Annotated in this window: 51 protein-coding genes and 7 tRNA genes (2 of these 58 cut by a window edge); 38 read left to right on the top strand and 20 right to left on the bottom strand. The window is 72.8% G+C overall.

Annotation, left to right across the window (positions count from 1 at the left end):
- The 3 genes from ACWCP6_RS11335 to ACWCP6_RS11325 form a co-directional block, all read right to left on the bottom strand.
- On the bottom strand, positions 1–1,967 hold the 5' portion of the coding sequence (locus ACWCP6_RS11335; protein WP_450932133.1) for a HEAT repeat domain-containing protein. 277 nt of this gene lie to the left of the window's left edge; 1,967 of the gene's 2,244 nt are visible here — the first part of the coding sequence; it begins with the start codon at positions 1,965–1,967; its stop codon lies off the left edge, out of view.
- Positions 1,968–2,190: 223 nt separating this feature from the next.
- The gene (locus tag ACWCP6_RS11330) at positions 2,191–2,901 is read right to left on the bottom strand and encodes a DUF6215 domain-containing protein (protein ID WP_450932132.1); all 711 of its coding nucleotides are present in this window, start codon (positions 2,899–2,901) and stop codon (positions 2,191–2,193) included.
- Positions 2,902–3,021: 120 nt separating this feature from the next.
- Positions 3,022–3,738, bottom strand: coding sequence for a TetR/AcrR family transcriptional regulator (locus ACWCP6_RS11325; protein ID WP_450932131.1), 717 nt, complete (start codon positions 3,736–3,738; stop codon positions 3,022–3,024).
- A 160-nt stretch (positions 3,739–3,898) separates the two neighbouring features.
- Between ACWCP6_RS11325 and ACWCP6_RS11320 the strand changes: the two genes are divergently transcribed.
- The 6 genes from ACWCP6_RS11320 (at position 3,899) to ACWCP6_RS11295 (ending at position 9,959) form a co-directional block, all read left to right on the top strand.
- Positions 3,899–4,861 carry an NAD-dependent epimerase/dehydratase family protein gene (locus ACWCP6_RS11320; protein WP_450932130.1) on the top strand — a complete coding sequence of 321 codons (963 nt, stop codon included), beginning with the start codon at positions 3,899–3,901 and terminating at the stop codon, positions 4,859–4,861.
- A gap of 157 nt (positions 4,862–5,018) precedes the next feature.
- Positions 5,019–6,044: an N-acetyl-gamma-glutamyl-phosphate reductase gene (gene argC, locus ACWCP6_RS11315; protein WP_450932129.1), complete on the top strand. Its 1,026-nt coding sequence runs from the start codon at positions 5,019–5,021 to the stop codon at positions 6,042–6,044.
- An 88-nt stretch (positions 6,045–6,132) separates the two neighbouring features.
- Entirely contained in the window at positions 6,133–7,311 is a 1,179-nt protein-coding gene (argJ, locus tag ACWCP6_RS11310) for a bifunctional glutamate N-acetyltransferase/amino-acid acetyltransferase ArgJ (protein WP_450932128.1), read from the top strand.
- Positions 7,308–8,210, top strand: coding sequence for an acetylglutamate kinase (gene argB, locus ACWCP6_RS11305; protein ID WP_450932127.1), 903 nt, complete (start codon positions 7,308–7,310; stop codon positions 8,208–8,210). The genes argJ and argB overlap by 4 nt, the downstream gene beginning before the upstream one ends.
- Positions 8,207–9,406 (top strand): acetylornithine transaminase, encoded by a 1,200-nt coding sequence (locus ACWCP6_RS11300; RefSeq protein WP_450932126.1) that lies wholly within the window; start codon positions 8,207–8,209, stop codon positions 9,404–9,406. Before argB ends, ACWCP6_RS11300 begins: the two co-directional genes overlap by 4 nt.
- A 7-nt stretch (positions 9,407–9,413) precedes the next feature.
- Positions 9,414–9,959, top strand: coding sequence for an arginine repressor (locus tag ACWCP6_RS11295; RefSeq protein WP_450932125.1), 546 nt, complete (start codon positions 9,414–9,416; stop codon positions 9,957–9,959).
- Positions 9,960–10,003: 44 nt separating this feature from the next.
- Here ACWCP6_RS11295 and ACWCP6_RS11290 read toward each other — a convergent pair whose 3' ends face one another.
- Positions 10,004–10,717 carry a L,D-transpeptidase family protein gene (locus ACWCP6_RS11290; protein ID WP_450932124.1) on the bottom strand — a complete coding sequence of 238 codons (714 nt, stop codon included), beginning with the start codon at positions 10,715–10,717 and terminating at the stop codon, positions 10,004–10,006.
- A 3-nt stretch (positions 10,718–10,720) separates the two neighbouring features.
- Positions 10,721–11,308, bottom strand: coding sequence for a pyridoxamine 5'-phosphate oxidase family protein (locus ACWCP6_RS11285; RefSeq protein WP_450932123.1), 588 nt, complete (start codon positions 11,306–11,308; stop codon positions 10,721–10,723).
- Between the two features lie 32 nt (positions 11,309–11,340).
- Here ACWCP6_RS11285 and ACWCP6_RS11280 point away from each other — a divergent pair, with 32 nt between their 5' ends.
- From ACWCP6_RS11280 to argH, 3 genes are all read left to right on the top strand, one after another.
- Positions 11,341–11,724, top strand: a complete 384-nt coding sequence (locus ACWCP6_RS11280; protein WP_450932122.1) for a DUF488 domain-containing protein — start codon at positions 11,341–11,343, stop codon at positions 11,722–11,724.
- A gap of 234 nt (positions 11,725–11,958) precedes the next feature.
- A complete protein-coding gene (locus tag ACWCP6_RS11275; RefSeq protein WP_450932121.1) occupies positions 11,959–13,152 on the top strand; it encodes an argininosuccinate synthase in 1,194 nt (397 codons plus the stop codon).
- A gap of 96 nt (positions 13,153–13,248) precedes the next feature.
- Positions 13,249–14,676, top strand: coding sequence for an argininosuccinate lyase (gene argH / locus ACWCP6_RS11270; protein WP_450932120.1), 1,428 nt, complete (start codon positions 13,249–13,251; stop codon positions 14,674–14,676).
- A gap of 116 nt (positions 14,677–14,792) precedes the next feature.
- Here the strand turns inward: argH and ACWCP6_RS11265 are convergent, their stop codons facing one another.
- Entirely contained in the window at positions 14,793–15,302 is a 510-nt protein-coding gene (locus tag ACWCP6_RS11265) for a hypothetical protein (RefSeq protein WP_450932119.1), read from the bottom strand.
- A 135-nt stretch (positions 15,303–15,437) separates the two neighbouring features.
- Here ACWCP6_RS11265 and ACWCP6_RS11260 point away from each other — a divergent pair, with 135 nt between their 5' ends.
- Both ACWCP6_RS11260 and ACWCP6_RS11255 read left to right on the top strand, forming a co-directional pair.
- Positions 15,438–15,983, top strand: a complete 546-nt coding sequence (locus tag ACWCP6_RS11260) for a TetR/AcrR family transcriptional regulator (RefSeq protein ID WP_450932118.1) — start codon at positions 15,438–15,440, stop codon at positions 15,981–15,983.
- A 4-nt stretch (positions 15,984–15,987) separates the two neighbouring features.
- The gene (locus tag ACWCP6_RS11255; RefSeq protein ID WP_450932117.1) at positions 15,988–17,517 is read left to right on the top strand and encodes an MFS transporter; all 1,530 of its coding nucleotides are present in this window, start codon (positions 15,988–15,990) and stop codon (positions 17,515–17,517) included.
- A gap of 140 nt (positions 17,518–17,657) precedes the next feature.
- Here the strand turns inward: ACWCP6_RS11255 and ACWCP6_RS11250 are convergent, their stop codons facing one another.
- Positions 17,658–18,329: a lysophospholipid acyltransferase family protein gene (locus ACWCP6_RS11250; RefSeq protein ID WP_450932116.1), complete on the bottom strand. Its 672-nt coding sequence runs from the start codon at positions 18,327–18,329 to the stop codon at positions 17,658–17,660.
- A gap of 327 nt (positions 18,330–18,656) precedes the next feature.
- On the opposite strand from ACWCP6_RS11250, the gene ACWCP6_RS11245 reads away from it, so the two are divergent.
- The 3 genes from ACWCP6_RS11245 to ACWCP6_RS11235 all read left to right on the top strand — a co-directional run bounded on the left by ACWCP6_RS11245 (position 18,657) and on the right by ACWCP6_RS11235 (position 21,313).
- On the top strand, positions 18,657–19,844 hold the full coding sequence (locus tag ACWCP6_RS11245) for a glycerophosphodiester phosphodiesterase (protein ID WP_450932115.1): 1,188 nt from the start codon (positions 18,657–18,659) through the stop codon (positions 19,842–19,844).
- A gap of 416 nt (positions 19,845–20,260) precedes the next feature.
- Positions 20,261–20,773 carry an RNA polymerase sigma factor gene (locus ACWCP6_RS11240; RefSeq protein ID WP_450932114.1) on the top strand — a complete coding sequence of 171 codons (513 nt, stop codon included), beginning with the start codon at positions 20,261–20,263 and terminating at the stop codon, positions 20,771–20,773.
- Positions 20,774–20,809: 36 nt separating this feature from the next.
- The gene (locus ACWCP6_RS11235; protein ID WP_450932113.1) at positions 20,810–21,313 is read left to right on the top strand and encodes a GNAT family N-acetyltransferase; all 504 of its coding nucleotides are present in this window, start codon (positions 20,810–20,812) and stop codon (positions 21,311–21,313) included.
- A gap of 189 nt (positions 21,314–21,502) precedes the next feature.
- Here the strand turns inward: ACWCP6_RS11235 and ACWCP6_RS11230 are convergent, their stop codons facing one another.
- Both ACWCP6_RS11230 and ACWCP6_RS11225 read right to left on the bottom strand, forming a co-directional pair.
- The gene (locus ACWCP6_RS11230) at positions 21,503–21,955 is read right to left on the bottom strand and encodes a hypothetical protein (protein ID WP_450932112.1); all 453 of its coding nucleotides are present in this window, start codon (positions 21,953–21,955) and stop codon (positions 21,503–21,505) included.
- Position 21,956: 1 nt separating this feature from the next.
- Positions 21,957–22,316 (bottom strand): hypothetical protein, encoded by a 360-nt coding sequence (locus tag ACWCP6_RS11225; RefSeq protein WP_450932111.1) that lies wholly within the window; start codon positions 22,314–22,316, stop codon positions 21,957–21,959.
- 473 nt (positions 22,317–22,789) lie between these two features.
- Here ACWCP6_RS11225 and ACWCP6_RS11220 point away from each other — a divergent pair, with 473 nt between their 5' ends.
- From ACWCP6_RS11220 to ACWCP6_RS11185, 8 genes are all read left to right on the top strand, one after another.
- Positions 22,790–23,830 (top strand): methionine ABC transporter ATP-binding protein, encoded by a 1,041-nt coding sequence (locus tag ACWCP6_RS11220; RefSeq protein WP_450932110.1) that lies wholly within the window; start codon positions 22,790–22,792, stop codon positions 23,828–23,830.
- Complete coding sequence (locus tag ACWCP6_RS11215; RefSeq protein WP_450932109.1) at positions 23,827–24,570, top strand: methionine ABC transporter permease; 744 nt, start codon at positions 23,827–23,829, stop codon at positions 24,568–24,570. Before ACWCP6_RS11220 ends, ACWCP6_RS11215 begins: the two co-directional genes overlap by 4 nt.
- Positions 24,571–24,652: 82 nt before the next feature.
- Complete coding sequence (locus tag ACWCP6_RS11210; protein ID WP_450932108.1) at positions 24,653–25,486, top strand: MetQ/NlpA family ABC transporter substrate-binding protein; 834 nt, start codon at positions 24,653–24,655, stop codon at positions 25,484–25,486.
- A gap of 198 nt (positions 25,487–25,684) precedes the next feature.
- The gene (locus ACWCP6_RS11205; RefSeq protein ID WP_450932107.1) at positions 25,685–26,323 is read left to right on the top strand and encodes a GNAT family N-acetyltransferase; all 639 of its coding nucleotides are present in this window, start codon (positions 25,685–25,687) and stop codon (positions 26,321–26,323) included.
- A gap of 298 nt (positions 26,324–26,621) precedes the next feature.
- On the top strand, positions 26,622–27,836 hold the full coding sequence (cbiE, locus tag ACWCP6_RS11200; RefSeq protein ID WP_450932106.1) for a precorrin-6y C5,15-methyltransferase (decarboxylating) subunit CbiE: 1,215 nt from the start codon (positions 26,622–26,624) through the stop codon (positions 27,834–27,836).
- Positions 27,837–28,212: 376 nt separating this feature from the next.
- The gene (gene cobT, locus ACWCP6_RS11195) at positions 28,213–32,340 is read left to right on the top strand and encodes a nicotinate-nucleotide--dimethylbenzimidazole phosphoribosyltransferase (RefSeq protein WP_450932105.1); all 4,128 of its coding nucleotides are present in this window, start codon (positions 28,213–28,215) and stop codon (positions 32,338–32,340) included.
- Positions 32,341–32,514: 174 nt separating this feature from the next.
- Positions 32,515–33,828 carry a uroporphyrinogen-III C-methyltransferase gene (gene cobA, locus ACWCP6_RS11190; protein ID WP_450932104.1) on the top strand — a complete coding sequence of 438 codons (1,314 nt, stop codon included), beginning with the start codon at positions 32,515–32,517 and terminating at the stop codon, positions 33,826–33,828.
- Positions 33,829–33,891: 63 nt separating this feature from the next.
- On the top strand, positions 33,892–34,710 hold the full coding sequence (locus ACWCP6_RS11185; RefSeq protein ID WP_450932103.1) for a TrmH family RNA methyltransferase: 819 nt from the start codon (positions 33,892–33,894) through the stop codon (positions 34,708–34,710).
- 492 nt (positions 34,711–35,202) lie between these two features.
- Here the strand turns inward: ACWCP6_RS11185 and ACWCP6_RS11180 are convergent, their stop codons facing one another.
- A complete protein-coding gene (locus tag ACWCP6_RS11180) occupies positions 35,203–36,528 on the bottom strand; it encodes a protein kinase domain-containing protein (RefSeq protein ID WP_450932289.1) in 1,326 nt (441 codons plus the stop codon).
- A gap of 718 nt (positions 36,529–37,246) precedes the next feature.
- On the opposite strand from ACWCP6_RS11180, the gene ACWCP6_RS11175 reads away from it, so the two are divergent.
- From ACWCP6_RS11175 to ACWCP6_RS11165, 3 genes are all read left to right on the top strand, one after another.
- Complete coding sequence (locus ACWCP6_RS11175) at positions 37,247–37,453, top strand: hypothetical protein (protein ID WP_450932102.1); 207 nt, start codon at positions 37,247–37,249, stop codon at positions 37,451–37,453.
- 460 nt (positions 37,454–37,913) lie between these two features.
- Entirely contained in the window at positions 37,914–38,942 is a 1,029-nt protein-coding gene (locus tag ACWCP6_RS11170) for an aminoglycoside phosphotransferase family protein (RefSeq protein ID WP_450932101.1), read from the top strand.
- An 82-nt stretch (positions 38,943–39,024) separates the two neighbouring features.
- Positions 39,025–39,315, top strand: a complete 291-nt coding sequence (locus ACWCP6_RS11165) for a TFIIB-type zinc ribbon-containing protein (protein WP_450932100.1) — start codon at positions 39,025–39,027, stop codon at positions 39,313–39,315.
- A 114-nt stretch (positions 39,316–39,429) separates the two neighbouring features.
- On the opposite strand, the gene ACWCP6_RS11160 is transcribed toward ACWCP6_RS11165, so the two are convergent.
- The 5 genes from ACWCP6_RS11160 to ACWCP6_RS11140 all read right to left on the bottom strand — a co-directional run bounded on the left by ACWCP6_RS11160 (position 39,430) and on the right by ACWCP6_RS11140 (position 39,896).
- Positions 39,430–39,501 (bottom strand) — tRNA-Val (locus ACWCP6_RS11160).
- Between the two features lie 43 nt (positions 39,502–39,544).
- Positions 39,545–39,616, bottom strand: a tRNA-Val gene (locus ACWCP6_RS11155).
- Between the two features lie 22 nt (positions 39,617–39,638).
- Positions 39,639–39,710, bottom strand: a tRNA-Val gene (locus ACWCP6_RS11150).
- Between the two features lies 1 nt (position 39,711).
- Positions 39,712–39,785: transfer RNA gene (locus ACWCP6_RS11145), tRNA-Cys, on the bottom strand.
- A gap of 38 nt (positions 39,786–39,823) precedes the next feature.
- Positions 39,824–39,896, bottom strand: a tRNA-Gly gene (locus ACWCP6_RS11140).
- A gap of 174 nt (positions 39,897–40,070) precedes the next feature.
- On the opposite strand from ACWCP6_RS11140, the gene ACWCP6_RS11135 reads away from it, so the two are divergent.
- The 3 genes from ACWCP6_RS11135 (at position 40,071) to ACWCP6_RS11125 (ending at position 42,930) form a co-directional block, all read left to right on the top strand.
- On the top strand, positions 40,071–41,111 hold the full coding sequence (locus tag ACWCP6_RS11135; protein ID WP_450932288.1) for a chorismate-binding protein: 1,041 nt from the start codon (positions 40,071–40,073) through the stop codon (positions 41,109–41,111).
- A complete protein-coding gene (locus ACWCP6_RS11130) occupies positions 41,108–41,929 on the top strand; it encodes an aminotransferase class IV (protein WP_450932099.1) in 822 nt (273 codons plus the stop codon). The genes ACWCP6_RS11135 and ACWCP6_RS11130 overlap by 4 nt, the downstream gene beginning before the upstream one ends.
- Before the next feature lie 176 nt (positions 41,930–42,105).
- A complete protein-coding gene (locus ACWCP6_RS11125; protein WP_450932098.1) occupies positions 42,106–42,930 on the top strand; it encodes a GNAT family N-acetyltransferase in 825 nt (274 codons plus the stop codon).
- Positions 42,931–42,982: 52 nt separating this feature from the next.
- On the opposite strand, the gene ACWCP6_RS11120 is transcribed toward ACWCP6_RS11125, so the two are convergent.
- Positions 42,983–43,510 carry a DsbA family protein gene (locus ACWCP6_RS11120; RefSeq protein WP_450932097.1) on the bottom strand — a complete coding sequence of 176 codons (528 nt, stop codon included), beginning with the start codon at positions 43,508–43,510 and terminating at the stop codon, positions 42,983–42,985.
- A 253-nt stretch (positions 43,511–43,763) separates the two neighbouring features.
- Between ACWCP6_RS11120 and ACWCP6_RS11115 the strand changes: the two genes are divergently transcribed.
- On the top strand, positions 43,764–44,225 hold the full coding sequence (locus tag ACWCP6_RS11115; protein WP_450932287.1) for a hypothetical protein: 462 nt from the start codon (positions 43,764–43,766) through the stop codon (positions 44,223–44,225).
- 204 nt (positions 44,226–44,429) lie between these two features.
- Complete coding sequence (locus ACWCP6_RS11110; protein WP_450932096.1) at positions 44,430–44,630, top strand: hypothetical protein; 201 nt, start codon at positions 44,430–44,432, stop codon at positions 44,628–44,630.
- Between the two features lie 392 nt (positions 44,631–45,022).
- Here the strand turns inward: ACWCP6_RS11110 and ACWCP6_RS11105 are convergent, their stop codons facing one another.
- Positions 45,023–45,583, bottom strand: a complete 561-nt coding sequence (locus ACWCP6_RS11105) for a CGNR zinc finger domain-containing protein (RefSeq protein ID WP_450932095.1) — start codon at positions 45,581–45,583, stop codon at positions 45,023–45,025.
- Positions 45,584–45,795: 212 nt separating this feature from the next.
- Entirely contained in the window at positions 45,796–46,209 is a 414-nt protein-coding gene (locus tag ACWCP6_RS11100; RefSeq protein WP_003959770.1) for an SsgA family sporulation/cell division regulator, read from the bottom strand.
- A 190-nt stretch (positions 46,210–46,399) separates the two neighbouring features.
- Here ACWCP6_RS11100 and ACWCP6_RS11095 point away from each other — a divergent pair, with 190 nt between their 5' ends.
- Together ACWCP6_RS11095 and ACWCP6_RS11090 are read left to right on the top strand one after the other, a co-directional pair.
- On the top strand, positions 46,400–46,831 hold the full coding sequence (locus tag ACWCP6_RS11095) for a TIGR02611 family protein (RefSeq protein WP_450932094.1): 432 nt from the start codon (positions 46,400–46,402) through the stop codon (positions 46,829–46,831).
- A 76-nt stretch (positions 46,832–46,907) separates the two neighbouring features.
- Positions 46,908–46,979: transfer RNA gene (locus tag ACWCP6_RS11090), tRNA-Val, on the top strand.
- A gap of 392 nt (positions 46,980–47,371) precedes the next feature.
- Here the strand turns inward: ACWCP6_RS11090 and ACWCP6_RS11085 are convergent.
- Positions 47,372–49,930, bottom strand: coding sequence for an SCO7613 C-terminal domain-containing membrane protein (locus ACWCP6_RS11085; protein ID WP_450932093.1), 2,559 nt, complete (start codon positions 49,928–49,930; stop codon positions 47,372–47,374).
- 84 nt (positions 49,931–50,014) lie between these two features.
- Here ACWCP6_RS11085 and ACWCP6_RS11080 point away from each other — a divergent pair, with 84 nt between their 5' ends.
- Both ACWCP6_RS11080 and ACWCP6_RS11075 read left to right on the top strand, forming a co-directional pair.
- Positions 50,015–50,470, top strand: coding sequence for an SRPBCC family protein (locus ACWCP6_RS11080; RefSeq protein WP_450932092.1), 456 nt, complete (start codon positions 50,015–50,017; stop codon positions 50,468–50,470).
- 84 nt (positions 50,471–50,554) lie between these two features.
- Positions 50,555–50,626 (top strand) — tRNA-Val (locus ACWCP6_RS11075).
- A gap of 140 nt (positions 50,627–50,766) precedes the next feature.
- Here ACWCP6_RS11075 and ACWCP6_RS11070 read toward each other — a convergent pair.
- Positions 50,767–51,492 carry an exonuclease domain-containing protein gene (locus ACWCP6_RS11070; protein ID WP_450932091.1) on the bottom strand — a complete coding sequence of 242 codons (726 nt, stop codon included), beginning with the start codon at positions 51,490–51,492 and terminating at the stop codon, positions 50,767–50,769.
- A gap of 202 nt (positions 51,493–51,694) precedes the next feature.
- Here ACWCP6_RS11070 and ACWCP6_RS11065 point away from each other — a divergent pair, with 202 nt between their 5' ends.
- The 4 genes from ACWCP6_RS11065 to ACWCP6_RS11050 all read left to right on the top strand — a co-directional run.
- A complete protein-coding gene (locus ACWCP6_RS11065) occupies positions 51,695–52,285 on the top strand; it encodes a DUF4365 domain-containing protein (protein WP_450932090.1) in 591 nt (196 codons plus the stop codon).
- Positions 52,282–53,562 (top strand): hypothetical protein, encoded by a 1,281-nt coding sequence (locus ACWCP6_RS11060; RefSeq protein WP_450932089.1) that lies wholly within the window; start codon positions 52,282–52,284, stop codon positions 53,560–53,562. Before ACWCP6_RS11065 ends, ACWCP6_RS11060 begins: the two co-directional genes overlap by 4 nt.
- A 145-nt stretch (positions 53,563–53,707) precedes the next feature.
- Positions 53,708–55,687 carry a threonine--tRNA ligase gene (thrS, locus tag ACWCP6_RS11055; RefSeq protein WP_450932088.1) on the top strand — a complete coding sequence of 660 codons (1,980 nt, stop codon included), beginning with the start codon at positions 53,708–53,710 and terminating at the stop codon, positions 55,685–55,687.
- 97 nt (positions 55,688–55,784) lie between these two features.
- On the top strand, positions 55,785–55,977 hold the 5' portion of the coding sequence (locus ACWCP6_RS11050; protein WP_450932087.1) for an HIT family protein. Its footprint extends 371 nt past the window's final position; only the first 193 of its 564 coding nucleotides appear in the window; the start codon lies at positions 55,785–55,787; its stop codon lies beyond the right edge, outside the window.

Raw genomic sequence — 55,977 nt, 5'->3', positions numbered from 1 at the left:
GTCACGGCCACGAGGGCGAGCACGGCCACCGGGACCTGTTCCGGGTCGCCGAGCAGCTCCTCCAGACGGGCCACGAGCGGTCGCCCGGCCGGGCCGAGGAGTGCGGCCGTCCGCGCCGCGCGCATCGCGCTCCAGCGGAACCAGGGGGACCCGCCCGCCCGTACGAGGACCGACTCCAGCGCCGGTACGACGGTCTCCGCGTCCTGCGTGATCCGCCAGAGCGCGGAGGCGAGCGCCACGTCCGCGTCGAGCTCCGGCGAGGTGAGCCCGGCGCTCCCGCGACCGAGGGCCGCGCGCAGCGCCGGGACCGCCGCGGCGGCCGCCGCGCCCAGTTCACCCGCGGCCAGGGCCCCCTCGGTGATCTCGTGGGTCCCCCCGGTGAGCCGCTTCGCGAGCGCTTCCAGGAGCGCCGCGCTCTCGCCGATCAGCTCGTACAGCGCTCTCGCCACCACCAGTGCTCCGTCGCCGGCCGCCGCACGCAGCTCGGCGGCCGCGCGCTCCCGGGCCTCGGGCGGGCCCCCGACCGCGACCGCCGCGATGGCCGGCGCCGTCCACTGCGGCCCGCGCGGCAGCGTCGCGTACAGCTCGGGCAGCGCGGGGGCGGCGGGGGCGCCCCACTGCCGCAGCAGCCGCGTCAGCGGGGGAACCTCGCCGTCCTGGAGTCCGGTCCACGCCAACCGCGCCCGGACGGCGTCCAGGAGCTCCGCGTCGAACGGGAAGGGCGCGTCGGCCGGTGCCATGAGCCCGGCGGCCGCGTCGAGTGCCCTGGGGCTGCGCCCGAGGCCGCGGGCGAGGAGAGGAGCCGCCTGGGCGGGCGCGACGAGGACCAGCGCGGCGAGGGCCTGGTCCGCGAGATCGGCGTCGCCGGGGTCCGCCGCCGAGCGTCCGCTGCTCCCGTCGTGGTCATCGGCCGCGAGCACGGCGGCGGGACGGCCGGCTCCGGCCCCGAGCGCTCCGTCCCCGCCCCCTGTCGCCGTAGCGGCCAGCGCCGGGGCGGCCTCCGCGGCGAGCGGCCCCAGCTTCCCCAGGAGCGGCAGCACGTCCGGTACCGAAGCGGCGTCGGCCGTCGGCGCCAGCAAGGCGGGCAGCAGCCGCTCCGGGGCACTGCGGGAGACATGGCACGCACGGTCGGCGGCCCACAGGGCCTCGGCCCGCACCTCGGGCCGCGCGTCACGCACCGCGGCGTCGAGCAGCGCGCCCGCGGCGGCCCGGTCCGTGTCCGTGTCGCGGCGCAGCAGTTCCTCTGCGATCCAGGACAGCGGCTCCCCGCGGTCCAGGTCGAGCCGGTCGGCGGTCAGGGGGTCCAGGGGGAGCAGCGACACGGCGGCCTCGTGGTGCGCGCCGGTCCATGGCTGCCCGGCGTCCAGGCACGCGAAGACCGCGGCGATCCGCAGCCGCGCGGGCTGCCCCGCACCCAGCACCGTCCGTGCCGCCGCGGCGCCGGCCACCGGGTCCAGCCGGGTGAGAGCGCCCAGGAGTTCGGCCCGCACCACCGGTTCCGACTCCGCCTCCCAGCGGGCGCGCAGCGCGGGCAGCACCGCGTCGGCCTCGCGGGTGTGCGCCACCGCCCAGGCGGCGGCCCGGCGGGTCGCCGGATCGGTGTCGGAGAGCATCGGCAGCATCAGCGGGAGCTGCGCGGCGACCGCCGCGCGGATGGCTCCGGGGGCCACGCCGTAGGCGTCCTGGCTCCCGGCAATGCCGCCGAGCAGCGCCAGGACGTCGGCCGACCGGTGCCCGGCTGCGGCGATGCGCGCGAGGAAGGGGGCCACGTCGGCGCTTGCGGCGTACACGGTGCCCTGGTGCAGGACGCTGCCGTACAGCTCCGACAGCGCCTTCTCCGCGGCGGCCGCATCGCCTCCCGCGAGCGCCCGCAGGACACCGGGCAGATCCTCGGCGGTGCCGTAGGCGTGCGAGGCGTCGGCCCAGGGGTGTTCATCGAGACCTTCGAGGGCCTGTGCGAGTTCCATGGCCGGATCCTGGCAGGTGGGTCCGACAGTCAACTCCCCGGTCCGCCCGACCCCATCGGTCCCGGCCCCCTCCCTCGGAGCCGGCGCCGCTCCGGGCGGCAGAGGGTCCCTCACCGGGCGGTGGCTCGTGGCCGGTCCCCGGCGGGAGTGCCGGATGCCGGGGCGCTGCCCGTGCCGAGCCTTCGGCCGGAGTGACGGATGCGTGGGGTGCTGCCCGTGGCCGTCAGCTGTCGGCACCCCACCCCGGGACCGTCGGCAGCACCTTCTCCGCGACGCGGAGCACTGTCGCGTCGTCCGGCACCCCGCCGTCCGCGCGCCACAGGGTCACGTCGAAGGAGCCGCCGCTGTCCTTGGCGTCGCGGGCCACGGTGAGGGCGCGGGCCGGGACGCCCGGACCGCTGTCGGTGTCGCCCCCGTCGAGACGGAACCGGATGCTGACGGTGTGGTCCGGGTGCAGGACCGCCGGACGGCCCAGCAGCGTCCGCTGCCGCGCGCCGTCACCCAGGAGTCCGGCGGACCCGGCCACCGGAAGGCGGTCGTAGGTGGCCGACAGCGTCACGGTGTAGGTCTCGAACTCGACCCGTGCCGAGGGAGTGTCGATCTCCTTGCCGCCGGCCCACCTGACGGAACCACCGCTGCCACCGGCGGTCTTCACGGTCTCCGTCGGTGTGCCCAGCAGGTCGGCGAGGTCGGGGCGGTTCAGCGCCTCGCACAGTTGCGCCCCGGAGACGTGCCGGGGCGCCTTCCCGGGCTCCCTCGACCCCTTCTCGGGCTCCCCGCCCGAGCATGTGGCGGGAGACGGTGCGCTGTTCGGCGACTCCGTCTTCTGGACGGTCCACAGGCCGACGCCGAGTGCCGCCACCAGCGCCACGGCCGCGACGGCCTGTCCCCACGCGCCCGCGACCTTCGTGGGCGTGTCGATATCGTCTGCCATGTCCCCCACCTGCAGTGATCCCCCGATACGTGCCCGGGGACCCTAACCCGTGATCGTCGGGCGGACAAGCGAGATCGGCCGGTGGCGCCGGCCCCGGTCGGCGCGTCGGCCGCGTGTCCGTCAGTCCGTGCGCTGCAGGGCGAAGCTGTCCGCCAGGGTGTCGATCTGGGCGGCCAGCAGAGTGCCCCCGTCGTGGCCCATGCCCGTGAACTGTCCCGAGACCTCCAGGCCGACCGCCCCGTGCAACTGGCTCCAGACGAGGACGACTCCGGCCAGCGCGGCTCCCTCCTCGCCCGCGGGCACCTGCTCACGGGCCCACCCGGCGACGGCGCCGTCCGCGGCGGCCCACCGCTCCATCTGTTCCACCAGCGGACGCACCGCCGGCGTGGGATCGGCCGCCACGAAGCACGGCAGGAACGGGCCCAGTACGGCCCGCGCGCTGTCGAGCGTGTCCGACGGAGCGCTGTAACCGGGCACGGGCGTGCCCTCGATCAGCAGGTACCGGTGCGGCTGGGCCACCGCCCACGCGCGCGCGGCCGCCGCAAGGGCCCGCAGTCGCGCCCGCGGGGCGGTGTCCGCGGGCAGGTGCCCGGCCGCGGCCGCGACGGCATCCCCGAGATCTCCGTAAGCGTCGCGGATCAGATCGGTCAGCAGCGCGTCCCGGCTGTCGAAGTAGCGGTAGAGCGCGGGTCCCGACAGTCCGACCTCCTTGGCGATCCGGGACAGTGCCACGGCCGCCGTGCCGCCCTCCGCGAGCTGGCGCAGGGCGATCTCCTTGATCTCCGCGCGGGTCTGCTCGCGGTAGCGCGCCCTCGGGCCCAGTGAACTCGCGGTCACGGACGACTCCCTCTCTCGGTGTGCGACACACCTTAACGAAAGTCCGATCGACCCGCTCTTGCTAGAGGCATTCGAAAGAGTTACAGTCTCTAACTGTTGGGAATGCCGATAACGGTCGCTTCCGTGGAGGAGCGGCCTGCCCGAACCCGAGGAGACCGTCATGACCGCCGACACCACCCGCGCACCCCGCACCCTGCACGCCGTCCTCGGCTCCGGCCCTGCCGGCACCGCCCTCGCCCAGGAGCTGGCCCGCCGGGGACACGCCGTGCGACTGGTCGACCGCCGGGGTGACGGCCCCGCCGTCGAGGGCGTCGAGCGGTACGCCGCCGATGTCAGCACCGCCGAGGGAGCCCGCGCGGCCACCGCCGGCGCCACCGTGGTCCACCACTGCGTCAACGTCGCCTATCACCTCCAGGTGGAGGTGATGCCGCGCATCCAGGAGGCCGTTCTCGGTGCCGTGACCGACAGCGGTGCCCGCCTGGTCGTGCTCGACACCCTGTACCCGTACGGCGAGACCGGGGGAGCGGTGATGACGGAGGAGAGCCCCTGGAAGGCCACCAGCCGCAAGGGCCGGATGCGGGCCACGCTCGATCAGCGGTACCTCGACGCCCACCGTGAGGGCCGCGCCCGGGTGGTCCTCGGCCGCTCCGCCGACTTCGTCGGGCCCGGGGTGCTCAACTCCACCCTCGGTGCCGCGGTCTTCCCCGGCGCGCTCACCGGCGGGCAGGTGCTGGCCCTGGGTGACATCGACCTGCCCCACAGCTACTCCTGCATCACGGACGTGGCCTCGGGCCTGGCGACGCTCGGCGAACGCCCCGAGGGCGACGGTCGTGTGTGGCACCTGCCGACCGCGCCCGCCGTCAGCACGCGCGAGATCCACACCATGATCGAGGAGCGGGTGGGCCGCCCGCTGGACGTGATGCTCATGGCGGAGCCGCGCCCCGTCGGCCCCTTCGACGAGCAGTTCATGGCGGAGTACGCCGAGATGTTCTACCAGCACACCGAGGCGCAGATCATGGATTCCTCCGCCTTCGAACGCGCCTTCGGCGCGGAGCCCGCCCCGCTCGCGAAGACCCTCGACGCGACCCTGGCCTGGTACGGGGACTGGCTCGCCCGTGGCTGACGGTCCGGCGCCCCGTATGTCACGTCCGGGGCGTGACGGAGCGCTTCGGACGGCGGGGTGCGCCGTCCGTGGTGCTCGCGTCGGCCGCACGAGGGACGTCATTGCATAAAAGTGCAGCGCTGCGTATAGTCATGCCATCCAAGAGGAGGATTCCAACGTGGTACGCGCAGCAGTTGCAGGGGCGAGCGGATACGCGGGCGGCGAGTTGCTGCGCCTGCTCATCGCGCACCCCGAGGTCGAGATCGGTGCTCTGACCGGGAACAGCAACGCGGGTCAGCGCCTGGGCGCGCTCCAGCCGCATCTGCTGCCGCTCGCCGACCGTGTCCTGGAGCCGACGACGCCCGAGGCGCTCGCCGGACACGACGTCGTCTTCCTCGCCCTGCCGCACGGCCAGTCCGCCGCGGTCGCCGAGCAGCTCGGACCGGAGGTGCTGGTCGTCGACATGGGCGCGGACTTCCGGCTGACCGACGCCGCCGACTGGGAGAAGTTCTACGGCTCCGCGCACGCCGGTTCCTGGCCCTACGGCCTTCCCGAACTTCCGGGTGCCCGCGCAGCGCTGGAGGGGTCCAAGCGCATCGCGGTGCCCGGTTGCTACCCCACGGCCGTCTCACTCGCGCTGTTCCCGGCGTACGCGGCGGGCCTGGTCGAGTCCGAGGCCGTGATCGTCGCGGCATCCGGCACCTCGGGCGCGGGCAAGACGCCCAAGCCGCACCTGCTGGGCAGCGAGGTCATGGGCTCCGTCTCCCCGTACGGCGTCGGCGGGGTGCACCGGCACACGCCCGAGATGGTCCAGAACCTCAGCGCGGCCGCCGGTGAACCCGTCTCCGTCTCCTTCACGCCCACCCTCGTCCCGATGCCGCGCGGCATCCTCGCCACCTGCTCCGCCCGGGCGAAGGGCGGGGTCACGGCGGAGACTGTGAGGGCGGCGTACGAGAAGGCGTTCGTCGACGAGCCGTTCGTGCACCTGCTGCCCGAGGGGCAGTGGCCCGCCACCGCCTCCGTCCACGGCTCGAACGCCGCGCAGGTGCAGGTCGCCCTCGACGAGGGCGTCGGCCGCGTCATCGCGATCAGCGCCATCGACAACCTCACCAAGGGCACCGCGGGCGGCGCGGTGCAGAGCATGAATATCGCCCTGGGGCTCCCCGAGGGCACCGGGCTCCCGGCGACCGGGATCGCACCGTGAGCGACGCACGGGCAGCAGCCGGGCCGAGCACAACCACGACAGCCGCCGCCCCGCGTCACCGGGGCGGAGCAGCGGACAAGGAGACACAGTGAGCGTGACGGCAGCTAAGGGATTCACGGCGGCGGGCATCGCCGCCGGGATCAAGGAGAGCGGCGGCCCGGACCTGGCCCTCGTGGTCAACAACGGGCCCCGTCTGGCCGCCGCGGGCGTCTTCACCTCCAACCGCGTCAAGGCCGCTCCCGTCCTGTGGTCGGAGCAGGTCCTCAAGGGCGGTCTGGTGTCCGCCGTCGTCCTCAACTCCGGCGGGGCCAACGCCTGCACGGGCCCCAAGGGCTTCCAGGACACGCACGCCACCGCGGAGAAGGCCGCGGAAACCCTGGGGCTGAACGCCGGCGAGGTCGCCGTCGCGTCCACCGGACTGATCGGCGTCCTGCTCCCCATGGACAAGCTCCTCCCTGGCGTCGAGAAGGCCGCTCGGGAGCTGTCCGAGCACGGCGGCGAGAAGGCCGCGATCGCCATCAAGACCACCGACACCGTCCACAAGACGGCCGTCGCCACCGGGGGCGACACCTCCCGGCCGGAGGCCGGGGGAGGCTGGACCGTCGGCGGCATGGCCAAGGGCGCGGGCATGCTCGCCCCGGGCCTCGCCACCATGCTGGTCGTCCTCACCACCGACGCCGACGTGGACGGCGAGACCCTCGACCGGGCCCTGCGCGCAGCGACCGCGGTCACCTTCGACCGGGTCGACTCCGACGGCTGCATGTCCACCAACGACACCGTGCTGCTCCTCGCCTCCGGAGCCTCCGGGGTCACCCCCGAGTACGCGGAGTTCGCCGAGGCCGTGCGGAAGGTCTGCGACGACCTGGGCCGCCAGCTGATCGGCGACGCCGAGGGCGCCAGCAAGGACATCAAGGTCGAGGTGATCAACGCCGCGACCGAGGCGGACGCCGTCGAGGTGGGGCGCTCCATCGCCCGCAACAACCTCCTCAAGTGCGCGATCCACGGCGAGGACCCCAACTGGGGCCGGGTGCTCTCCGCCATCGGCACGACCTCCGCCGCCTTCGAGCCCGAACAGTTGAACGTCGCCATCAACGGCATCTGGGTCTGCAAGAACGGCTCGGTGGGCGAGGACCGCGACCTGGTCGACATGCGCTACCGCGAGGTCCACGTCGTCGCCGACCTCGCCGCGGGCGGCGAGACCGCGACGATCTGGACCAACGACCTCACCGCCGACTACGTCCACGAGAACAGCGCGTACAGCTCATGAGTACGACCAGGAAGCACACCGCCCTGCCCAAGGCCCAGACCCTCATCGAGGCGCTGCCCTGGCTGACCCGGCACCACGGCAGGACCGTCGTCATCAAGTTCGGCGGCAACGCCATGATCGACGACGACCTGAAGGCCGCCTTCGCGCAGGACGTGGTGTTCCTGCGACACGCCGGGCTGAAGCCCGTCGTGGTCCACGGCGGCGGCCCGCAGATCAGCGCCCAGCTCGACAGGCACGGCCTGGTCAGCGAGTTCAAGGCCGGGCTGCGGGTGACGACGCCGGAGGCCATGGACGTCGTCCGTATGGTGCTCGCCGGACAGGTCCAGCGTGAGCTCGTCGGTCTCCTCAACCAGCACGGCCCGCTCGCCGTCGGTCTCACCGGCGAGGACGCGCACACCATCACCGCGACCAAGCACCTGCCGCAGATCGACGGCGAGGCGGTCGACATCGGCCGGGTCGGCGAGATCACGGCCATCGACACCGGCGCAATCGAGGCGCTGCTGGAGGACGGCCGTATCCCCGTCGTCTCGTCGATCGCCCGGTCGGCCGACGACGGGCACGTCTACAACGTCAACGCGGACACCGCCGCCGCGGCCCTCGCCGCGGCCCTGAACGCCGAGACGCTGATGGTCCTCACCGACGTCGAAGGACTGTACGAGGACTGGCCGAACAGCGACGAGGTGATCAGCCGGCTCACCGCGAGCGAGCTGGAGAAGCTGCTGCCCGAGCTGGCCAGCGGCATGGTCCCGAAGATGCAGGGCTGCCTGTTCGCCGTGCGCAACGGCGTGCGGACCGCCCGCGTCATCGACGGCCGCGTCCAGCACTCGATCCTGCTGGAGATCTTCACGGACGAAGGCATCGGCACGATGGTCGTGCCGGACACGGAGGGGGAGTCGTGAGCAACCAGGACCTGACCCTGCGGTGGCAGGGCGCACTCATGGACAACTACGGCACCCCGCGGCTGCCGCTGGTCCGTGGCGAGGGCGCCAGGCTGTGGGACGCGGACGGCACGGAGTACCTGGACTTCGTCGGCGGGATCGCGGTGAACGCGCTGGGCCACGCCCACCCCGCGGTCGTGGAGGCCGTCAGCCGGCAGATCGCGTCCCTCGGCCATGTCTCCAACCTCTTCGTCGCCGAACCGCCCGTCGCCCTCGCCGAGCGCCTGCTCCACCTGTTCGGGCGCTCCGACGGCCGTGTCTTCTTCTGCAACTCCGGCGCCGAGGCCAACGAGGGCGCCTTCAAGATCGGACGCCTGACGGGCCGTACTCACATGGTGGCCACCCTGGGCGGCTTCCACGGACGGACCATGGGGGCCCTGGCCCTCACCGGTCAGCCCGGCAAGCAGGAGCCCTTCCTGCCCCTGCCCGGTGACGTCACGCACGTCCCGTACGGCGACGTCGAGGCGCTGCGGGCCGCGGTCACCACCGAGACCGCGCTGGTCGTCATCGAGCCGATCCAGGGCGAGAACGGTGTCGTCGTGCCGCCCCCGGGCTATCTGCGGGCGGCCCGTGAGATCACCGAGGCCACCGGCACGCTCCTGGTCCTCGACGAGGTGCAGACGGGAATCGGCCGCACCGGGCACTGGTTCGAGCACCAGGCCCACGACGGCGTCCGGCCCGACATCGTCACGCTCGCCAAGGGTCTCGGCGGCGGGCTGCCGCTCGGCGCGACCGTCGCCTTCGGCGCCGCTGCCGACCTGCTGAAGCCCGGCCACCACGGCACGACGTTCGGCGGCAACCCGGTCGCCTGTGCCGCGGGCCTGGCCGTCCTGGACACGATCGCCGCCGACGGGCTCCTGGAGAACGTCAAGCGCGCGGAGGAGCGGCTGCGCGACGGAATCCAGTCGCTCGGCCATCCGTTGATCGCCCATGTCCGGGGCTCGGGGCTGCTCCTGGGTATCGTGCTCACCGAGCCGCTCGCGCCCCAGGCGCAGCAGGCGGCTCAGGACGCCGGCCTCCTGGTGAACGCGCCCGCCCCCGATGTCGTACGGCTGATGCCGCCGCTCAACCTCCGCGACGACGAGGTGGACACCTTCCTCCGGGCGCTGCCCGGTGTCCTCGACGAGGTCAACGGGGACGGACGATCCGGAGAATGAGACGACGATGAGCCATGCGCAGGACAACGGGAACGGAGCCGGCGGACCCGCCGTGCCGCAGACCCGCACCGCTCGGCACCGCCGGATCGTGGACATCCTCAACCGGCAGCCGGTGCGCTCCCAGAGCCAGTTGGCGAAGCTGCTCGCCGACGACGGGCTGAGCGTCACCCAGGCGACGCTCTCCCGGGACCTGGACGAGCTCAACGCGGTGAAGATCCGCAACACCGACGGCGACCTCATCTACGCCGTGCCGAGCGAGGGCGGCTTCCGCACGCCGCGCGCCCCGCTCGGCGGGTCGGCCAAGGAAGAGCGGATGCGGCGCCTGTCCGGCGAGCTCCTGATCTCGGCGGAGGCCTCCGCCAACCTCGTCGTCCTGCGCACCCCGCCCGGCGCCGCGCAGTTCCTCGCCTCGGCCATCGACCAGGCCGAGCTCCACGACATCCTGGGCACCATCGCCGGCGACGACACGCTGCTGCTCATCAGCAGGGACCCCTCCGGAGGCCAGGCGCTGGCCGACCACCTGCTGAGGCTCGCGCAGAACGAGCACCCGTAGGGGGCGTCGGCGAAGTCGCGCCCTCAGGGGGGAGCCGGAAGGTCTCAGTACCGGGTCAGGGCCGTCGGCCCCGACTCCGTGCCGATGGCGATGTGCGGCTTCCTCTTCGGCTCGGCCCACGCCAGAATCGCCCGCATCGCGTCCTCCGGCACGGAGACACAACCCGCCGTCGCGCCCTTGCCGTTGACGTGCAGAAAGATCCCGGCGCCGCGCCCCCGCACCGGGCGGTCGTAGTTGAACCCGATGACGAGGGCGTAGGAGTACTGCGTGCCGTACGCGGCGAGGTGCTCGGACTCGCCGGCCCGGCAGTCGGCGGGCCGTGGTTCCGTCCAGCGGTTGTAGGAGCGGGAGTCGTTGTCCTGGCACCACCAGGAGTCGTCGTGCACCCGGCGGTACGCCACCGACGTCCCCGCGGGAGCGGCCCGGATGCCGAATCCGAACGGCAGGCCGAACAGCCCCGTCGGCGTCGTTTCGGTGCCCTGTTTCCGCGTGGCCCCTTCGGTGAGACCTTTCGCGCCGAAGCGGGCCGGTGCCGAACCCGCCTCCACCCACGCCCCGTTGCGCCGGTCCCACCAGGTGAGCGTCCCGGATGTCGCGGCGGGGCCGGCGGCCTGAGCGGTGATCAGCTGGCTGCCGCCCCCGGTGTCGGCCATCCGTGCGGGCAGCGGCGTCGCGCCCCCGGAGGGGCCGGTGCCGGGCGGTGCGGCACCGAGGACGAACAGGGCAGCGGACGCGAGGACGGCGAGACCGGGACGCATGCCTCAGAACGTACCCGGCGGCAACGGTAGCGGCAGACCGGGCAGTCCATCCAGGCTAGTGGCCACGTGCTCCTTCTTGGTGAAGTAGTCGTTCAGTGAGGAGTCGTCCTCGCGGGCGAACCGCTTGGCGTGCAGATCACGGTCCTCGTCGTAGGTCATGAAGGGCACCGCGTATCCGCAGGTGTCACGGATGAGTTCGGCATGCACCAGGATGACGGCGCGCAGTCCGTGCGGGGTGGGGTCCACGCCGGGAAAGTGCGTCAGCAGCGGCCCGAAGCGCGGGTCGTCGCGGAACACGGGTTCCCCGCGCCCGTGCACCCGGACGATGTTCGGCGGCCCCTGGAATGCGCACCACATGAGGGTGATGCGGCCGTTCTCGCGCAGATGGGCGACGGTCTCGGCGTTGCTGCCCGCGAAGTCCAGATACGCCACCGTCAGCTCGTCGACCACGGCGAACGAGCCGGAGATCCCCTTGGGCGAGAGGTTGACGGTGCCGTCACCCGAAAGTGGGGCGGTGGCCGTGAAGAAGAGGGGCTGTGCCTCGATGAAGGTGCGGAGCCGGCCGTCTATGCGCTCGTAGGTCTTTCCCATGTCTAACGATTATTGGGGAAAGGCATGGCCTCATGGTGCGGAATCCCCATGAAGATCGGACGGGCGTGCGAATGCGGCGCGTTTACGACCCCCCTGATGCGGACGACGGTGCCCGGGTCCTCGTGGACCGGCTCTGGCCGCGCGGGCTGTCGAAGGAGGCGGCGCGGCTCGACGCCTGGCTCAAGGACGTGTCCCCTTCGAACGAGCTGCGGAAGTGGTACGCGCACGATCCCGGGCGGCACGAGGAGTTCGTCGCCCGGTATCGCGCGGAGCTCACCGCTCCGGAGGCGGCGGCTGCCCTCGGCAGCCTCCGGGAGCTGGCGGCCGAGGGGCCGCTGACCCTGCTGACCTCGACGAAGGAGCTGCCGCTGAGCCATCTGCCGGTGATCGCCCGAGCCCTGGCGGAAGGGGGGTGACGCTCCCGGCCCGGTGGGGCGGTGGCCCGCGGCGGGCGGGGCGGGCGGGGCGCAGGGTCGGGACCTCCGTGGGTCCCGACCGGGGCCTCGGCGGCCGGGATCGCGGGGGACTCCGGCCGGGCGCGACGGGGATCTCCCCTCGGGGCTCCGCGGCCCCGGCGAGCGGGATTGACGAAACATGCAGTGCAATGCATACTCATGCATATCAAGCGAATGCACTGTGAGGAGAAACCCGTGACCGAGCGCGTCGTACTCGCCTACTCGGGCGGCCTGGACACCTCCGTCGCCATCGGCTGGATCGCCGAGGAGACGGGCGCCGAGGTCATCGCCGTTGCCGTGGACGTCGGCCAGGGCGGCGAGGACCTGGACGTCATCCGCAAGCGCGCGCTCGCCTGCGGTGCCGTCGAGGCGGAGGTCGCGGACGCCAAGGACGAGTTCGCCGAGGAGTACTGCCTCCCGGCGATCAAGGCCAACGCCCTCTACATGGACCGGTACCCGCTGGTCTCCGCGCTGTCCCGGCCGACGATCGTCAAGCACCTCGTCGCCGCCGCCAAGAAGCACGGCGCCGACACGGTCGCCCACGGCTGCACCGGCAAGGGCAACGACCAGGTCCGCTTCGAGGCCGGCATCGTCGCCCTCGCCCCCGACCTCAAGTGCATCGCGCCGGTCCGTGACTACGCGATGACCCGGGACAAGGCCATCGCCTTCTGCGAGGACAAGAACCTCCCGATCGCGACCACCAAGAAGTCCCCGTACTCCATCGACCAGAACGTCTTCGGGCGGGCCGTCGAGACCGGGTTCCTCGAGGACATCTGGAACGCGCCGATCGAGGACATCTACGAGTACACCCAGAACCCGGCCACGCCCCGCGAGCCCGACGAGGTGGTGATCACCTTCAAGGCGGGCGTCCCGGTCGCCATCGACGGCAAGCCCGTCACCGTCCTCCAGGCCATCCAGCAGCTCAACGAGCGCGCCGGAGCCCAGGGCATCGGCCGGATCGACATGGTCGAGGACCGGCTGGTCGGCATCAAGTCCCGCGAGGTGTACGAGGCGCCGGGCGCGATCGCGCTGATCACCGCCCACCAGGAGCTGGAGAGCGTCACCGTCGAGCGCGAGCTCGCCCGCTACAAGCGGCAGGTCGAGCAGCGCTGGGGCGAGCTCGTCTACGACGGCCTGTGGTTCTCGCCGCTCAAGCGTGCCCTGGAGGGCTTCATCAATGAGGCCAACCAGCACGTCACGGGCGACATCCGGATGACCCTGCAGGGCGGCCGTGCCGTCGTCACCGGCCGCAAGTCCGACGAGTCGCTGTACGACTTCAACCTCGCGACCTACGACACGGGCGACACGTTCGACCAGTCGAAGGCGCAGGGGTTCATCGAGATCTTCGGTCTGTCGTCGAAGATTGCGGCCAAGCGGGACCTGGCGTAAGCAGCATCGCGCACGCGACAGCCGCCTCCTCGCCGTACGCGGCGGGGAGGCGGCCGCACATCACCACCCCCTGAACAGAGCCAAGGAGCAAGTGAAGTGAGCAGCAACAGCGGTGACGTCCGGCTCTGGGGCGGCCGGTTCGCCGACGGACCCGCCGAGGCCCTGGCCAAGCTGTCCGTGTCCGTCCACTTCGACTGGCGCCTGGCGCCCTACGACATCGCGGGCTCCCGTGCCCACGCACGCGTGCTGCACAAGGCCGGGCTGCTCACGGCCGACGAGCTCTCCCGCATGCTGGAGGGGCTCGACCGGCTGGAGGCCGACGTCGCCGACGGCAGCTTCGTCGGCACCATCGCCGACGAGGACGTGCACACCGCGCTGGAGCGCGGCCTGCTGGAGCGGCTCGGCCCCGACCTCGGCGGCAAGCTGCGCGCCGGCCGGTCCCGCAACGACCAGGTGGCGACCCTCTTCCGGATGTACCTGCGTGACCACGCCCGGATCATCGGCGGCCTGATCGCCGACCTCCAGGCGGCCCTCATCGGTCTCGCCGAGGCCCACCCGGACGTCGCCATGCCCGGGCGTACGCACCTCCAGCACGCCCAGCCCGTGCTGTTCGCGCACCATGTGCTCGCCCATGTGCAGTCCCTGTCCCGGGATGCCGAGCGGCTGCGCCAGTGGGACGAGCGCACCGCGGTCTCGCCGTACGGCTCGGGAGCCCTGGCCGGTTCGTCGCTCGGCCTCGACCCGGAGGCGGTCGCCGAGGACCTCGGCTTCGAGCACGGCAGCGCCGGCAACTCCATCGACGGCACGGCGTCCCGCGACTTCGTCGCCGAGTTCGCGTTCATCACCGCGATGATCGGCGTGAACCTGTCGCGGATCGCCGAGGAGATCATCATCTGGAACACGAAGGAGTTCTCCTTCGTCACGCTCCACGACGCCTTCTCCACCGGTTCGTCGATCATGCCGCAGAAGAAGAACCCGGACATCGCCGAGCTCGCGCGCGGCAAGTCGGGCCGGCTGATCGGCAATCTGACCGGGCTCCTGGCGACCCTCAAGGCCCTGCCCCTGGCGTACAACCGGGACCTCCAGGAGGACAAGGAGCCGGTCTTCGACTCCTGCGACCAGCTGGAGGTCCTGCTCCCCGCCTTCACGGGCATGATGGCGACCCTCACGGTCAACCGGGAGCGCATGGAGGAGCTGGCCCCGGCCGGGTTCTCGCTGGCCACCGACATCGCCGAGTGGCTGGTCAAGCAGGGTGTGCCGTTCCGGGTGGCGCACGAGGTCGCGGGCGAGTGCGTCAAGGAGTGCGAGGCGCACGGCATCGAGCTGGACCAGCTCACCGACGAGCAGTTCGCCAAGATCTCGACCCATCTGACGCCCGAGGTCCGCACGGTCCTGAACGTCCCGGGCGCCCTCGCCGCGCGCAGCGGCCGCGGCGGCACCGCACCGTCGGCGGTGGCCGTACAGCTGGCCGAGGTCAAGGCCGACGTGGCGGCCCAGCAGGAATGGGCGAACGCCCGTAAGTAACCGGCGCCGCCCGCAGCGACGGGCACCGTCCGCCCCGAGGGGTGCGTCACCGGCAACGGCCGTGACGCACCCCTCGGTGTTTCCCGGGCCGCTTCACCGGCCCGGCCCTCCGGCCGTCAGCCGGCGGTCTCCGCCCAGTACGCGAGGGCCGAGAAATCGTCGTGGGTGAGGCCGACCCCCGGATGCACCCACCACAGCAGCGCCGACGAGGGATGATTCCGGGCCACCCACGCCTCGTCCTGCTCGGTGATCTCGTCGTCCACCCAGGCGAACGGCCGCCCCGCCGCGTACGCCACGACGTACTGCGTCTTCCAGAGAGTGCCCTCGGGCGCGGGGCCGTGGGTCTCCGGCCAGTCGATGTACGGCAGCCGGGGGAGCCCCAGCTGCGGGCCGATCCATTCGTTCGCCTCGTCCATCCAGGTGGAAGCCCACACCAGCTCGTACGCACGCGTCAGCTTGCGCAGCTCCGCCCCGTGGTCGCGATGGAGCAGCACGGGCAGGAACGGCGACCACTCCCAGCCGGCCGGATGCGTCAGATGGACGTCGTAGCCCTCCGGCGCCGGGCCGGCCAGCGCCAGATACGGGTTCACCGGCCCGTCTATGTCGATCAGCAGGAGGGGCTTCATGGGTTCAGCATCTCCCCGCGCATCCCCCCTGTGCCCGGCCCGGCCGGTCCCCTTCCGCGCACGTGACGGCCGGATGTCTGAGTCGTTGTTGTTTCTCATGAGACATTCATGTCTCACATGGGGTACTCTTGTCTCATGTCAGTCGATCGAGAACGGGTCCTGCGCGACGCCGGCGCCCTGCTCACCCGGAAGGCCACGGCCACCATGGACGAGGTCGCCAGGGCCGCCGGGATCAGCAGGGCCACCCTGCACCGGCTCTTCGCCGGCCGTGACGCACTGGTCAAGGCGCTCGAGGAGCTCGGGATCCAGGAATGCGAGGCGGCCCTGGACCGGGCGCGGCTGGACGAGGGCAGCGCCGAGGACGCGCTGCGCCGCCTGGTCGCCGAGGTCGAGTCCGCCGCCGGACTGCTGGCCTTCCTGGTCACCGAGAACCAGCTCTTCGAGGGCGAGACGCAGAACGAGGGCTGGGCCCGGCTCGACGCCCGGATCTCCGCGCTCTTCCGGCGCGGCCAGCAGAGCGGCGAGTTCCGCATCGACCTGAGCCCGGCCTGGCTGACCGAGGCGCTCTACGGCCTCGTCGGCTCGTGCGCCTGGGCCGTGATGGACGGCCGGGTGGCATCCAAGGATTTCCCATTCATGATCGTCGAGCTGATGCTCGGCGGCGCGCGAAGGCGAGAGTGAGACCATGACCAGCACTCAGCAGCGGACGGCAGTGGCGGAGGTGGTGGAGCGCAGGCCCGGCCGGTGGCTCGCCCTGTCCGTCCTCCTGCTCGCGGTGCTGCTGGTCACGGTGGACGCGACCGTGCTCGGCCTCGCGACGCCGTACATCAGCGAAGACCTCAGGCCCACGGGGACCCAGCTGCTGTGGATCGGCGACGTCTACTCGTTCGTGATCGCAGGTCTGCTCGTCTCGATGGGCAGCCTCGGCGACCGCATCGGCAGGAAGAAGCTGCTGCTCTGCGGTGCCACCGCCTTCGGGCTGGTGTCCGTGCTCAACGCCTATGCGTCGAACCCCGGGACGCTGATCCTCGCCCGGGCCCTGCTCGGTGTCGCGGGGGCCACGCTCATGCCGTCGACCCTGGCGCTCATCCGCAACCTGTTCCACGACCCGCGCGAGCGCAGCCTCGCCATCGGTGTCTGGGGCGCCATGGCCTCGGCAGGTGCCGCCGTCGGACCGATGGTCGGCGGTGTCCTGCTGGAGCACTTCTGGTGGGGTTCGGTCTTCCTCATCAACCTGCCCGTGATGGCGGTCCTCCTCGTCGTCGGCGTGCGGCTGCTGCCCGAGTCCAGGAACCCCGAGCCGGGCCCGTGGGACCTGATCAGCGTGGCGCTGTCCCTGATCGGCATGGTGTCGGTCGTGTACGCCGTCAAGGAGACGGCCGCGCACGGCCTGGGCTGGGAGGCCGCGGCCACCGCAGTGCTCGGCGTCGGCGCCCTGACGGGCTTCGTGCGCCGTCAGCTCACGCTGCGCACACCACTGCTGGACATGCGGCTGTTCCAGCACCGGGGCTTCTCCGGCGCGGTCCTCGCCGACCTGCTGACCATCCTCGGCCTCTCCGGCCTGGTCTTCTTCCTCTCGCAGTTCCTGCAACTCGTACAGGGGCGCGAGCCGTTCGAGGCGGGCCTCGCCGAAGTCCCCGCCGCCGTGGGCGCGGTGGTGGCGGGACTCATCGCGGGCCACACGGCACGGCGGTTCTCGGTGCGCGGCGTCGTATCGGCCGGCCTGGCGGCCATCGGCCTCGCCCTGGCCGCCCTCATGGCGCTGAGCCGGTCCACGGGCTACCCAGCGCTGTTCGCGGTGCTCCTCGTCGTCGGTGTCGGCGCCGGGTTCTCCTTCACGGTCACCGCGGACGTGATCCTGTCCAGCGTCCCCAAGGAGCAGGCCGGTGCGGCGTCGGCGGTCTCCGAGACCGCCTACGAACTCGGCGCCGCCCTCGGTATCGCCCTGCTGGGCTCCATGGTCATGGGCGTGTACCAGAACTTCCCGACGCCGTCGGGGACCCCCGCCGAGGCGGCCGCCCTGGCCCACGAGTCCCTGGGCGGTGCGGTGGAGTCGGCGGCGACGCTTCCCGGCCCTGGGGGCCACGCCCTGCTCACGGCGGCCCAGTCGGCCTTCGTGGAGGGCATGCGCTTCGCCTCGGGCGTCGGCGCGGCAGTCCTGCTGGCGACGGCGGTGGGCGCGTGGTACCTGCTGAGGGGCCAGAGGCTGCAGTAGCAGCAGGCCTCCACGCATGTGAGCCCCCGCGGGCAGTCCTGCCCGCGGGGGCTCATCCGGTCCTGGGGCCGGGGTGACCGGCCGGTGCGGTCATCCGCAGCGACACCCCGGCGCCGGTTCGGGCGCGGGGCGCTCCGGTGCTACGCGGCCTTTGCCTTCGTCGCGTACATGTCGACGTACTCCTGTCCCGACAGCTGCATGACCTCGGCCATCACCGAGTCGGTCACGGCCCGCAGCACATAGCGGTCGCGGTCCATGCCGTCGTACCGGGAGAACTCCATCGCCTCGCCGAACCGGACGGTCACCCGGCCGGGCCGCGGCATGCCCTTCCCGCCCGGCTGCAGCTTGTCCGTGCCGATCATCGCGAACGGCACCACCGGTGCCCCGGTCATGAGGGTCAGCCGGGCGATGCCCGTACGGCCCCGGTACAGCCGGCCGTCGGGCGACCGGGTGCCCTCGGGGTAGATCCCGAAGATCCGGCCCTCGTCGAGGACGCGACGCCCCGTCATCAGGGCGGCGACCCCACCGCGACCGCCGTCACGGTCGACCGGGATCATGCCGACGCCGGTGAAGAACCACGCCATCAGCCGCCCCTTGAAGCCCTTGCCGGTGACGTACTCGTCCTTGCCGATGAAGAACACCTGCCGGTCGCAGACCAGCGGAAGGATCATCGAGTCGATGAACGTGAGGTGGTTTCCGGCCAGAATGACGGGTCCCGTCCCGGGAATGTTCTCGGCGCCCTCGACCCGTGGCCGGAACATCAGGCGCATGATCGGTCCGAGCACTGCCTTGATGAGCGCGAAACGGGACAACGGGCCCTCCGGGGTCAAGGAAGTCTGTGCAGGTGAGGACGATACTCGCGCCGCCCCGTGCATCGCACACCGGGTTCACCCAGTGGTTACATGGTGTTGATCGGAAGTTGCGGTACGTCGCATCGCTGTCATCTAGCTATCACGTGACGGGCGGTCATGCGACATCATCCGTCGCACGACGGGCCACGATGCGCCGAACCGGCGCGTCGCGGCCGACGGCCATGCGGCATCTCCCGGCCGTTCCGGCCCGGGTATCCCTCCTGTCACCTCGGCCCGCCTACGATCGTTCTGCTTGGCAGGTACAGGGCGGGAATGGGAGGAGTGTCCATGGCCACGCAGGGGTCCGACGAGCAGGGGGCGCGCATGGTTCCGGGCCGGCGCGCGGTGCTGGGGGCCGCGGTCCTCGGTGCGGGCGGTACGGTGCTGGGAGCCCCCGGCGCGGCGAGCGCCGACCAGCGGCAGGCGACTGCCGGGCGGCACGGCGGGGGCTACCGGGACCTTCCCACGCCGACCGTCATCGGCCACCGCGGCGCCAGCGGCTACCGGCCCGAGCACACGCTCGGCTCCTACCAGCTGGCCCTGGACATGGGCGCCGACGTCATCGAGGCCGGCGACCTCGTGCCGACCAGGGACGGACACCTCGTCTGCCGTCACGAGCCCGAGATCGGCGGGACCACGGACGTCGCCGCGCACCCGGAGTTCGCCGACCGCAGGACCACCAAGACCCTCGACGGGGTTCCCACCACCGGCTGGTTCACGGAGGACTTCACGCTCGCCGAGCTGAAGACCCTGCGTGCCAAGGAGCGCATCCCGGGCAACCGCCCCCACAACACCCTCTACGACGGCCGCTGGGAGATCCCCACCTTCGAAGAGGTCCTGCGCTGGGCCGACGAACAGTCCAGGAAGCGCGGCAAGCAGGTCTGGATCTACCCCGAGACCAAGCACCCCACCTACTTCCGCAAGCTCGGACTCGGCCTGGAGGAGCGTCTCGCCAGGATCCTGCGCAGGTACGGCAAGGACCGCGGGAACTCGCCCGTCATCATCCAGTCCTTCGAGCCGACCAGCATCCAGCGGCTGAGCAAACTCGTCGACAATCCGCTCGTGGTGCTCCTGTCCACGGCAGGCAGCCGCCCCTGGGACTTCGTCGAGGCGAACGACCCGCGCACCGTGGCCGACCTCGTCAAGCCCGAAGGGCTCGCATGGCTCGCGTCGTTCGCCCAGGGCATCGGCCCCACGCTCGACCTGATCATCCCCAAGGACGCGAGCGGCAGGCTGACCACGCCGACCACGCTCGTCGACGACGCGCACGCCGCGGGCCTGATCCTGCACCCGTACACGATGCGCAACGAGAACACCTTCCTGCCGGCCGACTTCAGGAAGGGCACCGACCCGAACGCCTACGGCGACGCGTTCGGAGCCTTCCGGACGTACTTCGCCACCGGCATCGACGGCGTCTTCAGCGACAACGCGGACACGGCGCTCCTCGCCCGCGCCGACTTCCTCGACAACGGCTGAGCGGCCGCCCCCGTCGACCACCGCGGGGCCCGGGCCCGGTGCCGGACCGCGCACCGGGCGAAAGGGCGCGCCGGCCCCGACGGGCGTGCGACCGCGCGCCCGTTGGGAGGAGAACCCACGCCCGATGGGAGTAATCGACCGCCGCCCCGGCAACCCCCCGCCGGGGCGGCCGCGTCCCGCCGGGCATGAACCCCACTCGGACCGGACACCGACCGACCGCCCATGAACCCTCCGCGCACGTTCCGTCCGCCCACGAACCGGCCGCACAGGGGCCGGGCACAGAGGGACCGGACGTGCACGCACCACCGGCGCACGAACCGTCCGCACACGGACCGGCGGCGCGCGAGCCGTCCCCGAACGGGCCCACGGCTCACGGGCGGTCCCCGTACGGGCCGACGACGGCCTACGGGCCGACCGTGGACGATCTGGTGGGCGCCCTCCGTCCCCTGCTCACCGCCGAGGCCGCCGCCGAGGCGAGCGGGAGCGGCGCCGACCCCGGCGACCTCGAACAGGCCGTATGGCTGCGCCTGTTCGAACGGTTGCACGTGGACGACCCGCCGGCCGACCCGGAGCGCTGGCTGCGCAGGGCCGTCCGCTCGGAGGCGCGTCGCTGCCGCCGCACCACCCGGCGGGAACGGCCGTACCCGGTCGAGCCGGCCGCCGATACCCGCCATGGCCCGGAGCAGCTCGCCCTGACGGCCTGTCGGCGCCGCAGCCTGCACGCGGCCGTGCGCCGGCTGCCCGGCCGTTGCCCCCGTCTCCTGTCGGCACTTCTGTCACCGCAGGACCTCACCTACCGGGAAATCGCAGGAGAGTTGGGTATGTCACAGGGAAGTCTCGGGCCGGAACGTTCCCGTTGCCTGGGATGTCTGCGCAGAATGCTCGCGGCGGAGGTTGCAGCTCCTGAACCATGGGGAAAGGAGCGATAGACAACCGGTGGACGGGTGAGCGGGAGGCATGCGCACATGGGCATGAGCGTGACCATCTCAGCGGCGACCGACGAGGATGCCGAGCAGATCTTCAGGCTGCAGTACCTGTGCTTCCAGAGCGAGGCCGCTCTCTACGGGAACTACCGGATCGACCCGCTCGTCCAGACCCTCGACTCGGTCCGCGGCGAAGTCGCCTCGGACTGCGTGTTCGTGGCCCGGCTCGGCGACGAGGTCGTCGGCTCGGTGCGCGGATCCACGGACGCCGACGGCACCGCGGCCATCGGCAAGCTCTGCGTCCACCCCCGCCTGCAGGGCCACGGCATCGGAGCCCGCCTGCTGCGCGCCGCCGAGACGGCGCTGGGGAGCGAGCGCGGCGCCAAGAAGTTCCGGCTGCACACGGGGCACCGCAGCGAGGGCAACCTGCGCCTTTACCAGCGCGTCGGCTACGTGGCCGTGGGCAGCACGACCGGCGCGGACGGCGTCCGGTTGATCGTGCTGGAGAAAGAGGCCTCGGACCAGTCCTACGCGGCGACGGCCTGACCGGAGCCCTTGCGCCGGGGCGCTGACGGACCGGTTCGGCAAGGTCACGCCGGACCGGTGCGGCAAGGATCCGCCGGGCGGGTACGACCACGGCCCGACGGCGCAGGTGCCGACCGCGGTGCGGTGTCCATGACGGGCTTGGCGCCCGGGACGGCCCCGCCCCCGCACGAGGGCAGGGGCGCACGGCGCTCAGGCGGCGGGCGCCTCGCGCCGGGCACGGCGCAGCCACATCGTGGCGGTCACCGGAAGCAGTACCGGAATGAACAGATAGTCCCGCCCGTAGTACGACCAGACGGTGGCGTCCGGGAAGGCGGACGGCTCCACCAGCGTCCAGGTCCCCACGACCAGCACGCCCGCGAGCTCGGCGGCGCAGCAGACCAGCGCGGCCCTGCGGGCGGTCTCCCCGCCGCGCACGAGCGAGTACGTGATGAAGCCGTAGACGACGCCGGCGACCGCGGAGAGCGAGTACGCGAGGGGGGCGCGGTCGAAGTCCGTCGCGATCTGGAAGACGGAACGCGACACCGCGCCCACGACCATCACGCCGTACAGCCACACCAGCAGTGTGCCGGGGCCGCTGATCAGACGGGTGCGCTGCTGCTTCCCGGATGTCCCGGTGACCGTGTTCTCCTCGGCCGCCGTCATCTCAGCCTCCCCAGATGTCGTAGAGCCGTACTTCCAGCACGGCCAGCACCACACCGCCGGCCGCGGCGGTCACCGAGCCCCAGCGGGTGCGCTCGGCGAGCGACATGAATCCGGCCGCCGGGATGCACGCCGCGGCGCCCAGGAGATAGGCCACGAAGATCGTCGTGCCCTGGTCGGGCTTCTCGCCGCGCGTCAGCTGGACGACACCGACGACCAGCTGGACGACGGCGAGCAGGGACACCACGGCCATACCGATGAAGTGCCAGTCCTTGGTGGGCTGGTCGCGATAGGCGGCGAAGCCGCACCACGCGGCGAGCACGAGCGCGGCCAGGGAGGTCGCGACCGTCAGGGCATCAAGCATGCCCGCGAGCCTATTACGGTGCGAAAGGCCCGAGGTGCCCGGCCCCGTGGGACCAGGCAGGTCGTGGCCTTGGCCACACCGCGCGGTCCCCGGCCGCCGCATGAAGGGGCCCAGGGCCCGTGGGCGTCCACGGGTGTCCGCAATGCGGACAGCGATGTCGGGGTTCGAGCCGACGTCTGCTTTACTTGCCCGCATGACCACGACGAGCAGCCGCATCCTTGCGACCGAGGCGATCACGACGCCCGGTGCTCGTTGTATGTGTCGAATGTGCGCCTTCTGAGGGCCCCTGCACCGCCTGAGCCGCGCGCCCCGAAGCGACGGCCCCGCGCACACGCTTCTCCCGGTTCCCCGTGGTGGCGACTGATTCCGACCAGTTCCACCGCCTTGCGAGAGCCGTGCCGCGTTCCCGACCGAATGCCCCGTGCCCGGTGCTCACAAAGCGCCGTGCGCACTCGACAGTGACGGAAACCAACGTGATCACCACAACGGGCCTGACGAAGGTCTACCGTTCCCGTGCCCGGGAGGTCACCGCCCTGGACGGCGTCGACCTCCATGTACGCGAAGGCGAGGTGTACGGCGTCATCGGACAGAGCGGCGCCGGAAAGTCCTCGCTCATCCGCTGCGTCAACCTCCTGGAGCGCCCCACCGGCGGGACCGTGACCGTCGACGGCCAGGACCTGACCGCCCTCGCCGGACGCGGCCCGCGCGCCGGCAAGGCGCTGCGCGAGGCCCGCAGCCGCATCGGCATGGTCTTCCAGCACTTCAACCTGCTGTCCTCGCGCACCGTGCAGGACAACATCGAGCTGCCGCTGGAGATCCTCGGCAAGTCCGGGCAGGAACGTTCCCGCAAGGCACTCGAGCTCCTCGACCTGGTCGGTCTCGCCGACAAGGCCAAGGCCTACCCGGCCCAGCTCTCCGGCGGCCAGAAGCAGCGCGTCGGCATCGCCCGCGCCCTCGCCGGCGACCCCAAGGTCCTGCTCTCCGACGAGGCCACCAGCGCCCTCGACCCGGAGACCACCCGCTCCATCCTCCAGCTGCTGCGCGACCTCAACCGTCAGCTCGGTCTGACCGTCCTGCTCATCACGCACGAGATGGACGTCGTCAAGACCATCTGCGACTCGGCCGCCCTGATGGAGAAGGGCCGCATCGTCGAGTCCGGCACCGTCGCCGAACTGCTCGCCACGCCCGGCTCCGAGCTGGCCCGGTCGCTCTTCCCGGTCGGCGGCGAGGCGTCCGGCGACGACCGGACCGTGGTCGACGTGACCTTCCACGGCGAGGCGGCCACCCAGCCGGTCATCTCGCAGCTGTCGCGTACGTACAACATCGACATCTCGATCCTCGGCGCCGCCATGGACACCGTCGGGGGCAGGCAGGTCGGCCGGATGCGCATCGAACTGCCCGGCCGCTACGAGGAGAACGTCGTCCCCGTGGGCTTCCTGCGCGAACAGGGGCTCCAGGTCGACGTGCTCGGCCGTGAACAGGTGTCCGTGCTGGTGAAGGAAGGTGCCAAGTGACCTGGTCCGAGATGCAGCCCCTGCTGTCCCAGGCCAGTTGGGACACCCTCTACATGGTCGGCTGGTCGACGCTCATCGCCATAGTCGCCGGACTTCCGCTGGGCATCCTGCTCGTCCTCACGGCGAAGGACGGCCTGCTGCGCAACGGCCTGGTGAACAAGGTGCTCGGGCAGGTCGTGAACATCGGCCGCTCGATGCCCTTCATCATCCTGATGGTCGCGCTCATGACCTTCACGCGCTGGGTCACCGGCACCACCATCGGCCGCGAGGCCGCGATCGTCCCGCTCGCGATCGGCGCCATCCCCTTCTACGCCCGGCTCGTCGAGACCTCCGTGCGCGAGGTCGACGGCGGTCTCGTCGAGGCCGTCCAGGCCATGGGCGGCAGCACCTGGAAGGTCGTACGCAGCGTCCTCGTGCCCGAATCGCTGCCGTCCCTGATCTCCGGCGCCACCACCACGATCGTCGCCCTCATCGGCTACTCCGCGATGGCCGGCACCGTCGGCGCCGGAGGCCTCGGGGACATCGCCATCCGCTACGGCTACCAGCGCTTCGAGACCGGTCTTATGTGGATCACCGTGGCGATCCTCGCGGTCGTCATCTCCGTGATCCAGTTCGGTGGCGACTACACGGCCCGCGCGCTGCACCGCCGCGGCGGGGGCTCCGGATCCCCCCTGCTCTTCCGGCCGATCCGCGGCGTCCTCGCCGGCACCGTCGCCGCGGAGGCCTCCAAGACCAGCTGAACCACCCCGGCTCAGCCCGACCCACCCTGCTCATCCCCGCACACCCCCGCGGGGCTGCACCACCCTAGGAAAGGCACTTTTCGTGCGTAACACCGCCAAGATCACCACCGCCGTCCTCGCCGTCGGAGCCCTCGGCTTCGGGCTCACCGCCTGCAACGGCTCGGACTCCGGCAAGGCCGACGCGAGCAAGCCGCTGGTCGTCGCCGCGACCCCGACGCCGCAGGGCGAGATCCTCGACTACGTCAAGACCCACCTGGCGAAGAAGGCCGGTCTCGAGCTCGAGGTCAAGGAGTTCACCGACTACGTCACCCCGAACACGGCGGTCCAGCAGGGCGAGGTCGACGCCAACTACTTCCAGCACAAGCCGTACCTGGACGACTTCAACAAGAAGAACGGCACCGACATCGTGCCGGTCCCGAACGCGACGGTCCACCTGGAGCCGCTCGGGGTCTACTCGCAGCACGTCAAGAAGCTCGCGGACCTCAAGAAGGGCGCGACCGTCGCCCTGCCGAACGACACCACCAACGAGGCCCGCGCGCTGAAGCTGCTCGAGGCCAACGGCGTCATCAAGCTCAAGGCCGGCGTCGGCTACGACGCGACGCCCAAGGACATCGCGCAGAACCCGAAGAACATCCAGTTCAAGGAGCTCGAGGCCGCCCAGGTGCCGCGCTCCCTGCAGGACGTCGACGCCGCGGTGATCAACGGCAACTACGCCCTCGAGGCGAAGCTCAGCCCGGCCAAGGACGCCATCGCGGCCGAGACCGCCAAGGGCAACCCGTACGGCAACTTCCTTGCCGTGAAGAAGGGCAACGAGAACGACCCGCGCGTGAAGAAGCTCGCCAAGCTGCTCACCTCGCCCGAGGTCAAGAAGTTCATCGAGGACAAGTACAACGGCGCCGTCGTCCCGGCGTTCTGACCGACGGCGCGTCAGCCGCACTCCCGGGCCCGCGCGTTCGCCGCGGACCGTCGACGGAAGGCCGTGCATCGACCGCACCACGGGGTCCCCACCCTCACCAGGGGACCCCGTGGTGCGGTTTTGTGCTCCCATGCTGCATGCTGGGGCACTCACCAGACCTGACACCTCGAAGGTTTTTCGACGGCAACGGAGCGGCGCATGACGACCACCTTCCCCGACATCTCCATCAGCACGGAGCGGTTGGTGCTGCGCCCCTTCGAGGAGGCCGACGCGCCCGAGCTGGCCGAGATGATGAACGACGAGCTGGTCGCGACCTGGACAGCGGTGCCCCAGCCCTACACCGAGGCCGCGGCCCGCAACTGGATCACCGGGTATGCGCCGACCGAACGCTCGGCGGGACGCGGCCTCGACTTCGCCGTCACCGAGTTCCTCACGCAGCGCCTCGTCGGGGTCGTCCAGCTGAGCAACACCGACTGGCGGGTGCGCTCCACGGAGATCTCGTACATCGTCGCCCCCTGGGCCCGCGGCGAGGGCTACGCCTCCGAGGCGGCGCTCGCCGTCGCCCAGTGGCTGTTCAGCAGCCAGCGGTTCGAGCGCCTGGAACTGCGCACCGCGGCCGACAACACCGCGTCGCAGCAGGTCGCCCAGAAGATCGGCTGCGTCAGCGAGGGTGTGCTGCGCGGCGCCTGCATAGCCCGCGCCCGGACCGAGGACGGGGGCTGGGCCGACGTGCGTACCGACTTCATCGTGTGGAGCCTGCTCCCCGAGGACCTGGAAGGCGTCTCGGACCAGCTCGCCGACGCCGGCGGCTTCACCGCGTTCTCCGACTGGAGCTGACCCCCGACCGGGGGGGGCGCCCCTGCCCGCCACCGATCGCGCCGCCTGCGTCGCACACCGAGTGGGCTCGCCCCCGACGCCCACCGGCCGGTCCGACCGAGCCCCCCACCGGCACGGCCGACACCGCCGGTCACCGCCCGAGGCGCATCGTTCAGATCCAACGGGTACGCTCACGGTGCCCACCCGCCCGTCGACCACCGCCACGCTGCGCGAGAGCGCTCCACGCGCGCCGCTCGGGCCGTGGCTGCTGCGCTGTGCCCCCTGACGACCTGCGAAGACCTCCAGGAGACTGACGACGATGGCCGACCGGGTCACGGTGATCGGCTGGGACGGTTCGCCGCTCACCGAAGCGGCGCGCGCCGCGCTGGGTGCGGCCACCCTCGTGGCCGGCGCCGGGCACCATCTGGAACTCCCCGAGGTGCCGGCCGCCGCGGAGCGCATCCGGCTCGGGAGCGTGGGCCTCGCCGCCCGCCGCATCGCCGGGCACCGCGGCAGCGCCGTCGTCCTGGCCGACGGCGACCCGGGCTTCTTCGGTGTCGTGCGCACACTCCGCGCCCCCGAATTCGGCCTCGAGGTGGAAGTGGTGCCCGCGGTCTCCTCGGTGGCCGCCGCGTTCGCCCGCGCCGGGATGCCCTGGGACGACGCACGCGTCGTCGTCGCCCACGGCCGCACCCTGCGCCGCGCCGTCAACGTCTGCCGCGCCCACGCCAAGGTCGCCGTCCTCACCTCGCCCGGCGCCGGGCCCGCCGAGCTCGGACTGCTCCTCGAGGGAGTGCACCGCACCTTCGTCATCTGCGAGGCCCTCGGCACCGACCGTGAGCAGGTGACCGTCGTCACCTCGGACAAGGCGGCCGACCACACCTGGCGCGACCCGAACCTCGTCATCGTCATCGGCGGGGGCTCCGGGCCCGCGTCCGACGGCGGAAGCTGGCTCGCGGGGGGCGAGACGAGCCAGGGCCCCCGCGGCTGGGCCCTGCCCGCCGCCGCGTACGGCGCCGAGCCGCGCGAGTCCGAGACCGACCTGCTGCGCGCCGCGCAACTCGCCCGCCTCGGGCCCCGCGTGGGCGACCTCGTCTGGGACATCGGCTGCGGCGGCGGGGCCTTCTCCGTCGAGGCCGGCCGCTTCGGCGCCGCAGTCATCGCCGTCGACCTCGACGCGGACGCCTGCGCCCGCACCATGGCCGCCGCCCGCGGCTACGGCGTCCAGCTCCAGGTCGTGCACGGCACCGCCCCGCACGTCCTGGAGGACCTGCCCGAACCCGACGTCGTGCGCGTCGGGGGAGGAGGAGCGCCCGTCGTCTCGGCGGTCGCCGACCGCAGGCCGGAGCGCATCGTCACGCACGCCGCGACGCGCGACGATGCCGAACTCATCGGCCGGGACCTGACGGAGCACGGCTACGAGGTGGCCTGCGCACTTCTGCAGTCCGTGGAGCTCGACACCCGGGCCTGGTCGGAGAAGGAACGGACCGTCGGATTCCTGCTCTCCGCGCAGCTCCCCGACCGCGCCCCGTGATCGGTACGCGAAGGCACGCGCGGTAGGCTGGCCGATCGTTGTACCGCAGCCGGGTATGCCGGAGCTTCGTCACTCGATGAGTCCTTAGATGTCCGGAGAACACGCCCGTTCCGGGGCGGATGTGGTACGGCAGAACCGGAGGACGCGCAACGTGGCGCAGTCCACAGCGGGCCGTCGCGGAATCAGGGTGCCGTGACACCGGACCGACCGGGACAATGCCTGTTGAGGCCTGTGTCGCCGGTCCGTTCGTGCCGCACGGCGCGCCCGCTCGTTCTTCATGACGGGCGGTCGGTGCGCCGCTCCGGGCACAGGGACCTCTCCGGCCGATGGCCGGGAGCGGTCGAAGAAGCACTAAACCGATGGGCGAGGGGTACGCATGACCGACACCGGCCAGGTCCCGGGCGAGGGACTGCCGGAGAACGCAGGCGAGGGGGTACCTCCCGGGCCCGTCGAGGGCTCGGGGGCGCAGCAGCCGGGCGTCCAGGCACCCGGTGCGTACACCTACCTCGAGCCCTCCGCGACGCCCACCGAGGAAGACGACCTGCTGTTGATGCCGGGCGCCCAGGGCGCATGGACCGAAGGTCCGGGCCCGCACGAGACGGCCGGCCGTGACACCGGGTCCGTCGAACTCGGCGGCGGACAGGCGCACGTGCCGCCGCACGCCCAGAACCCCGGCCCCGCCCGTCGTCCGCTGCACCTCGGCCCGCCCCTGCCGGACGGGGCGTCCAGCCCCGTACGCTCCCTCGCCGACCGTGGCCCCGCCCGCCCCGCGAGCACCCCTGCGCCCGGCCCCGAGTACTTCGACGCGGCTCCGGGAACCCCCTGGGGCACAGCGGATGAGACCGCCCCCGTGACCCCGGTCCAGGACCGGGCCGGGCAGGGCCCCGGGCTGGACGGTGTGCCGCCCGTGACCCCCGAGTCCGCCGCCCAGCACGTGATCGCTCGCGTTGCCGGGATTGCGTCGGACGGAGCCGTTCCGCCCGTGCCCGAAGGGGCCTTCGTGCCCGGCGCCGAGGGCGCCGCACAGGCACCGCAGCAGGGCGACGCCTCCGGGCAGTTCCCGGTCGGCGGTGCCGCGCAGGTTCCGCAGGCCGCCGACGTGTCCGGGCAGTTCCCGGCCGCGGGCGCCGCCGCGCAGCCGCAGACCCCGGACGCGGGCCCGACGCCCCACGTCCCCGAGGGCACCGCGCCCACCGCGGACGAGGCCGGAGTACCGGTTCAGCAGACGCCCGCCGACCTGCCGCTCGCCGGCGAGACCCGACCGGTGTCCGTCTCGCCGGACGCCCCGGGCGTGGGCGACGCCGTGCCGGCGCAGGCCGGCGCCGAGGCTCCGTCGGCGCAGACCGCGGAAGCCGCTGTGCCCCCGCACGCCGCCGCCCCGCCCGAGGGACTTCCCGTCACCGAGCAGGCCGAGGCCCCGCATGCAGCCGACGCCGCTCCGCAGGACCAGGCAGTCGACGCCCTGCAGGCCGAGGCCGCCGACACCGAGCAGACCCGGGGCCAGGCCGTGGACGCGGCCGGCGCCGCGCAGCAGCCCCCGAGCGTGGACGAGGCCGGAGCCACGCAGGCCGTGGAGGGCGTCGAGCCCGCCGGGGCCCTCGACGAGGCGCCGCTCCCGGACACCGCCGCTGCCGAGCCGGAGGCCGTCGCCGGCTCCCTGACCGCTCCGGCAGCGGAGGCAGCCGCTCCTGCCCAGGCCCCCGAAGCGGCGCAGACCCCGCCCCCCGTGGCGGAGCCGCAGGTTCAGCAGTCCGCGCCCGCCGAGGCACATCCGCAGGTCGTCGGTGAGGCCGCGTCGCAGACCGGCGAAGCCGTGGTCCATCCCCAGGCCGTCGCCCCCGAGTACCAGCCTGTGCCGGTCGGTGTCGCCCACACGGTGGCCGCGTCCGGCCCGGCGTTCGTCGACGGCGCCGCGTCGTACGAACCCGTCGCGGCCCAGCCCGAGTTCACCGCCGTACCGCCGCACGCCGCGCCCCGGGCCGACGGCGCGGTGGGCATGGCACCGGAGGCCCACACCCTGGGCAGGTTCGTGCCCGTCGAGGGCTTCGTGCCGACCACCCCGCACCTCGCCCCGACGCCCCCGCACGCCCTGAGGCTGCCGAACGAGGGCGACGCCATGGTCCCGGACGCACCGCAGGACGCCGTCGTGCCCGAGGCGCAGCCCGAACAGGGCCTGCCCCTCGCACCGGACAGCACCCCGGCCGCGGGCACCCCGGCCGCGGACGACGTGGCACCGGGCGCCGCGGCCACCGCCGCGCCGGCCGACCTGCCCGCGCCCGCCGCGCCGGGCGACGCCCCGCTCGGTACCGCACCCGCCGACCAGGGCCCGCCGACGCCCGAGGCCGCGCACGGCGACGCCTCCCTCGATGCGGCCCCGGCCGAGGCCGTGACCGCCCCGGTCGCCCAGGAGGCCCCGGCCACCCCGGAAGCCCCGGTCGCCGCTCCGGACCAGGATCCAGGGGCGCCCGCCCCGGCTCCCGAGCAGGAGATCCCCGCACGGGCCGAGCAGGAGATCCCCGTACGGGCCGAGCAGGGGCTCCCCGCACCGGAGCCGACCGCTGCCGCCCCGGCCCCCGAGCCGGAGGCCGCCGTCACCGTGCCCGCGCCCCGTGACGGCGACGACCCGGCGCCCGCCGCCGGCGGGACCGAGGCCGAGGAGCCCGAGCCCGTCCTCGCCCAGGACGCCGAGAGCCTCACCACCCAGGAAGCCGACGACGATGACGCCCCGGAGGTGCTCGTGACCGCGCAGGACGCCCCCGCCGAACCCGTCGGCACCCCCGCCCCGGGCTACGCCGACGCGGAACGCGAGGCCGTTCTGCGCGTGATGCGCGAACGCCGCGACATCCGCAACGGCTTCCGCGACGACCCCATCCCGCACGAGGTGCTGCTCCGCGTCCTGGAGGCCGCGCACACCGCGCCGTCCGTCGGCCACTCGCAGCCCTGGGACTTCGTCGTCATCCGCTCCGCCGAGACCCGCCGCACCATGCACGAGCTGGCGATGCGCCAGCGGGACGCCTACGCCAAGTCGCTTCCCAAGGGCCGCGCGAAGCAGTTCAAGGAACTGAAGATCGAGGCCATCCTCGACACCCCGGTGAACATCGTCGTCACCGCCGACCCGACCCGTGGCGGCCGGCACACCCTCGGCCGCCACACCCAGCCGCAGATGGCCCCGTACTCCTCGGCCCTCGCCGTCGAGAACCTGTGGCTCGCCGCCCGCGCCGAAGGCCTCGGCGTCGGCTGGGTCAGCTTCTTCGACGAGCGTGAGATGGTCCGCTCGCTCGGTCTTCCCGAGCACCTGGAGGTCGTCGCCTACCTCTGCGTGGGATACGTCGACGAGTTCCCGGACGAGCCCGAGCTGATGCAGGCCGGCTGGTCCAAGCGGCGCCCGCTGTCCTGGGTCGTCCACGAGGAGACGTATGGCCGCCGTGCCCTGCCCGGCGAGGAGCCGCACGACCTGCTCGCCGAGACGGTCGCCGGGATCCGTCCGCTCGACGCCAAGGCGCTCGGCGAGGCCTGGGAGCGCCAGAAGCGCATGACCAAGCCGGCCGGCGCGCTCGGCATGCTGGAGATCATCTCCGCGCAGCTGTGCGGCCTGTCCCGGATGTGCCCGCCGCCGATCCCGGAGCCCGCGGCCGTCGCGATCTTCGCGGGCGACCACGGGGTGCACGCCCAGGGCGTCACCCCCTGGCCGCAGGAGGTCACCGGCCAGATGGTCGCCAACTTCCTCGGCGGCGGCGCGGTCTGCAACGCGTTCGCCAACCAGGTGGGAGCCGAGGTCTGCGTCATCGACGTGGGCGTCGCCTCCGACCTGCCCTCCACCCCCGGTCTGCTGCCCCGCAAGGTCCGCGCGGGGACGAACGACATGACGACGGGGCCCGCCCTGACCCGCGAAGAGGTCAAGGCCGCCATCGAGGTCGGCATCGAGACGGCCCGGGACCTGGTCGCGGCCGGCAACAAGGCGCTCCTCACCGGTGAGATGGGCATCGCCAACACCACGGCGTCCGCCGCCCTGATCTCCGTCTTCACGGGCACGGACCCGTCCGAGGTGACGGGCCGCGGCACCGGCATCAACGACGAGACGCTGGCCCGCAAGACCGAGGTGGTGCGCCGCGCCATCGAGCTCCACCAGCCGGACCCGGCCGATCCCATCGGTGTGCTGGCCGCGTTCGGCGGCCTGGAACACGCCGCCATGGTCGGCCTGTTGCTGGGCGGTGCCTCCCTGCGCACCCCGGTCATCCTCGACGGCGTCAGCGCCGGCGCGGCCGCCCTGGTCGCCCGGGCCATCGCCCCCGAGGTGCTCGCCGCCTGCATCGCCGGTCACCGCAGCGCCGAGCCCGGTCACGTGGCCGCTCTCAAGAAGCTGGGCCTGCGCCCCCTCGTCGATCTCGACCTCCGCCTCGGCGAAGGCACCGGTGCGCTCCTCGCCCTGCCGATCGTGCAGAGCGCGGCGCGGGCCATGCACGAGGTGGCGACCTTCGACTCGGCGGGCGTCACCGAGAAGTAGAGGCCCCGGCGCGACCGCACGGCCGGCGTCCGGTACCCCGGTTTCGGTCAGGGGTGGGACGGGGGAGAAGACCCCCGCCCCACCCCGGCCGTATCGTTGACCCGCATCCTTGAACACGCACGTCAGGGCAGCTCCAACGCCGCAGCGCCCACTCGCATGAGGAGCCGCACCTTCATGGCCGAACACTCGCAGCGCCCCGCTTCCGCGGGCGCCACGCCGCACGCCGCACATCCCGCCTATCCCGTGGGCCTGCGTCTGGCCGGCCGCCGCGTCGTCGTGCTCGGCGGCGGCCAGGTGGCCCAGCGACGGCTGCCTGCACTGATCGCGGCAGGCGCGGACGTCCTGCTCCTGTCGCCTTCGGCGACCCCGTCCGTCGAGGCGATGGCGACCGCGGGTGAGATCACCTGGGAGCAGCGGCCCTACCGGGCCGGCGATCTCGCCGACGCCTGGTACGCCCTGATCGCCACCGACGACCCGGCCGCGAACGCGGCGGCCTCCGCCGAGGCCGAGGCGCACCGCGTCTGGTGCGTCCGCTCCGACGACGCCGATGCCGCCACCGCCTGGACCCCGGCGACCGGCCACAGCGAGGGCGTCACCGTCGCGGTGCTGACCACGGACGTGCAGGGCCGCGACCCGCGCCACACCGCCGCCATCCGGGACGCCGTGGTCGAGGGCCTGCGCGACGGCACCCTCGTGGCCCCCCACCACCGCACCCGCACCGCGGGCGTCGCGCTCGTCGGCGGAGGCCCCGGCGACCCCGACCTGATCACGGTCCGCGGCCGTCGGCTGCTCGCCGAGGCCGACGTGGTCATCGCCGACCGGCTGGGCCCGCGCGACCTGCTCGCCGAACTCCCGCCGCACGTCGAGGTCATCGACGCGGCGAAGATCCCGTACGGCCGGTTCATGGCGCAGGAAGCCATCAACAACGCGCTGATCGAGCATGCGAAGGCGGGCAAGTCGGTGGTCCGCCTCAAGGGCGGCGACCCCTTCGTCTTCGGCCGCGGTATGGAGGAGGCCCAGGCACTCACGGAGGCCGGGATCCCGTACACCGTGGTCCCCGGCATCTCCAGCTCGATCTCGGTCCCCGGCGCCGCGGGCATCCCGGTCACGCACCGGGGTGTCGCCCATGAGTTCACCGTGGTCAGCGGCCATGTGGCACCCGACGACGAGCGGTCCCTGGTGGACTGGGCCGCGCTGGCCGAGCTGCGCGGCACCCTCGTGGTCCTGATGGGCGTCGACAAGATCGGGGCGATCGCCCGGACGCTGATCGAGCACGGCAAGTCCGGGGACACCCCCGTGGCCCTGGTCCAGGAGGGCACCACCGCGGCGCAGCGCCGGGTCGACGCGACCCTGGCGACCGTCGAGGAGACGGTCCGTGCCGAGGAGGTGAAGCCGCCCGCCGTCATCGTCATCGGCGAGGTGGTCACCGTGGGCCCGGACCCGGCTCCCGCCCCGCCCACTCCCGGTGACGCCGATGACCCGGCGTAACCACGGGTAACCCAGCTCGTTCCAGCCGTTGGCACCACACCCAGGACAAGGCAGTATCACCCTGTGGCCGATCTCATCACCATCGACGACCCCGACGACCCGCGCCTGCGCGACTACACGGGTCTGACCGACGTCGAGCTGCGGCGCAAGCGCGAGCCCGCCGAGGGACTGTTCATCGCCGAGGGCGAAAAGGTCATCAGGCGCGCCAAGCAGACCGGGTACGAGATGCGCTCGATGCTGCTCTCGTCCAAGTGGGTCGACGTCATGCGCGACGTCATCGACGAGGTGCCCGCACCGGTGTACGCGGTCACCCCGGATCTCGCCGAGCGCGTGACCGGCTATCACGTGCACCGCGGAGCCCTCGCCTCCATGTCGCGCAAGCCGCTGCCCGCGGCCGGCGAGCTCCTGAAGACCGCGCGCCGGGTGGTCGTGATGGAGGCGGTCAACGACCACACCAACATCGGCGCGATCTTCCGCTCGGCCGCGGCGCTCGGCCTGGACGCGGTGCTGCTCTCACCGGACTGCGCCGACCCGCTCTACCGCCGCTCCGTGAAGGTCTCCATGGGCGCCGTCTTCTCCGTTCCGTACGCGCGCCTGGAATCCTGGCCGAAGGGGCTGGAGGGCGTACGCGAGGCGGGCTTCGCGCTGCTTGCGCTCACCCCCGACGAGAAGGCGAAGACCCTCGACGAGACCGCGCCCCACCGTATGGACCGCGTCGCACTGATGCTCGGCGCGGAGGGCGACGGCCTGTCCCGGCAGGCTCTCGTCGCCGCCGACGAATGGGTCCGCATCCCGATGGCCCACGGCGTCGACTCGCTCAATGTGGGCGCCGCCGCAGCCGTCGCCTTCTACGCGGTCACGGCGGGCCGGCCTCAGGTCTAGGGGGCGTCTTGCCGATCATGCCGGGCTTGCGGGGCTTGGCACGCACATCTGCGGCGTTGTCGTCGGTCGCCGACTCCCCCACGCTCGGCTGCGCTCGCGCGGGGGGACCCCCATCGCGTCGACTCCCTCCTCCGCCTTGCAGCTGCGCTCGGCATCCGGAGGATGAATCGAAGAGCCGAGGCGGAGAGAGCGAAGCGAACGCAGCGCACCAGGCCCCGCTCCCTGATCCGGCCCGATCGACAAGACACCCCCTAGGGGGTCGGTCCCGGCGCGGACCGCTGCGAACAGGCCGATGCGGGCGACGAGCAGAGGGGCGATCCGGGCTGCGACAGGGCCGGTCCTGGCTGTGGCCGGCCGCTCCCGGGGGTGACCGGCGGCGGGTGGGAACACGCCGGACAGGCCGGGGTCGACTCCGTTCCGGCAGCCGACTCCTCCTGGCCGCCTGACGACGGGACCCTCCGGGTCGACGTCGGTGGCGGAGCGGTCCGCCCGTTACGCGAGGCGTCCCGACGGCGAGAGGTCCCGACCGACGGCCGGAGCGACCGCACCGTCGAACGGGGCCGGCGCGGACCCCGCCCTTCCGCCGAGCCCTCGGGCCGGCCCCTGACACCCCTGCGCCGCGGCGATGCCGAGGGCGACCAGGAGCGTCACCACCACGAAGACGAACAGCCGCTGCCGCAGCAGGCGCGGATTCGCGGGCCGCCGCCCCGCCCCCGTGCGCCCGGTACCCGTCGTCCGCGGCGCCGGGCGCCCGGCGCCGCTGCGCGGACCGGTCCGGGGGCCGGACCGTGTGTCGCGCGACCCGGTGGAGCGCAACCCGGGCCGGGAGCCGGAGGGCCGCGGAGGGCGGACGGCTTCGGCGTCCGCGTGCGGCGGGGGAGTGCCCTGCGCACGGCGCTGGGTGCGCTGCTCCGCGTAGCTCTCCGCGAGCCGGCCCGTCGGCCGGTCCGCGTCGCCGCGCGGCGCGGGCGGCCGCGGGTCGGCCAGACCCTGCGACTCGCGCGCAGCGATCTCCTTGAGGCGGAGGGAGAGTTGGAGCGTGCTCGGCCGCTCGTCGGGGTCCTTGGCGAGGCACGCCCGCAGCAGCGGAGCCAGGGCGTCCGGTACGCCGTGCAGCTGTGGCTCCTCATGGACCACGCGGTACAGCATCACCTCGGAACTGCCGTGCCCGAAGGGTGAATCCGCGGTGGCCGCGTACGCCAGTGTGGCGCCCAGCGCGAACACGTCCGTCGCCGGCGTCACGGTGGCCCCGCGCACCTGCTCGGGCGCCAGGAAACCGGGGGAGCCGACCGCCGTACCGACGTGCGTCAGCGTGGATGCCCCGGTCGCCCAGGCGATGCCGAAGTCGATGATCCGCGGCCCCTTCGGGGACAGCAGGATGTTCGACGGCTTGAGGTCCCGGTGCACGACACCGGCCTCGTGCACCGCGACCAGCCCTTCCGACAGTGCGGCGCCGACGGCGGCGACGTCGGCGGCCGACAGCGGTCCCTCCTCGGCGACCTTGTCGTGGAGGGAGGGCCCCGGAACGTACTGCGTGGCGAACCACGGCCGGTCCGCCTCCAGGTCGGCCGCGACGAGCCGCGCGGTGCAGCCCCCACGGATCCTGCGGGCCGCGGACACCTCGCGCGCGAAACGCGACCGGAACTCCTGGTCCTCCGCCAGGTCCGGCCGGATCACTTTGAGCGCGACCCGCTGGCCACGACGGTCGGAGCCGAGGTAGACCACACCCATCCCGCCCGCGCCGAGCCGTCGGTGAAGCCTGAACGAGCCGACGACACGCGGGTCCTCGCGCCTCAGGCGCATCATCGCCATGTTCATCCCCGCTGCCCGGTCCTGCTGACGAGCCACAGCTTACGTTTCCACGGCCGGGAGCGCGCAGAGGCCGCGCCCTCGTGGGCCCATCGATTGTCAGTGCCGGGTACGGAAATTGAAAAGTGGTCAGGGGGCGGGCGAGCGGGGCGCGTTCGCAGCGGTGCCCCCTCCAACCTCCCTCAGGGGCAAGGGGATTGGATCGATGCCGGATGACCGCCTCCGGACGGCCGTGCCCCGCGGGCGGGCGGCTCGGACGCACCGGGTGGTGGCCCGTCGTGCGCGCGGCCGGACGCGGACGGCGGTACGCGGGGGACAGGCGGAAGTGATCGAAGTCACGTTGCGTGGGCGGCGTCCGCACCCTCCCCGGGCGGAGAGAAGGCGCGCGGGGTGTAGGGCCGGGTTAACGCGAACGGAGTACCGGGCACCGCGCGTGGGGCGGCTCCCTGCCTCGTGGGTGGTGACGCCGAGGATGCGGCGGCACGAGTCGACCCCTCCGGGAGGACCCCGATGCGTGGGCCGTCGTCTCCACCCAGGGGAGTAGGCCGACGTGCTCCGCTCATCCTCCGGGAGGCCCGGCAAGCGGTACGAGGGCATGACGACCGGTGCGCCGCCCAGGCCTAGATTCGAGGTCAAGCGGCGGGTGCAGCACTCGTCCCCCGAGGTCCGACACCCGCCGCTGTTCGGAACACGACGTTCCACCGAGATTTCGGTCAGGAGAGGGACCATGGCGGACACGGCACCGCGGACGGTGATCCGCACGCACGGGCGCAGGGCGTACGCCTCGTTCGGTGCCCGCCGGTCCGGCACCCGCCACCCCCTGGTGGCCACGGTGATGGTCCTCCCCCTGGCGGCCCTGCTCGTAGTCGCCTTCGGCGGCTGGGACGCAGTGGTCACACAAGCGTCGTCCGTGGGCGTGATGCTGGGGCGCTGAGCGGCGCCCCAGGCCCGGGAGAGCGGCCCGGGCGGGGACATCCGGCCTGTAGACCCCGTGGGGACGGGGGTGCGGCGGACGGCAGGGCCCGCGCAGCTGGGGAGCTGCGCGGGCTGCTTTTTTTGGCCCCCGGACCGGCGCAGCCCCGTGGTCCCGGCCGGCAGCGAATCGTGGACCCTGCCGGCAGCGACCCGTGGTCCGGACCGGGGGCAGGACGGTGGCGACCGGGGCAGGCCGGAACGATCCGCGCGGCACCCGGGGCACGGGCGGCGAGATACGCACCGGGTGGACGCCGCCGGCGCTGTTCCCGGCGGTTGTGTGCGGTGCTGTCCGGTGGCGCGCGGCGTGCCTTCGGGCACCGCGGGGGCGCGTCGCCGTTGTGTGGGTGAGGGGTGGGGGCTGCGCCGCGTAGGCTCGCCGCGCAAGCCGACGCACACGTACGACTGGTAGGGGATCCGCCGTGGCCGCAGACATCCTGGACGCTCTGCGGGCGCGGGCGTGCCGCGCGGCCCATGGCATCCACGGCGGTGCAGCCGCCGCCGTCGGCGCGGCCCCGGCCTCCTCCTCGTCTCCTGCGGGCGTCGCTCCCGGGCGCGGTGACGGCTGCGGCTGCGAGGCGCCCGGCCATGTGCTGGCCGACCGAGACGACGCCACGGTGGTCCGGCACGGGGACGTCGTCGCGAAGGCCCATGCCCCGGGCACCGACGCGGCCGAGCTGACCGCGCGCACCGCCGTCGCCGCCCACCCGGCGCTGAGGGGCATCCTGCTGCCGCCGGTGAGCCCCCACCCGACCCGTCTCGACGACCGGCCGGTGACCCTGTGGCCGCACGGCAGCCCCGTCGACCCCCGCTCCCCGGAGTCCGCACCCTGGGAGGAGGCCGCGACGCTCCTCGCCCGGCTGCACCGCGTCCGCCCGGACCAACTCCCGGCTCGCCTGCCCGAGATGCGCGGCCCGGCCAAGGCCGCCCATGCCGTCGCCAGGCTCCGCAGGACCGGGCCGCATCCGGCGGCCGCGCCCGTCCTGCGGGCCTGGTCCGGGCTGCCCGCATGGGCGCGTGCGGCAGCCCCGCTGCCGGCACCGACGGCGTTGTGCCACGGGGATCTGCATCTCGGACAGCTCGTACGGCACCCCGCGGGCACCGGCCCCTGGCTGCTGATCGACGTCGACGACCTGGGCCTCGGCGACCCGGCGTGGGATCTGGCCCGCCCCGCGGCCTGGTACGCGTGCGGGCTGCTCGGGCCCGAGGAGTGGGCCCGGTTCCTGGCCGCCTACCAGCGGGCCGGCGGCCCCGCAGTCCCCGCCGAGGGAGACCCCTGGTCGGCCCTGGAGGTCCCGGCGCGCGCCCTCACCGTGCAGACCGCCGCCCGGGCCATCACCAAGTCCGTCATCGCGCGCCGGGACCTGGACGACGTCGAGTGCGCGCTCGTCGACGCCTGCCGTCGAATGGCTGCCGTCCCCACGGAGTTGGCTCCGGGCATCACGAAGTAGGGTGCATCCACCGAAGCCGGGGCAGAGTTCCGGCAGCCGTATCGACCACAGCCGTCCCGACCGGCGAGGAGTTGAGCCGATCATGCAGTGTCCCAAGTGCGGTGCACCCATGCACACGTACAACCGCAGTGGCGTTCAGATCGAACAGTGCAGCAGCTGTCGCGGGATATTCCTCGACTTCGGCGAGCTGGAGGCGCTGACCCAGCTGGAGTCCCAGTGGTCGAAGCCGGCCCCGCCCCCGCAGGCCTACCCGGCTCCGCCCGCGCCCGCGTGGGGCGCCCAGCACGGCGGTCACGGAGGGCACGGCGGCCACTACGGGCACCACGGCCACCACGGTCACAAGGGCTTCGCGCACATGCTGTTCTCCAGCTGAGCGCACACCGGCCGGGCCCCGCGGAAGGGCCCGGCCGGGCATGTGGGCTCGGTCACGTGACGGGACCGGTGCGCACGACGAAGCCCCCGGCCGTGGGCCGGGGGCTTCCTTCGGTGGACGATACTGGGATTGAACCAGTGACCTCTTCCGTGTCAGGGAAGCGCTCTCCCGCTGAGCTAATCGTCCTCGGGGCCACGACCGCTCCGAGGAGACGGTCATGGGTGGTGCGTGCGCGATACTGGGATTGAACCAGTGACCTCTTCCGTGTCAGGGAAGCGCTCTCCCGCTGAGCTAATCGCGCGGGGGACCCGTAGCAGGTCCAGTGGACGATACTGGGATTGAACCAGTGACCTCTTCCGTGTCAGGGAAGCGCTCTCCCGCTGAGCTAATCGTCCTTGGAGGTGGAGACGGGATTTGAACCCGTGTAGACGGCTTTGCAGGCCGTTGCCTCGCCTCTCGGCCACTCCACCAGGAGTGTAGGGGGTCGGGATGATCCCCTCTTCCTTCGAGCGGACGACGAGGCTCGAACTCGCGACCTCAACCTTGGCAAGGTTGCGCTCTACCAACTGAGCTACGTCCGCCTGTCGTTTCGGTCCGCTTCCGCGTCCCGGCGACGTGTTGAACTCTAGCGGATTCCTGGGCCAGCACAAAAACGCGTTTACGCAGCGTGCTGCGGTGCGACCGCCCCGGGGCACCGACAGGTCACCCGCCATAGACTCACAGCCGTGCACAACCCCCTTCAGACGTCCCTCCCGATGGCGCGCTTCGGCGGCCTCGTCGCCCGTGATCTCCTCGACGTCACGACGGACCCCGCGGCCCTGGACTCCACCGGCTTCTGGGCCGTCTCCGCCGACTTCGAGGGCGGCCTGGTGTGTGCCCGTTTCGGAGACGTCCGCAAGGAACCGGTGCCCGCTCCCGTGCCCGGAGCCTGGCGCGGCCCGGCGCCCGAGGCCTGGACGTCGTCGCTCGACCACGCTGCGTACACGGCCGGCGTCCGGCGGATCCGCGAGCACATCGCGCGCGGCGAGGTCTACCAGGTCAACCTCTGCCGGGTGCTCTCCGCGCCGGTGGCCCCCGAGGCGGACGTGGACGCCCTGACGTCCCTCCTGGCGCGCGGCAACCCCGCCCCCTATGCAGGAACGATCCGGCTCCCCTCGCACGGCGTGGAGATAGCCACGGCCTCGCCCGAGCTCTTCCTGCGCCGCTCCGGCCGTACCGTCGAGTCGGGGCCGATCAAGGGCACCGGACGCACCGAGGCGGACCTCCTGGACAAGGACTACGCCGAGAACGTGATGATCGTGGACCTCGTCCGCAACGATCTCGGGCGCGTGTGCGCCACCGGCTCGGTGACCGTCCCGGACCTGTGCACCGTGGAGAAGCACCCCGGCCTGGTCCACCTGGTCTCCTCGGTACGCGGAGAGCTGCGTACGGACGCCGGCTGGCCGGAACTGTTCGCCGCCGCGTTCCCGCCCGGCTCCGTCAGCGGCGCCCCCAAGTCCAGTGCGCTGCGGATCATCGACGCCCTGGAGACGGCGCCCCGCGGTCCGTACTGCGGAGGCATCGGGTGGGTCGACGCCGACCGCGGGACCGGAGAGCTCGCCGTCGGCATCCGCACCTTCTGGATCGACCGCGTCGGGGGAATGCTCCGCTTCGGCTCGGGAGCGGGCATCACCTGGGGCTCCGACCCCGAGGGCGAATGGCGCGAGACGGAGCTCAAGGCGTCCCGGCTGCTCGCGGTAGCGTCGGGGACATACGCGACATCGGGGATGTACGACGAGTGTGGAGGAACCCCTTGAAGATCTGGCTCGACGGCGGGCTGCGGGACAGCGCCACCGCCCAGGTGTCCGTGTTCGACCATGGGCTGACGGTGGGCGACGGCATTTTCGAGACCGTGAAGGCGGTCGACGGGAAGCCGTTCGCGCTGACCCGCCACCTCGACCGGATGACGCGCTCGGCCCGCGGCCTCGGCCTGCCCGACCCGGACCTCGACGAGGTGCGCCGCGCCTGCGCCGCCGTCCTCGACGCCAACCCGATGCCGCTCGGCCGGCTGCGGATCACCTACACCGGCGGCGTCTCGCCGCTCGGCTCCGACCGCGGAGCGCACGGCCCCACGCTCGTCGTGGCGCTCGGGGAGGTCTCCCGGCGTGCCGACTCCACCGCGGTGATCACGGTCCCGTGGACCCGCAACGAACGCGGCGCGCTCACCGGCCTCAAGACCACCTCGTACGCCGAGAACGTCGTCGCCCTCGCCCGCGCCCACGAACGGGGTGCGTCCGAGGCACTGTTCGCCAACACCGTCGGACGGCTCTGCGAGGGCACCGGATCCAACGTGTTCGTCGTCCTCGACGGGGAGATCCACACGCCCCCGGTGGCCTCGGGCTGTCTCGCCGGCATCACCCGCCGACTCGTCGTCGAGTGGACCGGCGCGCACGAGACCGACCTGCCCGCGGACGTGCTCGACCACGCCGACGAGGTCTTCCTCACGTCCACGCTGCGCGACGTCCAGGCGGTGCACCGGATCGACGGGCGCGAGCTCCCGGGGGCGCCCGGTTCCGTCACCGCGAAGGCGATGAGGATCTTCGACGAGCGGTCGGCGGACGACCTCGACCCGTAAGGGGCGGCCCAGTCCAGGGCCGATTCCCCGAAGGCCCACCGGCCGGGGCCCGTGCCGTGGGGCCGTCTTCCCACGCACCGCGCGGTCCGGGGCCCGGGACGGTGGCCGTGGGACCTGGCGTCCGCCGGGTGCAAAACCTGATGACGGCCGGCCGCCCGCCGGGTAGAACACCCGTGATGACCACGACCCTGCGGCCGACCGAGCCGATCCGGACCGACGCCGACGGACGGCGCTCGCGCCACTTTCACGTGTGCGTGAACAGCCGTCCCGTCGGCGAGATACGCGTCAGCACCCACCACGTCTACGGCCCGGGCACCGGAGTCCTCGGCGATCTGCGCATCGAGGAGCGGGACCGCAGGCGAGGCCGGGGCACGGTGGCCGCGCTCGCGGCCGAGGAAGTGGCCCGCGGCTGGGGCTGTACGCGGCTGGAGGCTTCGGTGCCCGCGGGCGCCGAAGCGGCGCTCCGGCTCGTCGCGGCGCTGGGCTACGCGGAGCGCAGCCGGAACATGGAGAAGCACCTCACCGGCCGTCCGCCCGCCCTGCCGGCGGGCAGCCTGGCGCGGCCCCTGACACAGGACGAGACCGGCCCGTGGCAGGCGCGGAGCAAGGAGCTCTTCGTCGCCGGCCTGGTCGAGCGCGGCGTACCGGAGGCCCAGGCCCACGCCAAGGCGGACGCGGACCACGCCGCACTCCTGCCGGGCGGCATGCCCGGTCCCGACACGCTCGTCAGCGTCCTCGAACACGAGGGCGTCCCGGTCGGCACCCTGTGGCTCTCGACCGGCGGCGCGGAGGCCTACGTGTACGACGTCCAGGTCGAGCCGTCCCACCGCGGCCGGGGCCACGGCCGCACCCTGATGCTCCTCGCCGAGGCCCAGGCCCTGGCCGCGGGCAAGCCGTCCGTGGGGCTCCACGTCTTCGCGGGCAACACACCGGCCCTGCGCCTGTACGACTCACTGGGGTACGTGCCGACGGAGCACCACTTCTTCAAGGGGCTGCTGTAGGGGGCCGGCAGGCTCGACTCGTCCGCGCCGGGCCTGCCACGCCCCGGGGACCTCATGCGTCCTGGTCGGCCAGCAGACGGTCGGCGATCTCCTCGATGCGGACGCGCAGCCCGTCCTGGCTCCTGCCGCCGTCGAGGCGTTCCCCGCCGATGACGTACGTCGGCGTGCCCGTCACGCCGATGGCCTTTCCCTCGGCCTGGTCCGCGTCCACGGTCAGGATGTGCCGGCCGTCGATCAGCGCGGTGTCGAATTCCTCCGCGTCCAGCCCGAGTTCACGGGCCGTCCCGACGAGGAAGGCGTCGCCCTTGCGGTCGAGCTCCTCGACCCGGCCGAGCACCGCCTCCACATACGCCCAGCCCTGTCCCTGCACCGCGGCCTCCTCGGCGGCCTGGGCCGCGGCGAACGCGTGCTTGTGCTTCTCGAGGGGGAAGTGACGCAGCCGCAGCTCAAGCCGGTCGCCGTAGCGGGCACGCAGCGCGCGCACGTCGTCGAGCGCGGTGCGGCAGTCGGGGCACTGGAGCTCGCACCAGACGTCCAGGACGGGGCGGACGGCGGGGCTTGCGCTCGTGGAGTCACTCATGCGCCCAGTCTCCCAGCCGCACAGACCCCGCCCCAACCCGGACCCGGTGCGCGCGGCCCCGCTGCGGGCGGGCTCCGGGGGCGTGGCCGCCCCGGGATGCCGCGGACGGTGCCGGACCGAGCGGGACCTGCGGATGATCTCCAACCCGGAGATCTCCCTGAGGTCCGCCCGGAGCATGGCCGGTGGCCACGTCCCCGGTGCAGGATGGAAGGAAAGCAATGACCCACTCGACGGCCCCTGCCTGGAGGACCGGATGATCGCCGAGACCGTGTGTTCCGCAGTGGCCGCGGCAGGCCTGGGCATCGCCGCGATCACGGCCTACCGGAAGCGCTTCCTCGCGGCCACGCGCATCGCCGCGTACGCCCTGATACCGCTCGGCCTGGTGATGACCGGTGCCGTGCAGTGGCTCGTCGACACGGCCTTCAGCCCGACCGCCTGGGCGGGCTTCGTCGTGCTCGGCCTCTCATGGCTGCTCTTCATGACCACGCGCGCCGTGGAGCGGCGCCGTGGCGGCACCCGCAAGGAGCGCAGGGCGGCGGAAGCCGGCGCCGCGACCTCCGCCCCCTCGCCGGGCCCCGCCGTCGGCCCGGCGGCCGTGCCCGCGAAGCCCGACTCCGCCGCGAGCCCGGCGGCCAGGCCGGCGAAGTCCGGCTCGGCCTCGGACGGCGAGGACTTCAGCGACATCGAGGCGATCCTGAAGAAGCACGGGATATGACCGCAGGCAGCGCCGGCCCGCGCAGCCGTCCGGGGGCCGTGGCCGGCTCCGTGTGCGTACGCCCTTGAGTGCATCCGGCGCGCCGCGCGCGCCCGCGGGGAGGCCCTGACCCGGCGATCCGGTCACGGAATCCGATGAACTCCCGCCGCGCCCGGGCGTGTTGACCGCCCCAAGCGGCGGGCCCTGCGCCATGATCCCCGCGAGATGCTGGACATGACACAGGGGGATGCCGCCCCCCGCGCCGACGAAGCACCCGCCGACGCGGGCGGGCATGCGCCCGCCCGCCCGAACGACGAAGCGCGCGGCTGTCTCTACGCGCTCTCCCAGCCACCGCTGATGATCTTCCTCGGGGTGATCGGGTGCCTGCTGCTCCTCGCGGCGCTGCACGACCTGTATCTGCTGTGAACCGCCCCGCCGAGGCCGCGTCCGTCCGCCGGGCCCTTGCCGGGCCCGCCAGGCTTCGGCCCTGGAGGGGGCCGGGTTCCGCCGGAGCGCCGCACCGGGCCTTGCTGTGCCGGAGCGCTCATCGGGGTCGTGTCGCGCCGGACCGGTGTGCCGGAGCCCGCGCCGGAGCCGCGAGGTTGCGGAGCGCAACACCGCACTCGTGCCGCTCCGGAGCGTGACGCCGAATCCTGCCCGGCCGGGCCGTCCCCTGTCGTCGTACGGCCGGGGCTGCGCTGCCCCCGCCGTCCTGCCGGCGCACCCCGTCGCAGCCGCGACTCCGTGGCACGGGGGCTCCGCCGCCGTGCCACGGGCGGAGCCTCCGTGCCGGGCGTGCCGGGGGCGCACCGCGGGCCTCAGCTCGCCGCCGCCTCCTTGCGTCGTGCGCGGTACGCCGCCACGTGCAGACGGTTGCCGCAGGTGCGGCTGTCGCAGTAGCGGCGTGAGCGGTTGCGGGAGAGGTCGACGAAGGCGCGCCGGCAGTCCGGCGCCTCGCACCGGCGCAGCCGCTCCTGCTCGCCGGCGACGACGAAGAAGGCGAGCGCCATTCCGCAGTCCGCAGCGAGATGGTCGGCGATGGACGCGCCGGGCGCGAAGTAGTGAACATGCCAGTCGTAGCCGTCGTGGTCGGTCAGCCGGGGGGTGGTCCCGGCGGCCGCGACCAGCTCGTTGATCAGCTGAGCGGCGGCATGCGCGTCGGGGGCCGCGAAGACCTCGGCGAACCGGCCGCGGATCCGGCGCACGGCTGCCAGATCACGCTCCGCGAGGTCCCCGACATCGCTGATGTCGTGCGTTTCTACGAACTTCTGCAGAGCGGGGAGATCCGCGAGCCCGTCTGCCTCGTCGTACTCCGGTGCGGAGTTCACCAGATCGACCACGGCGTCGAGGGCGCACCGGGTGTCGTGGGTGATCAGCACGATTCGCTCCCTGGACTGGGGGACGGGCGGGCGCCCGCCGATGCTGGCCGATGCTAGCGGCTCCCCGGCACCGAGTGCCCGGCCGAACGCCGCACCGGCGCCGCCACCGCGGAATCCGCGGCGACGGCGCCGGTGTGTGCCGTATGCGGTTGTCGTGATCCGCGCCGTCTCCCCGAGTCGGACGGCGTCGAGCGGCTCTCCGGTGCCCGGCCCTAGCTTTCGGCCAGGATGTGCGAGAGCTCGGTGTCGAGATCGAAATGGCGATGCTCCGTGCCGGGGGGCACGGCGGCGTCGGTTCGCTTCAGGAACGACTCCAGGGCCCGCGCCGGGGCCTCGAGCAGTGCCTCGCCTTCTGGAGAGCTCAGGGCGATGCAGACGACGCCCTGGCCATGGCTGCGCGACGGCCAGACACGGACGTCGCCGGTGCCGGTGGGCCGGTGCAGGCCCTCAGCGAGGAGGTCGCGGGCGAACACCCACTCGACGGTCTCCTCGGCTCCGGTGTGGAAGGTGGCGTGCACGGCGTAGGGATCGGCCGTGTCATACCGCAGTCCCGCGGGAACAGGCAGTGAGGACTCGCTCGACACAACGAGGCGCAGGTGCAGCTCGCAGCTGACCGTGGTGTTCATAAGCGCCAGGGCCTTTCGCTCAGTGTGCGCTCGGGGATTCGCACGTCGGCGAAATCGACATGCCACCTACGGTGCCGTTGTAAACCCCTCTGGGAGTTTTGGGTGTCTTTAGGTCGCTCGTCCGGCCGAGTGTTTGTTCGTCGGATAGGGCCAATCCGGTGACAGGTTTCCCTCCGGTAGGTTTGATGGCATGAATACGGGGAGTCACGAAGTGGGCGGGACGTCGGCGGTGGACGGGGCGAAGGGCGAGACGGGGCTCGGCTCTCGCGCTCCGGCGTTCATCAGGGCGCGACGGGCGCTGCACCTGAGCTGGCAGGTGGGCGTCTTCGTCGTGGGGCTCGCGGTGGTGGTGGCGGGCGTGATCATGCTGCCGCTGCCCGGACCCGGATGGCTTGTGATCTTCGCCGGCATGGCGATCTGGGCGACCGAGTTCGTCTGGGCCCAGCTGGTGCTCCGCTGGACCAAACGCAAGGTCACGGAGGCGGCACAGCGTGCACTCGACCCCACGGTCCGGCGCCGCAACATCATCCTGACGTCGATGGGGCTGGTCGTCGTCGCCGTACTGCTCGGCGTCTACGTGTGGAAGTTCGGCCTGGTGATGCCCTGGAAGATCAGCCAGTGAGTCCGGGGGTGGGCGACCCCTGCGCTCGGGTGGTCGGAGGCACCCGCTGACATGCGGTAATGTTCTCTCTGCGCCCGGGCGATTAGCTCAGTGGGAGAGCGCTTCGTTCACACCGAAGAGGTCACTGGTTCGAACCCAGTATCGCCCACCCCGGACCTGCGGCCCGGAGGCTTCCAGCCTCCGGGCCGCAGGTGTTTTCTGACGCGGATTCGGAAATTCCCCGGGACGGACTACGGCCCGCCCCGCGGCCTTCGAACCGCTCCGTCGTTCCGTTTCCGCGGATCCGTCCCGGCCTCCGGTCGCAGCCCATCGTTCTCTGCCGATCGGTATCCCGAGTCTCTACCGATCGGTATCCCGGATCTCTACCGATCGGTGTCGCGAGAACGGACGCGGCTTTCTGTGCGGATACGGCGTTATCTGGGGCTGTTGCGATCCGGGATCTTGTTCTTCCGGCGGTTCTTCCCGGCAATAGGGAATTTCGAGGAGAAGAACTCCGCCCACCGGTGCGGAACCTGATGTCCGATCAGGCGCGGCGGGGACCTAACGCATACCCCGCAGCGCTTCCCGGATGCGCCGCGCGTCCCGCATGCGCTGCTCGTACGTCGCGCCGACACCCAGCAGAAGGAGGCCGGCCAGCGCCGGGGGCAGCCACCGGGGGAGTGTCCCGACCACCTGCACGATGTACGGGGCGAGTTCGTGGAGCGCGACGAGGGCCAGGACCGTGCCGCCGAGGACCAGCGGCGCCTGGAGGCGCCGCCGGGCACCCACGAGCGTGACCATCAGAGCGGCGGTGCCGAGCAGGAGCGGGCGCAGCCAGTGCGGATCGCCCCAGGCGGCCACCAGGCTAGGCAGCAGCGCGGTCCCCAGCCCGGCGGCGTACGCCGTCCAGGACGACGCCCCCGGGTCGCGCCGTCGGCGCAGCCCGCCGACGACCAGCGCGCACACGGTCACGGGGAGCGCGTACGCCTCCGGGGTGTACGTCCCCCAGGCGGCCAGCCGCACCCAGGCCGCCGCTACGAACAGGGCGGCGGCGACGAAACCGGCGCCGCGGCGGTCGGGGCGTACGGCGGTGCCCGCGGCGATCACGCCGCAGAGGGCCAGGACGAGCGCCAGCATCGGGGCGTCACCTGCGGCCAGCCCGACGGCCACCGCACCGGCGACCGCGCCGGCCGTCTCGGCCGGGACCGTCAACGGGTGCCGGCCCAGCCGGCCCGCCAGCAGCGCGGCCGCGGCCGGGACCAGCACGACGAGCAGCGCGGTGTGTTCCGTCCGCAGGTCCAGCGAGCCCCCGCCCGCGACCGCGAGCGCCATTGCGTACGTCAGGCTCGCCGCGCCCCCCACGGCCCCGGTGAGGGCGCGAGGCCCTGCCGTGTCCGCGGTACGGGCCCGTACCGCGATAGCCGCGAAGCAGCCCATGAGGGCGGCGAAGGTGCCGAGCGTGGCCTCCTCGACGGCCAGCGAAAGCAACGACACACTCACTGCCGTCAGCAGCGCCGTCACGAGCGCCGCGAGCCGCACGCCCCCCGCGACGGCACGTCCCGCACACACGAGGAGAAGGGCCGTCGCCAGCAGGTCCGCCGTCACGCCGACGCCGTAGGGCAGGCGCAGCGCTGGAGGCAGCACGAGTACGGCGGCCCAGGCCGCCACGAGCGCGAGGGTGCGGGCGACGGGGCGCGACAGGAGTCGCGGGCCGGGCCCGGCGGCGCGCGGTGCCGCCGCGGTGCCGCCGGACGGCCCGGTCAGGTGCCGTGCCCCGAGCAGGACCGCCGCGCACGACGCCAGCACCAGGGGCGCGACGAGCGGGCTCCCCAGGGACGGGAACGCCGCGAGTGCCGCGCGGGCGCTCACCGGCGTGCCGGACCAGACCGAGGAAACCCGGGCCGCCGGGCCGATCAGGCACGCCATCACCACGGGCAGGGTCCACAGCACCGAGAGCCCCTGCACGGTGGCTGACGCGGCCACCAGCCCCTGCCGCACCGGTGAAGTCCCGTGCGCACAGGCCGGACCGCCGGCGGTCGTCGGCCGGGCGTCACCCGCCGGGACCGCCGCGGGAGCGCGCCCCGGCGCCCCGGAGGGCCCGTCCTGCGGTGACGGCCACGGCAGCGGAGCCCGCACCACGGTCAACAGCGCCACCGCGCACGCCAGATGGCCGAGCACCGCCCAGCCCGCGGGAAGCACCGTACGCAGCACGCCCCCGGCCGCCGCCACCGCGAGCAGCCCGGACGACAACGCGGCGATCCAGGGGACGGCACGCCCCGGGGCGCGCCACGCAGTCGCCCCGGCGATGACGGCCGCGAGCAGCAGCAGAGCCCCGGCGCGGGCCGCGCCGGCCGGCCCCGTCGCCGACCACGACAGCCACCCCGCCGCCAGCGCACCCCAGCTGCCCGAGCCGCACGCACCGGTCAGCGCCACGACCCGGACGGCCGCGCCGCGCGTGTGCAGGGCCACCACCGTGTCGAAGGCCGCCGTCAGCAGGAGCGCCGCCGTCAGTGTGTGCGGCCCTGCGTCGGCGGCGAGCGCCCCCAGGAGCAGCGGGAGCTGGGCCGCGGCCAGCGCGGCAGGGCGCGGCAGACGCAGCAGCGCAAGCGCCAGGCCGTACGCGGCCCACAGCGCCGCCAGCGTCGCGGCCGCCACCGCGGCGAAACCGGTGCCGGACACACCCGGCAGGACCGCCTGGTGCACCGCGTAGGCGTCGAGGACCGTCAGAGTCAGCGCGAGGCCCGCGACCGTCTCGGCCGTCGAGCGCAGGCCCCGGCGCAGCAGCACCGGCGGGAGCGCCGCCGCGGCCAGGGTGATCGCCCCGAGGACCAGGGCCCGGCCCGTGATCCCCATCCGGCCCCAGCTGACCAGCGTGAAGGCGATCGCGGCGACCGTGAGGAGCACCCCACCGAGCAGCAGCAGCGTGTTCTGCACCCCGGGACGGCTGGTCTCGGGGACACGGGCGGCCGGGGCCGGGTGCACCGGGCCGCCGGCCGCCGCCTGGAGGACGCCCAGCAGCCAGGCCCGTCGGGCCAGCAAATGCGCTCTGCGCGCGTCGAGTTGCCGCAGTTCCAGGTCCAGGAGGCGCAACTCCTCGGCCGGGGGTGGGATGTTCGTCATGCCGAGGAGTGTGGCGGCGGCCGGAGCGTCCGACATGAGTGCGCGTACTCACCTCCGGCCGTGAGTACGCGGCACACTCGCCCCATGGACTGGAGCCACTACCGCTTCCGCAGCGTCTGGGACGTCCCGGCCGCCCCGGCAGCCGTCTACGCCGTGCTGGAGTGCGCCGAGGAGTACCCGCGCTGGTGGCCGCAGGTCCGTGAGGTGACCCCGCACGACGCCCACAGCGGCACCGCCCGCTTCCGGTCGTTCCTGCCCTACGACCTCGTGCTCACGGTCCGCGAGACACAGCGCGACGCCGGGGCGGGAGTGCTGGAGATCGCGATGACCGGGGACCTGGAGGGCTGGGCCCGCTGGACGGTCCGGCCGGCCCCCGGCGGCACCCGCGCCCGCTACGAGCAGGAGGTCGACGTCCGCAAACCCCTGATGCGGCGCCTAGCCGTGCCCGGACGCCCCCTGTTCCTGCTCAACCACGCCCTGATGATGCGCGCCGGGCGGCGTGGGCTGGCCGCGTTCCTGGCCCGGAGGGGCGACGCGTAGCCCGCCGCCGCCGGAGGACGGCCGGCAGGCGGGCAAGCGGTTTGAACGCAGCCCGTCGGGACCTGTATGGTTCAGTGCGTTCCCGGGCGATTAGCTCAGCGGGAGAGCGCTTCGTTCACACCGAAGAGGTCACTGGTTCGATCCCAGTATCGCCCACTTGTGCGAGGGCGACATGTGTCCGCAGATGATGCGGATCATGTCGCCCTCGTCGTGTTGTACGAGGCCGTACCCGGCGGGACGGGCCGTGCTGCGGGGAGAGGCGGGTGCCCCGGGCCGCAGCCGTCCGGCCGCAACGCCTACGCCGCCGCCGGGAGTTCCGGGCGCAGGGGCCACGCCGGATCCACCGCCTCCGGCGAACCGCTGCGCGCGAACCACGCCTGGAGGCCCCGTGCCTGCGCCGCGTGCCACACCGCCTGGAGCGTGTGCAGTTCGGCCGGGGACAGCCGCTCCAGCCGCGACGCGAAACGGCGCCCCAGCGCCCGCACGACGTCCAGCGCGGCCTGCGCGTCCGCCGCCGCGTCGTGCGCGCCCTCCAAGGTCACGTCGTAGTGCGCACACAGGTCTGTCAGGGTGCGCCGGCCCTTGCGGTAGCGGTCCAGATGCTTGTCCAGCACCCGGGGATCCAGCACGTTCAGCGGTGCGCTCCCGACATACGACGCGAGCGACGACGCACGGTGGCGGCGCAACTCGCGGTCCAGCAGCGTCAGGTCGAACGGTGCGTTCATCACGACCAGCGGGCGGCCCGCCGCGCCGTGCACGGCGAGCTCCCTCGCTATCTCCTCCATCACGGGCGACGGCCAGCGGCCGTTGCGCTGCACCTGTTCGTCCGTCAGCCCGTGCACCGCCGTCGCCGCCTCGGGCACCGGAACCCCCGGATTGACCAGCCAGCGCATCACACGCGGACGGTCCCCCGGGGCCTCCTGTACCACGATCGCGGCCGAGACGATGCGGTCGGTCTCGACGTCCACGCCCGTCGTCTCGGTGTCGAACGCTGCCAGGGGACCCTCGTACCAGCACGTCATGTGGACACAACTCCTCGTTCACCGTTCGGCAGTTGACGTGCGTCCCCTGCCCCTGCTGGTGATACCCGGGCGGTTTGGGGGATACGCCGCCGTTTGTTTGCGGCAGACGGAGTGCGGAGACAACACAGGTACGGGCCATACCCATTCATGGGAATTCGGGGCCCGGCACGGGGAATCACCAGTTTCGGAAGGCCAGTTGGACATGGCGCTCGCGCAGCCCGAACAGGGTGGGCTGTCCCCCGCTGGCGAGCGGTACCCTCAGCCGGAAGGGATCGCGGCGCCGCGCGGCACACTCGCCACCACCGCCTGCATGGAGACCCTCCAGGTGGGCTACCTGCACGCCGTCGCCGCTGCGGCGGGATGCTCGCTGTCCCAGCCCTTCCCGGACAACGGCATCGACTGGCACATCAGCCACAGCGCCCCCGGGCACACCGTGGACGACGAAGTCACCATCAAGGTGCAGCTGAAGTGCACGTACCAGATCCCGCCCGACCCGCCGGGCCGCACCTTCGCCTTCACGCTCGACAACGACCACCTGGCGAAGCTGGCCCGCACCCCCGTCTCGGTGCACAAGATCCTGGTCGTGATGCTGGTGCCGCGGTCCCAGGACGACTGGCTGCGCGCCGGCCACGACCGGCTCGACCTGCGGCACTGCTGCTACTGGATCAACCTCGCGGGCCACCCGATCACCGGCCGGCGCAGGACCACCGTGCGCATACCCACCTCGCGCATCTTCGACGACCGGGCCCTCTGCGAGATCATGACGCGGGTCGGGACGGGAGGCAGACCGTGACCCACCGCCCCATCGACGAGCCCAGGGGCCCCCGGCCCGCCTTCGGCTCGGCCGGCCCCGCCACACCGCGGCCCCACCCCGTCGACGCCACCGCGCTGCGGCAGCACGCGGCGCACGCCGACCTTCCCCAGGCCCCGGACGTGGCGCGCGTCGACCCGGCCGTGCTCGGCGCACTCCTCGACCGGCACGGCTGGCGCAGGCGAGGCGGCGCCGCAGGCCGGTACGCACGCTGGACCCCACCAGGCCCGGGCGGAGGCGGTACCAGCCTCCTGGTGCCCGAGAGCCGCGCCTTCCCCGACAGCGAGGACCTGTTGGGGGAGGCGCTCGTCGCCCTGGCCCGCAGCGGCACGCCCTCCGCGCGCGAGGTCCTCGTCGGGCTCACGGTGCCCAGCGACGAGATCCGCTGGTGGCGCGACGTACCCAGCGGCCCCGCGGGCGCCGCGGCATGGCACGTCGAGGAGCAGCTCCGTGCCGCCGCCCGCCGCATGCTGCTGGCCGCCGCGCTCGCCGTCCGCGGCCGCGCCGGGTATTACGGAGCGCGCCACCGCAGGACCGCCGCGGCGTCCCTGGAGAACGTCCTCGTCGGGGCGGCTCCCGGCGGCCGCACCCTCACCGCGTTCGTGCCGGTCGACCCCGGGCGCGCCCTCGCCGTCCGGCTGCACCAGGCGCTGTACGCCGCCCGTGAGGCCATCGACTACCGCCGCGCCACCGGCGGCATGGACGCGTTCGACGGCGCCGTCGAGGCGGGCGTCAGCCATGAGCTGACCGAATCCGTCATCGCCCTCGTCCGGGGCACCGAAGGAGCCCGTATCGCCGTCGAGTGGGCCCCGGCCGCCGGAGTGCCCGAAGGCTGCGCCTCCGGCGCCGAGGCCGTCGAGTTCTCACCCGGCGACCTGCCCGTGCTGCGCGAGGCGAGCGCCCGCTACCAGCGCAAGGAACCCTCCGTCCCGGTCCGCATCACCGGCACGGTCGTCCGTATGCGCAGGTCGGGTCCGCGTGGTGAGGGCTCGGTCCGGCTGAACGTCATCGGGGGCGCCGACGTGCCGCACGTACGGCTGATCCTCGACGAGGAGGACTACCGCATCGCGGGCCACGCCCACCTCGTGGGGCTCCCGGTGCGGGTGCAGGGCAGGCTGGAGAGCCGCGGCGGGTTCCGCCGGCTCAGCGACGCCTCCGGAGTGGTGCCGGTCGAGGTGGACGACGCGGAGCGGGACCGGCTGATGAAGTCCCTCCAGGAGAACCTCGACTTCTTCGAGGAGGCCTGCGGCGGCGACTGAGGCCGAGCCCCTGAAGGGGATCGCGGAGCTGCCCGGTGACGAGCCGGGCACAACCGTTTCGCGACCGCGGCCTCCGGCTCGGTACGATCCCTAGTGCGCGCGTAACGAGTGATGCGCCGCATCCACCTTCAGGCAGGAGAGTCCGGTGTCAGACGTCCGTGTGATCATCCAACGCGATTCCGAGCGGGAAGAGCGCGTGGTGACGACGGGCACTACGGCCGCCGAGCTCTTCGCCGGTGAGCGCACCATCGTCGCGGCCCGGGTGGGCGGTGAGCTGAAGGACCTCGCGTACGAGGTGAAGGACGGCGAGACCGTAGAGAGCGTCGAGATCTCCTCCGAGGACGGTCTCAACATCCTCCGGCACTCCACCGCGCACGTGATGGCGCAGGCCGTGCAGGAGCTGTTCCCGGAGGCCAAGCTCGGCATCGGCCCGCCGATCCGCGACGGCTTCTACTACGACTTCGACGTCGCCGAGCCGTTCACCCCCGAGGACCTCAAGCGCATCGAGAAGAAGATGCAGGAGATCCAGAAGCGGGGGCAGCGCTTCGCGCGCCGCGTCACCACCGACGAGGACGCCCGCGAGGAGCTCGCGAGCGAGCCGTACAAGCTGGAGCTCATCGGCCTGAAGGGCAATGCCGCGCAGGCCGCCGAGGGCGCCGACGCCGAGGTCGGCGGCGGCGAGCTGACGATCTACGACAACCTGGACGCCAAGACCGGTGAGCTGTGCTGGAAGGACCTCTGCCGCGGTCCCCACCTGCCCACCACCCGGAACATCCCGGCGTTCAAGCTGATGCGCTCCGCCGCCGCGTACTGGCGGGGCAGCGAGAAGAACCCGCAGCTCCAGCGCATCTACGGCACGGCCTGGCCGTCCAAGGACGAGCTCAAGGCGTATCTGGACTTCCTGGTGGAGGCCGAGAAGCGCGATCACCGCAAGCTCGGCGCCGAGCTGGACCTGTTCTCCTTCCCGGAGGAGCTCGGCCCCGGCCTCGCGGTGTTCCACCCCAAGGGCGGTGTCATCCGCAAGGAGATGGAGACCTACTCGCGCAAGCGGCACGAGGTCTCCGGCTACGAGTTCGTGAACACCCCGCACATCTCGAAGGAGCGCCTCTTCGAGATCTCCGGGCACCTGCCGCACTACGCCGACGGCATGTTCCCGCCCATCCAGTTCGACGAGCAGGACTACCGCCTCAAGGCGATGAACTGCCCGATGCACAACCTGATCTTCAAGTCGCGCGGCCGCTCCTACCGTGAACTGCCGCTGCGCCTCTTCGAGTTCGGGACCGTGTACCGGTACGAGAAGTCGGGCGTCGTGCACGGCCTGACCCGCTCGCGCGGGTTCACCCAGGACGACTCGCACATCTACTGCACCAAGGAGCAGATGCCGCAGGAGCTGGACACGCTCCTGACCTTCGTGCTCGACCTGCTGCGCGACTACGGTCTGACCGAGTTCGAGCTGGAGCTGTCCACGCGCGACGAATCGGACAAGTTCATCGGCACGGACGAGGACTGGCAGGAGGCCACGGAGGCACTGCGCCAGGCCGCCGAGAAGCAGGGTCTTCCGCTGGTACCCGACCCGGGCGGCGCGGCGTACTACGGTCCGAAGATCTCCGTGCAGGCCAAGGACGCCATCGGCCGGTCCTGGCAGATGTCGACCATCCAGGTCGACTTCAACCAGCCCAAGCGGTTCAACCTCGAGTACACGGCGGCGGACGGCTCGCGCCAGCAGCCGGTCATGATCCACCGTGCCCTCTTCGGCTCCATCGAGCGGTTCTTCGGGGTGCTCCTGGAGCACTACGCGGGTGCCTTCCCGGCGTGGCTGGCGCCGGTGCAGGCCGTCTGCATCCCGATCGGCGACGCCCACGTGCCCTACCTGGAGGACTTCGCCCGGCAGGCCCGGGAGCAGGGGCTGCGCATCGAGGTCGACGCCTCGTCGGACCGTATGCAGAAGAAGATCCGCAACGCGCAGAAGCAGAAGGTGCCCTTCATGGTCATCGCGGGCGACGAGGACATGGCCAACGGCGCCGTCTCCTTCCGCTACCGCGACGGCTCCCAGGAGAACGGCATCCCGGTCGAGGAGGCCATCGCGAAGATCGCGCAGGTGGTCGCGGACCGCGTGCAGGTCTGACCCGGTCATCAGGCGGGGCCCCGGGGATTTCCCCGGGGCCCCGCCGCTGCCTTCTCCGGCATTGCCCCTGCGGCACCCTCCGAACGGGCGAAGCCATATGCTGCACAACATGACGATTGAGCCGGAGCAGCAGATCGGAGTGGGAACGCAGGACGCGTTCCAGCGCCTGTGGACCCCCCACCGGATGGCGTACATCCAGGGTGAGAACAAGCCGACCGGCCCGGGGGCCGACGACGGCTGTCCCTTCTGCTCGATCCCGGCCAAGTCCGACGAGGACGGGCTGATCATCA

This window comes from Streptomyces sp. NPDC002004 (assembly GCF_053593975.1).
The sequence above is the reverse complement of the archived record's forward strand: the minus strand, read 5'-3'. Positions and strand labels throughout refer to the sequence as shown.

What these genes read in the sequence shown, in the direction of transcription:
- ACWCP6_RS11135 (WP_450932288.1), top strand. Translation starts at nt 40,071, where the DNA reads ATGGCGCGCTTCGGCGGCCTCGTCGCCCGTGATCTCCTCGACGTCACG.
- cobA (WP_450932104.1), top strand. Translation starts at nt 32,515, where the DNA reads ATGGCCGAACACTCGCAGCGCCCCGCTTCCGCGGGCGCCACGCCGCAC.
- ACWCP6_RS11285 (WP_450932123.1), bottom strand. Translation starts at nt 11,308, where the DNA reads ATGGGAAAGACCTACGAGCGCATAGACGGCCGGCTCCGCACCTTCATC.
- ACWCP6_RS11180 (WP_450932289.1), bottom strand. Translation starts at nt 36,528, where the DNA reads ATGAACATGGCGATGATGCGCCTGAGGCGCGAGGACCCGCGTGTCGTC.
- ACWCP6_RS11065 (WP_450932090.1), top strand. Translation starts at nt 51,695, where the DNA reads ATGGCGCTCGCGCAGCCCGAACAGGGTGGGCTGTCCCCCGCTGGCGAG.
- ACWCP6_RS11265 (WP_450932119.1), bottom strand. Translation starts at nt 15,302, where the DNA reads ATGAAGCCCCTCCTGCTGATCGACATAGACGGGCCGGTGAACCCGTAT.
- cobT (WP_450932105.1), top strand. Translation starts at nt 28,213, where the DNA reads ATGACCGACACCGGCCAGGTCCCGGGCGAGGGACTGCCGGAGAACGCA.
- ACWCP6_RS11330 (WP_450932132.1), bottom strand. Translation starts at nt 2,901, where the DNA reads ATGGCAGACGATATCGACACGCCCACGAAGGTCGCGGGCGCGTGGGGA.
- ACWCP6_RS11085 (WP_450932093.1), bottom strand. Translation starts at nt 49,930, where the DNA reads ATGACGAACATCCCACCCCCGGCCGAGGAGTTGCGCCTCCTGGACCTG.
- ACWCP6_RS11110 (WP_450932096.1), top strand. Translation starts at nt 44,430, where the DNA reads ATGCTGGACATGACACAGGGGGATGCCGCCCCCCGCGCCGACGAAGCA.
- ACWCP6_RS11295 (WP_450932125.1), top strand. Translation starts at nt 9,414, where the DNA reads ATGAGCCATGCGCAGGACAACGGGAACGGAGCCGGCGGACCCGCCGTG.
- ACWCP6_RS11280 (WP_450932122.1), top strand. Translation starts at nt 11,341, where the DNA reads ATGGTGCGGAATCCCCATGAAGATCGGACGGGCGTGCGAATGCGGCGC.
- ACWCP6_RS11125 (WP_450932098.1), top strand. Translation starts at nt 42,106, where the DNA reads ATGACCACGACCCTGCGGCCGACCGAGCCGATCCGGACCGACGCCGAC.
- ACWCP6_RS11205 (WP_450932107.1), top strand. Translation starts at nt 25,685, where the DNA reads ATGACGACCACCTTCCCCGACATCTCCATCAGCACGGAGCGGTTGGTG.
- ACWCP6_RS11080 (WP_450932092.1), top strand. Translation starts at nt 50,015, where the DNA reads ATGGACTGGAGCCACTACCGCTTCCGCAGCGTCTGGGACGTCCCGGCC.
- ACWCP6_RS11260 (WP_450932118.1), top strand. Translation starts at nt 15,438, where the DNA reads ATGTCAGTCGATCGAGAACGGGTCCTGCGCGACGCCGGCGCCCTGCTC.
- ACWCP6_RS11235 (WP_450932113.1), top strand. Translation starts at nt 20,810, where the DNA reads ATGGGCATGAGCGTGACCATCTCAGCGGCGACCGACGAGGATGCCGAG.
- ACWCP6_RS11100 (WP_003959770.1), bottom strand. Translation starts at nt 46,209, where the DNA reads ATGAACACCACGGTCAGCTGCGAGCTGCACCTGCGCCTCGTTGTGTCG.
- ACWCP6_RS11165 (WP_450932100.1), top strand. Translation starts at nt 39,025, where the DNA reads ATGCAGTGTCCCAAGTGCGGTGCACCCATGCACACGTACAACCGCAGT.
- ACWCP6_RS11255 (WP_450932117.1), top strand. Translation starts at nt 15,988, where the DNA reads ATGACCAGCACTCAGCAGCGGACGGCAGTGGCGGAGGTGGTGGAGCGC.
- ACWCP6_RS11290 (WP_450932124.1), bottom strand. Translation starts at nt 10,717, where the DNA reads ATGCGTCCCGGTCTCGCCGTCCTCGCGTCCGCTGCCCTGTTCGTCCTC.
- cbiE (WP_450932106.1), top strand. Translation starts at nt 26,622, where the DNA reads ATGGCCGACCGGGTCACGGTGATCGGCTGGGACGGTTCGCCGCTCACC.
- ACWCP6_RS11070 (WP_450932091.1), bottom strand. Translation starts at nt 51,492, where the DNA reads ATGACGTGCTGGTACGAGGGTCCCCTGGCAGCGTTCGACACCGAGACG.
- ACWCP6_RS11320 (WP_450932130.1), top strand. Translation starts at nt 3,899, where the DNA reads ATGACCGCCGACACCACCCGCGCACCCCGCACCCTGCACGCCGTCCTC.
- ACWCP6_RS11095 (WP_450932094.1), top strand. Translation starts at nt 46,400, where the DNA reads ATGAATACGGGGAGTCACGAAGTGGGCGGGACGTCGGCGGTGGACGGG.
- ACWCP6_RS11175 (WP_450932102.1), top strand. Translation starts at nt 37,247, where the DNA reads ATGGCGGACACGGCACCGCGGACGGTGATCCGCACGCACGGGCGCAGG.
- ACWCP6_RS11225 (WP_450932111.1), bottom strand. Translation starts at nt 22,316, where the DNA reads ATGCTTGATGCCCTGACGGTCGCGACCTCCCTGGCCGCGCTCGTGCTC.
- ACWCP6_RS11245 (WP_450932115.1), top strand. Translation starts at nt 18,657, where the DNA reads ATGGCCACGCAGGGGTCCGACGAGCAGGGGGCGCGCATGGTTCCGGGC.
- argB (WP_450932127.1), top strand. Translation starts at nt 7,308, where the DNA reads ATGAGTACGACCAGGAAGCACACCGCCCTGCCCAAGGCCCAGACCCTC.
- ACWCP6_RS11120 (WP_450932097.1), bottom strand. Translation starts at nt 43,510, where the DNA reads ATGAGTGACTCCACGAGCGCAAGCCCCGCCGTCCGCCCCGTCCTGGAC.
- ACWCP6_RS11230 (WP_450932112.1), bottom strand. Translation starts at nt 21,955, where the DNA reads ATGACGGCGGCCGAGGAGAACACGGTCACCGGGACATCCGGGAAGCAG.
- ACWCP6_RS11115 (WP_450932287.1), top strand. Translation starts at nt 43,764, where the DNA reads ATGATCGCCGAGACCGTGTGTTCCGCAGTGGCCGCGGCAGGCCTGGGC.